A 55,749-nucleotide genomic window follows, 5' to 3' on the forward strand; every position below is an offset into this window, starting at 1 on the left:
CGGGACATGTGGTCGGTCAGCTCGTGGTGCAGCGCCGCCCAGCGCTGGCGCACCAACGCCTGGATGGCCTCGCAATCCTCCAGCGACAGACCCTTGGCGAACACGGCGCGCTCGAGCATCGGCGCCCGCTCACCGGTCACGTTGGACACCGCGGCTTGCAGATGGTCGCGGGCGTTGTCGCCCAGGAAGGCCAGCATGGAGCGCAGGTCTGCCTGCGGCACGAATGCCTCGGCCGTCAGTTCGGCATGGCCATCGGCTTCGTTCACCAGCTTGAGGCGCACCAGTTCGTCGAGGATCGATCGGTGATGCCAGTTGCCGCGGCCGGCCGCGCGCGCCAGCGTCTCGAAGCTCATCGCATCCGAGTCGGCGACCACCGGCAGGCGGCGAAGCGCCGGGTCGTCGGACTGCATCTGCAGCCAGGACGTGAAAGTCCTGGCCGCGGCGGAGGCATCGGTGCTGGGCAGCAGATCCGCGGGTTCGCGAACCCTGCTGGTCACCGCCTTGCGGTTCAGGCCCGTCGTGATCGAGAGCTGGCTGATGTTCGGCTCCTGCACGCCCTGGGCACGCCACAGGCGGTGTGCCTCGTCCAGGAGCAGATCGCGCAAGAGCTCTTCCATCTGTGGATGTTTGAGCCCCATGGCCAACGCGAGCCTGACCACCGGACGCATGATGCGTGCGCAGGCGGCTTGAGCCCAAGTGAGTCGGCTGTCCATGAAGGTCTGGCGCGTTTCTTTTGACGGGTCCTGTCGATCGGAGGCGTTAATGTAACAAGCGGGTGACAATAGCCCGTCCGTGATCGCTGTGCTCTCTCCCGTCGCCGACGACTATTTATCGGTGTCCCGATACCAGTACGTCCTCTTTCGCGTGGCCTTGATCGGGATCTTCGGCTGGTTGATGCCGATGGGCGAGCGCGAATCGGCGCCACCATCTCCGCTCCCCGCACCGATCACGAACGGCACCTCCTTGACCTTTCCGTTGATCGTCATGGTCACGAGGCCGAACACCGGAGAGGGTGGTAGCCCGCCGCCGTCGAACACCGTGATGTTCGTTTCGCCGGTGATGAAGTTGATCTGATAGCCGCGCGCAATGCCGAGATTGGCCTTGCAGCTGTTGGCACTGGGCGCGCTGGGCTGGTTCGTCCCGAAGTTGACCAGGCCGCCCGCGGTCGTGGGCGCGTTCACGCCCTTTTCACCCAGGGAGGGAGCGCCGGTCTTAGGGTCCAGACCTTGCAAGGTGTGATAGAAGCCGCTGAGCGACCCGTCATAGTTAGTCGACGTCGCGTTGAAAAGAGCCGCCGGCTGCGCATTCGCGGTACTGCTCGTGTCGTCGCGCACGGCCGTCCAGCCGGCTGCGCTCCCGCCCACGTTCGTGTCCTTGATCATGTAGAAGCGGTTCACGATGTTGTTGGCCTGCTGGCTCAACAGCGGATGCTCGCGATCCCCGGTCACGGCCACGACCGCGTCGAACTTCTTGGTCAGGACAACATCGGGCGGGAAAAAGAACTTGCGCTTCGTTGTCCCCGTACCACCCAACGCAGCGAGCAGGGTGGTCTGCCACGTACTGGGCCCGTAGCTCGAAGTCGTCTGGGGCTTCAGGTCCACCCGCCAGATATTTCCACCCAGGTCTGCCGCGTACAGCCGGTCGATGAAGCCATCGAAGTCGCGATCCACCAGCGTGATATCGGCCGGCATGGCGTAGGTCATGCTTTTGAGTTGGCACGGGTTTCCGCTGCAGGAATCGGTGCTCCCGCCGGACTTGGCGCTCCAGAGCAGCTTGCCGGTGCTGGCTTCGAGAATGAAGATCCCGCGGCCCACCGTGTCCGTGGCGGGTGGTTCGATGTCCTCGTTGGTGTCGTAGCCGGCGCCGAACACCAGCACGGGGTACCCCGGGTCCAGCTTTGGATTCCCCGTCGGGTTGCAGGTCACGGGGTTGTAGCTCGGGTTCTGAATGCAACTGAGGATCGCCACCTTCGGTTGCGACCACGTCTGCCCTAGTTCGGCGAACCCGGCATCCTGGTTCGTATGCTTCCACATGAACTTCGGTGCAGCCGGCGTGCTGACGTCGAGCGCGTACAGCACTGAGCCGCCGCGGCGCGCGCCAAGGAAGATGTAGGCCGTGGTGCCGTTCTGATAGACGCTCGGGCTGCCGTCGAAGAAGTAGTCCTTGGACTGCGGCGTCGGGACGATGCCTGTGGGCGTGGTGGGCATCTTCACGATCGGGCTGTTGTTGTAGAGCCGCTGCAGCTTGGGATAGAACTCCTGCGGAATGAAGCTCCACAGTTCCCCTCCCGGCGGCACGCCGCCGATCGCGCAGTCCGAAGACACGGTACAGGTGCCCATGGCCAACGGTGCCGCATTCGCGGCGGGCGGCTGGTTGCCATTGATCGCCCGGAACATGCCGTCGTTGGCGCCATAGAACACGACCACGCCCGTCTGGCCGCCATAGTTGATGACCGCGGGACGCGAATGCAGCACGTCGCCATGCACGGACGGCCGGATCGTGATGCCGCCGCCGGGACTTTGCTCGTCGCCGACGTTGTCGCTTCCGCGCACCCAATTGATCAACGCATCGCGCGTCACACCCTGCGCCGACGCCGTCATGCCCGACGTCGTGTCGGTGCAGGTCGTTGAACTGCCGGGGCTTGTCTGGATGCTGTAGGTGAAGCCGGTGGAACTGACACTCAGGACCTTGAAGGTACCCACATAGGCGCTCTCGTTGGCGGCAACCGTGCCTCCGATGTTGATGGTGGTCCCGGCCACGAAGGTCGGCGCCGTCGCGGTGGTCGCGGTCACGGTCGCCGTGGAATAGGCCGTCGCCGCGCACGAGCCGGCGGTATAGGTCAAGCCGGTGATCGTCAGCGGCGTGGTGCCGCTATCGGCGGTGACCGTGGTCCCGGTATCGGGCGATGCCGGGGTGGAGTTGATGTTGAAGCAGAAACTCAGCGGCTTGCTGCCCGATTTGGAACCACCGGTACAACCCGTCCCGGTGTTCGTGATCGTCCAGGTCCCGTTGTAGGAACTCACGCCACCCGTCCCGGCCCCACTGATCGTGACCGAGTTGCCGGTCGCGAAGGTGATGGCCGAGGCGAAGGTGACGGTCACATTCGACACGTTGCTCGAATTGCTCGGGCTACGAACGATGCTGGCGGAGGGGATGGTGTACGACGTGGAACCCACCGTGGCCTTTCCGCCGCCATCCGGCGTCGCGGGGCCATCGGTGATCGTGTAGGTGAACGTGTTGGTTCCGGTGCTCGTCACCGGGAAGCTGCCGTTGTAGCGCGAGCCTGCGGCGCCGGCGATGGTGACGGTCGTTCCATTGACGTAGTTGTGTGCCGCGGACGTCGTCGCAGTCACCGTCGTCCCTGCCCGGGTCAATGAAGTCACGGAGATGGGCTTGGACGGCACGCTCGCCTTGTAGCTGCCAGTCGCAGGCGCGGGCGGATCGATGGTGATCGGATAGGTGAAGGTGGTGGTCGTCACCGGCGTGATCGAAAAGGTCCCGTTGAATTCCGGATACTTCGATCCCGCGATCGTGACGGACTGCCCCGCCACGAGCGCCGGGCTTGGCGCGGCCGCCAGGGTGACGGTCGCGGTGCTGGCGTTGCGCGCGATCGACGAGATCGACATCGCCGGGCCGTTCGTGCCCAGGATCGCGGCCGTGATGTCCGAATTGGTCGTCGCGAACTGCATCGACGAAAGGGCCGAATTGGCCACACAACTGGCACCACCCGATGCAAGGCAGGTGTAGACGTTGCGCGGTCCGGTCGGATTCGACGTGTAGTTGTCCTTCAGGTTGGCGAGCCTGATCTGCTGGGCCACTCCGCCCTTTTCGACGAACTCCCCGTCCGGCAGATCGAAGGCGGTTCCAGCACCCTGCGGATGGTTGACCCAGAACCCCCCGGTCCCCGTCGGCGAGGGCGCATCCGGGGAGGACGTCGCGTCCTTGGAGGTCCAGAAGCTGATCGCCGTGGGCGAAAGGAAGCCCGTGGTGCCCACCGAACTCAAAGCCGAATTGGCCGTCTGGTTGGGTTGATACGGCGGCCTCGAAGCATCGGCGAGAAAGGTCTGGACGGACACGGGGTTGCTCGTATCCGCGCCGATCTGGTACTGCTTCAGATTGCCCACCCAACGGGGCGCGCCGCCCGGGTCGGGGCGGAAGGTGCCCATGAACACCTGGTTGGCATAGGACCCGCCTCCACTCGTCGTGACAGGCAGACTCGCCGACGCGAACACGCTGTTGACGGCCTGCACCTCATTGAAGATCTGGAGCAAAGCCTGGACCATCGAGTTGTAGTCGCCAGCCACAAAGGCCTTGCCGCCGCCTTGCTTCGCAGTGCTGTTCAGAATCTGGTTGTAGTCGAGCGCGGTGCCGCCGGCAGCGATCGTGTAAGTCGTGGCGTTCTGCGGATCCGTCGGATCGTTGGTGTTGAAGTTCCCTTGATAGAAGAACCGCGCCCACTCATCAATCCAGGCATTGTCGTCGGCCGTGTAGGGTCCGATATTGGCCGTGCTGATCGGCACTTGCTGCGCAGCGGTGGCGCCTGCGGCGGCAAGATCGCTGGCGCTCGTGAAGCCGGACCCGTTGTCCGGGCGGCCTTGTTTCGATGCCGCGCCGATCAGGATGATGACGGTCTTCTGGCAGGACAGCGTCCCGATGTGAGGCGCGTAGGACGTCCCAGATCGCGGTCCGACGTTGCCGGTGAGCCATGCCCACGCCTCCTGCATGTCGCCATCAAGCTTGGCATTGCCGGTCGCCTTTGGAATGCCCGCAGCGATCACGCTCTGAAAAGCCTGGATGCCACCTGCATCCATCAGCGGCAGGTTGTATGGCGCCGCGCTGGGGTAGTACATCGAGCCCCCCTTATTGGAGCCCGAACCGCCGCTCATGAGTCCGATATTCAGCTTGGCGAGCAAGGCGGGCTGCGTCCTGATCGCATCGATGGCACCGTAAACCGAGCAATACACCATATCCAACAGCGTGGAGTTCGGCAGATTGGGGGCCGATGCGGAAAAGGGGCAACTCGACGTGTAGGCCGCGTCATTGCTCGACGTGTTGTCGACGATGATGAGGATGTTCGGCGTCGGCCCATTGGGTGTTCCACCATAGATGTCGATGTCATCTGCTCTGGCCGCGAAGCCAGTCAACGCTACCGCGCAGGCCAGCAGCAGTTTGACGAAGTGGGAAGATTTCATAGCAGATGCTTCCTCGGCATTTGGCAATTTGGAAACTGGGGCAGACGGCTCATATCAGTTGCATGCGCTACCGACCGCGACTCGCGTCGCAACGCCCTGGCGCACCGTGACGGCAGGCGTGGCGGAAACAGCGGCATTGGGCGGCGTCGTGCTGGCAGTGATCTCCCAGTTCGAGTTCGCGCACATCGAATCACCATTGCTCGCGCCGCCGGAGATGCCGGAGTTCTGAACGGAGCCGCTGGCGTAGCAGGGCACATCGGCCGGGTTGCTGGCATCGAGGTCGGCGGACTTGATCGGACTCACGCTGATGCATGAGGGAAGAGGACTCAGATCGACCGAATAGGTCGAGCCGGTCGTCCCGCTGTTGTTGATGTCGACAGTGACGGGCGTGGGCGTGGCGAGCGTCGTGAAGTCCGTGCTGATGACCTTCTCGATGGTCTGCTGAGCGGCTGCTTCGGCTTCCTTCTGAACTTGCATGTTGCCGGCCACCTTCGAATTGACGTTGCTGACCTTGATCGCCGACACGACGATCAGCGTGAGCACCACCAGGAAGATCATCGAGACCAGCAGCGTGGCCCCCGATTGCGCGCGTCCCGCCGCGCGATGCCTGATGCGATTCATGGCGTTTCCCGTTGACCGGCGCCATTGTTCAAGCGCGCGACGGCGCTGTAGACGTGACGCTTGATTTGATCGTTGAAGGGGCCGACAACCGGATAGGCCTGCCCCATGTTGTAGGTTCTCGTGTCCTTCCAGCCGCCGCTGCTTTCCGTGTTGCGCGCGAGGACGTGAACCCGCACCGACATCACATTGCCCCAGTTGGTCGCGGGAACAGACCAGTCGTAACCCGCGGTCGGATTGGTGCAGACGGCGGCCGCAACTTCGGCAACCGGCTGATTCGTCGCTTCGCCGACGGGCGGGTTGGCCGGATTGCTGGTGTAGCAGTCGGGTGAACCGTTGCCGTCCATGTCGACGCCATAGTCGAACTGCAGGTTCTCGATGCCTTCCACGAGCGGCGTGATGGTGATCGCGCCATTGACGAATTCGGCCATCTTGAGCGTCGGCGTGGTATCGGTGCCGCACACGTTGCAGGTGCTGACGAAATAGAGGTGCTGCACGACCTTGCGCACGGGCGCGAGCTTGCTCGACACGCAGTCCTTGGTCATCAGGTTGAAGCTCGACGCGCTGGCGCCAGCGGCAATGACGAAAGGCTGCGTATCCGTGGCACAGGAGGAAACCTGCAGATAGGTCTCGGTAGCGGTGACGCTCGCCGGCGCGACTGGAGTCGTATAGGCGCGGGTGACGATCAGCATCGCCGTGTTCGCCATCACATTGCTGATGCAAGTGGGCGTAGCGCTCACACCGTAGAGGGGCAGCGGCAGGGTCGACGCGGCGGGACGCGTGACAGCCGTGTAGCCAAGATCGGCAATTGTCAAAGGACAGGCGACCGGCACGGCCGAATTGAAAGACGTGCTAGTGGTCTGGCCGACAAAGCCGGCGAGTTGGAGGTCGTCAGTGAGAAGCTCGATCGCGTAGCGACCGTTCTCGATCTGCCGCGACGACTTGTCCAGTTCCGAGCGCGAGGTGACGGTCGAAACAATGAGGCTGATCAGCCCGATCATCAGGAACAGGCTCAGCGTGATGGCCACCATCAGCTCGACCAGCGTGAAGCCGCTGCTGTAGCGTGGCGGCCGCGACCGCTTGTGCATTCTCATGACAATGTTCCGATCCGGACCTTGGTGGTCACGACGCGATGCAGCTTCTCGTTGCCGTAGACACCGCTGCCGCAGGGGAAGGCGGCCCCGTTGCTCAGCGGCGCCGCGGTTGAAGCCAGGCCCTGCCAGGAGACCGCGATCAGGTAGACGTTGTTCGTCGCATCATCGAGCGTGATGCAACCGACCGCGCCGATCATGGCGCCGATCTGGAGGTTATTGCCCTTCGCGTCCTTGTCGATTTCGGATTGGCCCTGGATCATGTTGCGCCAGGCCGCCAGATCCGCCGCGGCCTGGGTCTGCTGCTGGACGTTGCCCGCGGCGCAGGTCGGAATGGTCGAGCTGGTGGAACTCAGTTGAATCCCGGCCGTGCCGTTCGAATAGCAGCTCGCGACCTTGCGATTCGCGTTCAGCCGCTCGGCCATGTCCTGCACGAGCTGGACAGCCTGGATGCGCTGGTAGGACTCCAGTTCCGCAAGATTCGCGCGGCTGCTGATGCCCGCGAGCCCCAGCAGGCCGAACAAGAGAATCACGAGCGAGACCAGGATTTCGATCAGCGCGACGCCGCGCTGCGCCCCCCGCCGACGAAGACGTTGTCTGGTGGTCTTGGCATTCATCAAGGGCAGGCTCCCACGCTGCTGCTCGGCACGCCGCTCAGGCCGACGGAAATGATTCGGCAACTGACGCCGCTGATCGCCACCGAAGGTGCCACGGTGAACTTGGTGAGTCTCGGATCCGTAGTGCCTGCCGGGACGACGGGGCGGCCATCCTTGCCGTATGAAACGGCGCCCAGTGAGGCCGAGTCGGTGATCGACAGGCCGCTGTAGGCTTCCTGGTTCTGGATCACCGGTGCCGTGCCGTCCGTGACCGTCCATCCCTGGTCCCAGGTCGTACTGCCCTTCGTGAACGAAACGGTTGTGGCACGGGTGATCGCCTCGCTGCGCGCCAGGGTCAACGACGCCATCAGGTCAAAAGATGCATTTCGGATGCGTTGGTTGAGGACGAACGACCGAAACGAAGGAAGCGCGAGACCCACGAGGATCGCCAGCACCACGATGGCGGTGATCAGCTCGATCAGCGTGAAGCCCTTGACATGGCGCCGCGCGGGACTGCGACTCACCAGCATCCTTGAACCCCGGTCTGATTCGTGAGCGCCTTTTTCAGGCCGGTGTTGTCGATGCTCAGAATCCCGCACTGGGTGTCCCTGGCGAGCTGGCTGTTGATGGGAGTCGCCGTCACCGTGAATCCCGGAGGCGTTGCACCCGTCGGATTGGTATCGAACTGGTAGTTGGCGGAGACATTGGAAGGCGGGGTCAGATTCAGCTGCGCCCAGGTCGCGTACTGCCGCGCATCCAACAGGTAGCGCTGCTGAAGATTGCTGATCTCGAGCATGTACCCCATCGCGGCCGAGCGATTGGAGCGCACGATGTAACGGGTGTAGGAGGGGTAGGCAATCGCCGCCAGGATCGCGACGATCGCGACCACGATCATCAGTTCGATCAGCGTGAAACCCTTCGCCTGACGGCCGGGCATGACTGGGATTCGGGATGGCTTTGTCAAACCTCGCTCCATGGACCTTTGTTGGCCCGCTCGTCAGGGCGAGCGGCTTTGCATGACGGTCGTAACTATATATTGCAAATGTGACTTTCTCACATTCAACCCGGCGCTCTCCGATACCGTTCGGCGCCTATCCACGACCGTTTGGCCAATTTGTGCAGGTTTTGTTGGGGAATCTGCCGGAACGAGGTGCTGCAAGGCGGCCTCCGAGGCGCGGCTTTCCGCGCTGGTCGACCTGGATTGCCCGCGGCACACCGATCAGTTAACGTGGCCCGCTCGTCAACGTGCGGAGCAACCACCATGGCGGTCCTTCCCGAAACCGGCATCCGCGACCTGGAAGACCTGCGGCGCTTCGAGTCGGAAATGACGCTGGAGGAGCGCCTGCCCGAGCGCAGCATCCTCGACGTCTTCATCGCCCGCGCGCTGGACCAGCCCGATCGCACCGCGATCACGATGCTGATGACCGGCGCCCCCGACGAAGAACCCCGCCGCGTCAGCTACCGCGAGCTGCTCGGACTGGTGCGCCGGGCAGCCAACCTGTTCGCCACCCTCGCCGGGCCGCGCCCTGGCGTCGCCTACATGCTGCCGAGCCTGGTCGAGACCCATGCGACGCTGTGGGGCGCCGAAGCTGCGGGCTACGCGGTGCCGATCAACTTCCTGCTGCAGCCGGAACACATCGCAGGCCTGCTGAAAGCCTCCGGCGCCCGCATCCTGGTCGCGCTGGGGCCGCACCCGGTGCTGGACATCTGGCAGAAGGCGCTGGCGCTGCGCGACGCGGTGCCGGGGCTGCAGTTGGTGCGCGTGGCGCCTCCCGGCATCCCGGTCGAGCCCGGCGTGATCGACTTTCACACCGCCTTGATGGCGCAGCCCGACGACCGGCTCGTGTTCGGAGATCCGGGGCGGGACGGCGACATCGCGGCCTACTTTCACACGGGCGGCACGACCGGCGCGCCCAAGCTCGTGGCGCACACGCACCGCAGCCAGCTCGTGGCGGCGTTGGGCGGCGCGGTCCTGGGCGACATGCGACCGACCGATACCCTCACGGCCACCCTGCCGCTGTTCCATGTCGGCGGAACCATCTTCTGCGGCTTGAGCGCATTCATGGCCGGGATCGGCCTCTTGGTCATGTCGCCCGGCGGGCTGCGCAATCCGGCAATGGTGCAAGGCTACTGGCGACTGGCCGCGCGCTACGGTGCCACGTTGGTGGGCGCGGTGCCCACTTCCATCGGCGCCGTGCTGGAAGTGCCGCTGGACGGCGCCGACCTCAGCGCCGCACGCGCCGGATTCTGCGGCGCCGCCTCGCTGCCAACAGCCGTGAGAGAACGCTTCAGGCAAGTCGTCGGCATCGGGCTGTTCGAGGTGTACGGCATGACGGAGGCCTCCGGCCTGATCGCGATCGACCCGGTGGCCGGCGAGGGTGGCGCCGGCTCGGTCGGCTGGGCCCTGCCCTATACCCGCGTGGAAGTTCGGCGGCTGGAAGCCAACGGTCGGCTCGGCCCCGTTTGCGCGCCGGGCGAGATCGGCGTGATCACCGCCCGGGGGCCGCATGTCTCGCCTGGCTATCGCAACCCTGAACACGATGCGGGCGTCTTCGACGACGGATTGCTCAACAGCGGCGACCTTGGCTATGCCGACGCGCGCGGTCGCATCTACATCGCCGGCCGGGCCAAGGACCTGATCATCCGCAGCGGCCACAACATCGACCCCTTGATGATCGAGAACGCGATGGCGGCGCACCCCGCCGTGGCATTGGCGGCTGCGGTGGCGATGCCGGACGCCTACGCCGGCGAACTGCCGGTGTGCTACGTGGCGCTCAGACCCGGTGCCACCGCGACGGAAGAAGAACTTCGGGAACACGCGGAGCAATCCATCGGTGAACGTCCCGCATGGCCGAAGCAGATCTGCATCGTCGACGCCATCCCGCTCACTTCCGTCGGAAAGATCTACAAGCCGCAGTTGCGCTGCGACGCCGCGTCGCGCCTGGTGACGCACGTCGTCCACGATCGGCTCGGACTGCGCGATGCGCAGATCCGCGTCCAAGAGGGCGGCCGAAGAGGCATGCGGGTGACGGTGGATCTGCCCGACGCGGCGCGATCAGCCGTGCCAACCGTCGAGGACGCACTGGCGGTCTATCTGTTCGAGACGCGGGTGACCGCCGGCTGATCAGCGCTGCTGCGCAGCGATGTGCGCCGCGAGGTAGGCCGCGTCCTCGTCCGCGCCGAACAGGAAGGCCGACTTCCATTTGTGCAGCCAGGGCAGGCCCAGGAAGTACAGACCGGCTTCAGAGGTCACCCCGCGCTCGTGCACGGGCGCCCTCCTCGATTCCGGTGAGGGGCCGAAGACGGGCAAGTCGATCCAGCTGAAGTCCGCATGGGCACCGTTGGCCCAGATCACCGACGTGATCCCCTCGCGAGCGAGATCGAGGGTACAGATCGGTGTGTCGAGCGCCGGCGGATCGGGCAACGCCCCGGGCGGATCCGCCGGTGGGAGATCGAGTTGCTGCGTGCGAACCGTCTCGTCGCATCGACGGTCGAACGCCTTCAGCGATTCGTCGCCGTGCGCGATGCTGGCGGCGAGATCGTCGGCCATCGCCATCCGGCCGTTCTCGGCCGCCTTGACGCGGCCGGTCAGCACGATCCCTTCGGCCGCCAGTCGGCGCAGGTCGATGTCATGCCCGCCATTCACGCCGGTCATCAGGCGAGACAGACGCGCGCCCTTCCAGTCGCGAAGCGTCGAATCGGCCGAGCCCGTGGCGATCAGCCACCAGATGCAATCCTTTCCGCGATAGCGACGCCGGATCCGCTCATGCGAGCTGACGGACAGGAACACGCGCCGTCCGGCGCGGCACAGTTCCTCGGCAATCTGCACGCCGGAGTTGCCGGTGCCGACCACGAGCACGGCGCCGTCGGGCAGCTGCTTCGGATTGCGGTACTGGGTCGAATGCAGTTCGAACACGCCTGCGCCCAGCGAAGGGGTCGCGCGCGGAACCTGGTACGGGCCCGTGGCCACCACGACGTTGCGCGCCACGTAGAGGGTGCCGTCAGTCTGCACCTGCAACTCGCGCGACCCCGGCCTGCGCTTCACCGAAAGCGCGGCGCACCGGGTGCGCACGGGAGCACGAATGGTCGCCGCATAGCGTTCGATGTAGTCGGTGACCTCGCGCAGCGGAGAAAAGGCATTGGGGTCCGCATGCGGGTCGGCTGTCATGCGCGGCCAACCCGGAAGATTCATGTTCCAGTTGGGCGACTGGAAGTGCAACGAATCCCAGCGCTCGCTTCGCCAGCGTTCCGCGAGCTCTCCGCGCTCGAGCACGAGGTGCTCGCCGCCCAGTCGCCCCAGGTGGAAGCTCATCGCCAGGCCCGCCTGGCCACCGCCGATTACGATGGTTTCGACACGCTCAGTGGACATGGCGGGCCCCAAGAAGTTACTGCGTCAAACGATGCCTGCGCGGAATATGCGATGGCCGTTCACCGTGGTCAACCCCGACGGCGACGCGAGATGTAGCCCACTGTGCTGGGATTGCGCGCGCCGTATCTTTTGCATTCATCTGCATCGAATCCTTCGAAAGAAGGAGATGAGGGAAGGCGCAGCTGTGCCGGGTCATTGCTGTAGGGTTGAGGCATGAACCCTGCGGCACCCTCCCCCATCCTCGACGTCACGGACCTGTACTTCGCGCATCCCGGGCAGCCGGCACTCGCGGCTGGATGGAGTGCCTCCATCGACGCCGGCGTCACGCTGCTGTACGGCGACACCGGCAGCGGAAAGTCGACGCTCCTTCGTCTGATCGCAGGCCACCTGCCCGCCAGGGGCCTGTTGAGCCTCGCAGGCGCACGCCTTGACCACGAGCCCGAGGCCTATCGACGGAACGTCTTCTTCTGCGACCCGGAGACCGACGCGTTCGACAAGGTCAGCGCGGTCGAGTGCACGGCCTCGCTCCGCGCGGGCGATGCGCGTTTCAACGAGGCCGGCTGGCGAACCTTCGTCGAGGGCTTCTCCCTGACCCCGCACCTCGACAAGCCGATGTACATGCTGTCGACCGGCTCGAAGCGCAAGGTCTGGCTGGCGGCTGCGCTCGCATCGGGACGCGCGCTCACCCTGCTCGATGAACCCGCGGCCGCGCTCGACGCCGCATCGATTCGCTTCCTCTGGCACACGCTCGCTTCCCTTGCCGAGCGGCCCGACCGGGCCATCGTTGTCGCAAGCGCCTCGCGAATCGATTCGGTCCCGCTTTCCGGCTCGATGGATCTGCCGCTTCATTCCGATCGAACGGCGCACGCCTAGGCGACCCAGGCCACAGCGACCATCGGGCTTCACAATGGCCGATCCCGAGCACTGCGCGGACCACCCCCGCATGCAGGTTCCCCGATGCTTCTGCCCCTCCAGGCCTACCCTGCAACCTTCGTCATCGCCAGTTCGATCGTGCTTTACTTCTCGCGCGGCGCGATCACGCGCCCGCGCTCGCATGGCTTCTATCGCTTCTTCGCGGTGGAGTGCATCTTCGGCCTGATATGGATCAACCTCCCTGTCTGGGGCGACGATCCCGCGCTGTCACCGAGCCAGTCGCTGGCGCTGGCGCTGCTCGCCACCTCGGCCTGGCTGCCACTGCATGCGGTGCGCCATTTGAGGCGGGTGGGCCAGCCGGGCGGCACCCGCGAGGACGAGGCGCTACTCGGATTCGAGAGGACGACCCGGCTGGTGACGACCGGGGCCTTCAAGTACATCCGCCATCCGATGTACGCGGCACTGATCTGCCTGGCCTGGGGCGTCTTCCTGCAGCGCTTCACCTGGCTCGCCTTGCTGCTGGTGCTGGCAGCGACCGCGCTGCTCTTCGTCACCGCCCGGCGCGAAGAGCAGGAATGCCTCGAACATTTCGGCGATGCCTATCGCAACTACATGCGCCGCACACGCCGCTTCGTTCCGTTCCTGCTGTAGCGCCTCTCTTTACGCCGGCTTTACCCGCCGGGCACATTGGCTTGCGCGCCGCGCCCTCCAATGCGATGGCTCCGCCCCCTGCCGGCGTTGCGCACCAGGAACTTCTCGATGACCCGATTCGTGCCCCGGCTGGCGGCCGCCCTCCTTTCCATCACACTGGCCGGTTCCGGCTTCGCGCAGTTCGCGGGCGGCATGGGGGGTGGCATGGGCGGCCGCCGCGGATCGGGAGGCGCCAGCCCCTCGACCCCACGCAGCGACACCCTCAACAACCCCACCTCCCTTTCCAGCGCAGCAAGCAGCCGGCTCTACGACCTGCGGCTGCGCCTGCGGATCACGCCGGAGCAGTCGCCGCTGTGGGATGCCTTCCAGACCAAGGCCTGGGACCTGATGGTGCACAACGCCGTGCGCGCGCCGGGCGACGGCGATGCCAGCGCAGCGCAGACGGTACGCGCGCGGGCGGAACGGATTCAGACGAGCTCGCGGCAATGGACGGCCCTGGCGGACGCAGTCGACCGTCTCTACGAGGCGCTTTCGCCGGAGCAGCGGCAGGTGGCCGACCAGGAGCTGCCTGCCGTCCTGCCCGGTGGCGGGGAAGGCTCGGAGGCGTCTGGCGCGCCGGGCAAGCCGGAGCCACCGAGCGGCGGCACGGGCTTCAGATGATGACGGCAGCCTGAGTGAGGAGGTCGGGGCGACTGGTGGCCGTGTCCTATCCGAACTGGACGCAGCGCATGCTGAGCGTCCCGGACTGGAACCCTTCGTAGATGGTTTGCGCACGCTCCCCGCTCCCGGCGGCGCCCAGGGGGTACAGGAACGGGTAGTAGTGGTCGGGCGTCGCAACGGCGACCGAAGCGCCTTCGAGCTTGCCGAAATCGATCAGCGCCTTGTCATCTCGTCCCCGCAGCGCAGACTTCACCGCGTCGTCGAAAGACTGGGCCCAGGGGCGGCTCGCGGACGGTGCGTCCGGGACGCCCCGATCTGTCGCACGCAGGTTGTGCACGATGTTTCCGCTGCCGAGGATGAGAACCCCCTTGTCCCGCAACGCTGCGAGCTCGCGGCCCACGGCATAGTGGAAAGCGGCCGGCTTGTCATAGTCGATCGACAGCTGGAAGACCGGTACGTCCGCCTTGGGGTAGAGGTACTTGAGCACAGTCCACGTGCCGTGGTCCAGGCCCCATTGCTGCGTGGTCACGACGCGGCCCTGGGTCACCAGGCCGGCAGCAACCCGCGCGATGGCCGGGTGACCGGGTGCGGGGTACTCGATGTCGAACAGGGCCTGCGGAAAGCCCCCGAAGTCGTGGATGGTCTTGGGCCGCTCCTGGATGCCTACGCCGGTCGCCCCCTGCGTGAGCCAGTGCGCCGAGACGCTCAGGATGGCCGTCGGGGTCGGCAAAGCCTTCCCCCACGCAAGCAATCGGCGCGTGAACTCGTTGTCCCGGATCGCGTTCATCGGGCTGCCGTGGCCGATGAAGATCGTGGGCATGCGGGCCGCCGCCCGGCCTGTCTGCTCGGCGGCAGCGTGCGCGAGGCCAGACACCGTCGCGAGCAACGCGACGGCACCGTGCGCTGAAGATTGGAGGAGGAAGCCGCGGCGGCTGGAATCGGCAGAAAGCATGTTCTCGAGGAAATTGTTCGATGCCGAGCGTACTCGCATCCTGCAAGCCGACTTCGACGCTGAAGCCCGGCGCTCGCTGAATGAGATCTGGCCTCGTGTCTTCGACCGTCTCGCTGTCAGTCGGCTTGCCCGAGAATCTCCGGATGCCACACGCCGTATCCCGCCTGCGCGCCGCGCGTCTCGCGCGCAGCGCCAAACCCTTTCTCGCCCGTGGTGGTTGGAAGCGCGAGCGCTGCGGCGGCTGCAGGCTGGTCCCCAGCCACTGCATGTGTGCCCTGCGCCCTTCGCTGACCACGCGCGCAGGGGTGTGTCTGCTCATGGCCGACATCGAGCCGCTCAAGCCGACCAACACCGGCTGGCTGATCGCCGATGTGGTGCCCGATACCTTTGCCTTCGGCTGGACGCGCACCGAGCCCGACCCGGCTCTTCTGGCCCTGCTGGCCGACCCGCAATGGCAACCGTATGTCGTGTTTCCGGGCCAGTACGTCGCGCCCGAGCGGGTCGTGCGCGCCGTGCAGCCCGACAGCCTGCATGGCGATGCCGGAAAGCGCCCGCTGTTCATCCTCCTGGACGCGACATGGACCGAAGCGCGCAAGATGTTTCGAAGAAGTCCTTACCTCGACCCATTCCCGGTGCTGAGTCTGGAGCCTGAGCAGGCATCGGAATACAAGCTGCGCCGCTCCGGCCGCGACGACCATTTGTGCACCAGCGAAGTGGCTGCCCTATGCCTGGACCTGGCAGGCGAGCCCGTTGCCGCGCAAACGCTGGAGGCTTACCTGGCGGTGTTCACCCATCACTATCTGCATGCGAAGAACCAGCAACCCGTTGCATGGGAGGGCGCCGCCCACCAGCGCTTGCGCGAGCAGCGCAACCAGCAGCCTCGCAGCGGCTGAACCCGCCAGGCACTCATCGCAGGCAGTTCATCCGCGATCCTCGCCGCTCAAGGCCGCGCGCAACGCCTCGACCGCGACCGCCACCACGAGACCGGTCAGGACGATTCCGCCAATCCCGAGCAACATGGCCAGCACGCGGGCGAATCCCGACTTGGGTACGAGGTCGCCGTAGCCGACCGTCAGGCCGGTGACGAAGGAGAAGTACAGCCCGTCGGTGAGCGGCCACCCCTCCACCTTCGCGACGAGCAGGCCGATCAGCGGCATCATCAGCAGCAGCCCCGAAACCGCGGGCCAGACAATGACCAGCCCCTGCCAAAGCTCGCGGAAGAACCGGCGCCTGATGATCCTGGAAGACTTCATTTGGCACTCGCTCGGTGGACATCGGGTCGAGAAACGGGCTGTAGCGAGCGCCTTCTCCAGCGCTCCAGCACCCACACCGTGGCCGAGGCGTAGAACGCCACCCCCACGAAAAGGCACACGCGCATGACCGAGCCTTCGAGCACGCTCTTGCCGCTCGCGCTGTCCTCGATCGCGGGGCCGAGCAGGATCAGCGCGGTCACCAGCGCGTTGCTCCAGAACGAAGGACGAAAGCGCGTGCGCCGCACGCCGAACATGGCCGAGCCCGTCCACAGCGCCGCGGCCATCAGCCACAACATCAGCATCCAGAGGCTCGGCCACAGCGACAGGCCCATCCACACCCCCATGCCGATGAAGGCGCCCATGAGGGTCGAGCCCACGAGCTCGCGGCTGGCCGCGCCCGCTTGCGCTTCGCCGGCCTGTTGCGCCAGCGTCGCCGTCTTCATGACGGCGGCAAGGTAGAACGAAGGGTTGGTCAGCGCGAGCACGAAGACCGGCATGACGATGATCGTCCCGCGCAGGGCGATCCAGTTGGCCGAGATGGCCCCGGCGCGCGGCGCGGCCGCCCCCGCCTGCTGCGGCGGAGGATCGGGAAACAGCGCGCCGGACAGCGCGCTCACCAGCGTGCCGACGCCCAGCCCGACGGCAAGCGTGACGCTGAGCACCGCAATCAGCGATTGTTCCGCCACGCCGGCGACCGGCATCATCGCGAAGGAGATCACCAGCAAGACGGTCAGCGCGCCGCCACCGCGCTGACCGGCATGGAACACCGCATGGAGCACCACGCCGGTCAGCAGTACGCCGGCCACCGCGTAGTGCTCCAGCAGCGGCACCATCAGCACCCCGGCCGCGATCAACGCCGCAAGTACCACCGCAGCGACGATGCCCTTGACCAGCGGCAGGGGCGGCCCAGGCTTGCACAGCACGAGCACCGCCATCACGCAGACCACGAACGGCAGCTTCAGCGCGAGCCCGTAGGCCAGCAGCGTGGCGAGGCCCAGTCCCAGGGTCAGGCGCAGGCTTGCCTTGTCACCGCGGGTCATGGCCGTCTTTCAGTAGAGGTACGTCAGCCAACTCACGACGCGCATGTACACCGCGCCGAGAGCGTTCATCACCGGGTTGTCGCCGGTGTAGACCAGCACGTCGGCCTGGCCGCCCACCTGGACGCGACGCAGGCGGTCGATCTCGGAAGGATCGAACTCCACCACCACCGGGAAGCGCTGTGCCTGGCGCAGCCAGTCGCGGCTGTTCTCCACCGTGGGCAGCGCGCCGGGCGAGCCCTGCTTGCCGCTGCTCACGCCGCGGCCCACGCTGCGCACCCGCCCCTTAAGCACCTGTCCGGGCAGCAAGTCGAGCACGATGGCCGCCTCGTCGCCGGGCTCGATGTTGCCCAGGTTGTTCTCGGTCATCTCGGCGCTGATCCACAGGTCGTGTATCGCGATCAGCGTCATCAGCGGCGCACCCGGCTGCGCGAAGAGGCCGACGTCGGTCTGCAGGTCGGTGACCCTGCCGCGTGCAGGCGCGATCACGCGGGTGCGTGCGAGGTCGAGTGCGGCCTTCTCCATCGCGGCCTTGGCGCTTTGCAGTTGCGCGTTGTCCTCCCCGACGCCGCCGGCAGCCTCTTGCGCCTTGCGCAGGTCCGCCTCCGCCCGCTTGGCCTGGCTGCGCGCCTGGTCGCGCGTCGACTGCGCGATCTCCAGTCGACGCACGGAGATCGCGCCCGGGTCTTCGTCATGCAGTCTTTCCTGGCGGCTGGCATCGCGCTCGGCCATCTCGCGACCGGCCTGTGCGACGCCCAACGCGGCGCGCGCCGCGTCCACACCGGCGACCGAGCCCTGCACCGAACGCCGCACGGATTCGAAATCGGCTTGCGAACGGCGCAGCGCAATGCGGAAAGGCTCGGGGTCGATATCGAGCAGTGGCTGTCCCGGCTGCACTTCTTCGTTGTCGCGCACATGCACCGCCAGCACCTTGCCTGCGACCTCGGCCGCCACCGGCACGACGAAGGCCTGCACGCGCGCCTGCGAGGTGCTGGGCGTGAGGCGGTCGCCGACAAAGTAGATGACGAGGCTGCCGACGATCAATGCGGCCAGCACCAGCGCGCCGATGCGCGTGCCGGCGCTGGCCTTGGGCACCGGCGCTTCGGGCGGCAGCTCCTGGGCAGCCGGTGGGGTGGCGGTTTGCTGCTGGTTCATTGCGTGACCTCCGCGCAGCAGCGCTGCGGAATTCGCCTTGGGGCGGCCCGGCGGCTCATTGCGTGACCTCCGCGTCGCTCCGTCGCCGCGAAGGCGGCTCTGCCCCGGGCGGCGGCAGGGGATCGTTCAGAAGTGGCGTCCAGTCGCGGCGCTCGGCCATGGCGCGGCGCGTGTCTTCGTCCATCGGCAGCGGCTGGTCGCGCGCGGCCTGCCAGCCGCCGCCCATGGCCTTGTAGAGGGCCACCAGGCTCTGCACCACGCTGCCTTGGGTGGTGACGAGTTGCTCCTGCTGGCTGAACAGCGTCCGCTGCGAATCGAGCACGCGCTGGAAGTCGACCAGCCCTTCGCGGTACTGGATCGTCGCGATGTCGAGCGAGCGGCGCGCGGCCCGCACCGCGCCTTCGAGCAGGTCGATCTGCGCGCGGTTGCTCGCGAAGCTGGCGGCGGCATCGTCCATCTCGCGCGCTGCGGTCAGCACCGTGTTCTGGTACTGCTCCAGCAGTTGCCGGAAGCGCGCATCCTGCACCAGCACCTGGTTCTGGAGGTTGCCGTGGTCGAACACGTTCCACAGCAGCGCCGGGCCGATCGCCCAGCTCGCGGTGTTCGAAGACCCCGCGATCGAGGTGGCCGAGAGACCGAGCGTCCCGCCGAGCGCGATCGAAGGATAGAGCGCCGCCTCGCTGACCCCGATCAGCGCGGACTGCGCGGCGAGCTGCATCTCGGCCGTGCGCACGTCGGGCCGGCGCCGCAGCAGGTTCGCCGGCACGTCGACGATCAGCCCGAGCTCGGCGCGAGGAAGGCGGCCCTCCCCGGCCGCCATCTCGGGCAAAGCGCCCGGCGGCCGGCCCAGCAGCACCGCGAGTGCGTTCTGCGACTGGCGCAAAAGGCCCTCGAACTCGGGAATGGTCGCCAGCGTGGCGAGGTACAGCGAACGGGCCTGCTGCACATCGAGCTCGGCCTCGTTGCCGCTGCGGAACAGCCGCTCGGTGATCTGCAGGCTGCGCTTCTGGATCTGCGCGTTCTCGTGCGCGATGCGAAGCCGCAGCTCGGTCGTGCGGATGCTGCCGTAGAGGCTGGCCGCCTGCGCCGCGACCAGCACCTGTACGTCGTCGTACTGCGCAATGCTCGCGAAGTAGGCCGCATCGGCCGACTCGATGCCGCGCCGGTACTTGCCCCAGAAGTCCATCTCCCAGGCGATGTCGAAGCCCGCGCTGGCGCTCCAGAAGGCGGTGTTCGCGCCGCGCGACTGGCGCTGGCCGGCACGCAGCGCATTGCCGCTCACCTGCTGCACCTGCGGATAAAGGCCGCTGCCCGCGATGCCGAGTTGCGCGCGCGACTCGAGGATGCGCATCGCCGCAAGGCGCACGCCGGGGTTGCGGCGCTGGGCTTCCGCCACCAGTGCGTCGAGTACCGGGTCATCGAAGCTGTGCCACCAGGCGTCGTCCACGGGCCGCGCGCGCGGCAGCGCATCCGTCGCGAGCGTGCGTCCCGCGTCGCCGGACCAGTCCGAAAGCCACGGCACGGCAGGCCGCGCGAAGTCCGGGCCGAGCATGGTGCAGCCGCCCAAGCCCAAGCCCAGGCACGCGAACCACGCAAGGGCCGCAAGGTGCCAATGCGAGGTCGCGGCCGGCATGCCTTCAGTCGCCGGCCGGCAGATCGCTCTTCGCTGCGGGCGCGTCCGATGCCGGACTGGTCGCAACCCAGCCCATGAAGATCTGGTAGCCGAGCGCGAGCAAGGTGGCGCCGACGAACATGCCGAGGATGCCCGCGGTCGCCATGCCGCCGAGCGCGCCGATCAGGATCACCGGCATCGGCGCATCGACCCCGCGACCCAGCATCAGCGGCTTGAGCACGTTGTCGGCCATGCCCGCGACCAGCAGCAGCACCGTGTACCCGACCGCGGCGCCGGTTTCGTAGTCGGCACGTGTCCACAGCCAGGCGATGGCCGGCAGCGTGACGATGACCGCCGGCACCTGCGCGATGCCGAGCACGAGCACGATCGCCGAGAGCACCCCGGCCCACGGGACGCCCGCGATCAGCAGGCACACCCCGACGATGATCGCCTGGATGAAGGCGACGCCGATCACGCCCTGCGCCACCGCGCGGATGGTTGCCGTGGAGAGGTTCGCGAACTCGACACCGCGCGCGGGCCCGATGATGCGCACGAAGATCGCCTGGACGGCGCCGCTGCCAGCCTCGCCGAAGGCCATGACGATCCCCGCAACGATGATCGCGGCGAGGAACATCAGGAGCGCGCCGCCGATGCCCGCAACCGCGCCGAGCGCAGTGCGCGCGAGATTGCCGATCTTCGGCTGCAGGCTCTGAACCAGCGCCGGCAAGTCGTCGTGCGCCTGCGTCCAGATCGCGAAGACCTTGTCGCCAACGATGGGCCATTTCGCGACGCTGTCGCGCGGTGCGGGCAGCCGCAGCGAGTTGTTCTGCACGTCGGCGATCAGCCCCCGCACCGAGTCCCCGACCGAGCTCAGGAGCACCGCGGTGGGCACGATGATCAGCACGATGCCCGCCAGCACCAGCACCGTGGCCGCGAGCCCCTGCCGCCCACCCATGCGGCGCGCGAGCGACTGCTGTGCCGGATAGAGCGTGACCGCGAGGATCAGCGACCACGCGATCAACGTCAGGAACGGGGAAAACACGCGGTAGCAGAGCAGCGCGAGCACGATCACGAGGCCGGCGCGGATCAGCACATCCATGAGCGCAGACGCGCCGCGTGACACCAGTCGATCGTCGGATTCGGCAGGCATCGACATGCTTTTCTCCCGTTAGGATTCAACCGCCCAGCGCGATGATCACGAGCTGGATGCCAGCACCGAGCGCGGCCATCACGAAGGCCGCGCGCCACGGCTGGAGGCCCGCGTAGCGCCCCCATCCATAGCCGCACAGGAACATCATCGCGATCCCGATCACGGCCGACACGCGCATGGCGGGCCGCACCTCGCTGAAGAACAGGAAGGGCAGCACCGGTGGGAAGGTCGATGCGAAGACCAGCAGGAAGACACTAAAGGCGCCGAGCAGATCCTGCCGCGTGAGCCCTGTGGCCGGCGCCCTGTGCAACGACTGAGCCACCATCCACTGCCGCGTGCGTTCGAGATCGGACGGCCCGAGCGCACTCGAGAGCGGACCCAGCTCCTGCGCGATCAGGTCATGGGCCGGTTCGCCGGACGCCGCGATCACCTCGCGCCAGAGCCTGGCCTGGCGCGCCCGCGTCACGAGGTTGCGCAGCACGTACATCACGGCGTCGACGAAGCCCCAGGCGAGGTTACAGCCGAGCGCCGCGATGAGCATCTCACGCACCTCCTTCTGGCCGGCAGTGGCCACGCTCAAGGTGCCCGTGAAGCTCAGGACCATGAACAGGCCGAAGAGGATCTCGGAATTGCGGTCTATCGGATCGAGAATTCGGTTTTCCATCTGGACTCCTCCTCCCGACGTGCGCGGGCGGCACCTGCCGCCACACCGACCTATCTCGCAAGCACGATGCCGGACGCCGCCGACGATACAGTGGTTCCCGCCTCGCCGGCAATGATGCGTTCCAGGTCCCCGAGCGCACCGATCGCGGCGGTCTTGCCGGTCGCCTTCGCGAAGCGGCAGGCCGCATCGACCTTCGGCCCCATCGAGCCGGCGGCGAAGGTCATCGCCGACAGCGCATCGGGCGTCGCGCGGCGGACGGCGCGCTGCGTCGGCTTGCCCCAGTCCACATAGACGGCGTCGGCATCGGTGAGCATCACGTACAGGTCGGCCTTGAGCTCGCGCGCGAGCAGTTCGGTGGCCAGGTCCTTGTCGATCACGCATTCGATTCCGGCCAGCTTGCGATGGGTACCCGGCTGATGGGAGCCCGGCTCATAGGCCGCCGGAATGCCGCCACCGCCCGCTGCAATGACGATGGTGTTGTGTTCGAGCAGCCACTTGATCGGGCGCAGCTCGAAGATGCGCTTGGGCTCCGGCGAGGCGACCACGCGCCGCCACTTGTCGCCATCCTGCTTGAAGACCCAGGACTTCTCGGCCGCGAGCCGGTCGGCGACTTCCTTGGTGTAGACCGGGCCGATGAACTTGGTCGGGTTCGCGAAGGCCGGGTCCTTCGGGTCGACCTCGATCATGGTCAGGAGCGTCGCGAAGGGCCGCTCGAACGGCAGCAGGTTGCCCAGCTCCTGCTCGATCATGTAGCCGATCATCCCTTCGGTTTCCGCGTCGAGCACATCGAGCGGATAGGTCTCCACGTCGGTGTAGGCCGCACCCTGCAGCGCGAGCAGGCCGACCTGCGGCCCGTTGCCGTGGCCAACCACCATGTCGTGCAGCCGGGCGACCGGCGCGAGCGCCCTGGCGGCGACGCGGATGTTCTCGCGCTGGTTCTCCGAGGTCATGGGCTGCCCGCGTCGCAGCAGCGCATTTCCGCCGAGCGCGGTGACGATGAGCATGGTCAGTCTCCCATCGTTGCGACCAGGATGGCCTTGATCGTGTGCATGCGGTTCTCCGCCTGCTCGAAGGCGATGTTGTATTCGGACTCGAACACCTCGTCGGTGACTTCGAGGCCGTCCTTGATGCCGTAGGTGTCGGCAATCTGCTTGCCCAGCACCGTCTCGCTGTCGTGGAACGCGGGCAGGCAGTGCATCAGCTTGACGTGCGGATTGCCGCTGGCCTTCATCAGCTCGGCGTTGACCTGGTAGGCCTTCAGCAGGTCGATGCGTTCCTTCCAGACTTCCTTCGGCTCGCCCATCGACACCCAGACATCGGTGTGGATGAAGTCCACGCCCTTGACCGCCGCCTTCGGATCGTCGGTGATGGTGAGCTTGCCGCCGTAGCGCTTTTCCAGATCGCGCGCGATGTTCACGAATTCCTCCGCGGGCCAGAGCGACTTCGGCCCGCAGATGCGCACGTCCATGCCCATGAGGCAGCCGACGATCATCAGCGAGTGGCCCATGTTGTTGCGGGTGTCACCCATGAACGCGTACTTGATCTCGTGGATCGGCCGGTCGCTGTGCTCGCGCATGGTCATCACGTCGGCGAGCATCTGGGTGGGGTGGTATTCGTCGGTGAGCCCGTTGAAGACCGGCACGCCGGCGTACTTCGCGAGCGTCTCGACGCCGGTCTGGCTCGACCCGCGGTACTCGATCGCGTCGTACATGCGGCCCAGCACGCGCGCAGTGTCCTTGAACGACTCCTTGTGGCCGATCTGCGAGCCGGCGGGGTCCAGGTAGGTCACATGCGCCCCCTGGTCGTGGCAGGCCACCTCGAACGAGCAGCGGGTGCGGGTCGAGGTCTTCTCGAAGATCAGGCAGATCTGCTTGCCGAGCAGATGGCGCTGCTCGGTGCGCGCGTACTTGGCGCGCTTGAGGTCACGCGCCAGGTCGAGCAGGTAGCGGAACTCACGCTGGGTGTAGTCCTGCACGGTCAGCAGGGAGCGGTTGCGCAGATTGAAGCTCATGAAACTCTCCTGATGGGTCAATACGCGGGATCACGTGAAATGGGGCACGTCATGCAATGGCCGCCTCCGCGACCCCGTCCGAGTTCCGCGCCGCGCACGGTGATCACCTCGATCCCGGCCTTGCGCAGCAGCGTGTTGGTGTACGGGTTGCGGTCGTAGGCCACCACCACGCCCGGTTCGAGCGCGACGACGTTGTTGCCGTCGTCCCATTGCTCGCGCTGGGCCTGCCATGCGTTGCCGCCGGTGTCGACCACGCGCATCTTGGGAATGCCGAGGGCCTCCTTCACGACATCGAACATATGCCCCTTGTCCGCCCGGATGTCGAGCGCATCGCCCTCCCCCGGCCGCACGCTGTAGCACCGCACCTGGTCGGACACCTCGCGGAACGCCGTGACCACCTCGCGATCGCAGAAGCTGAACACGGTGTCCAGATGCATCGCCGCACGGCTCTTGGGCATCAGGCAGGCGATCACACGCTCGGCGGCCTTGTTCGCGAACAGCTGCTGCGCGACCTGGAACACCGCCTGCCGCGTGGTGCGCTCTCCCATGCCGATCAGCACGACGCCCTTGCCGACCGGCATGACGTCGCCGCCTTCCATCGTCGATGCGCCGAAGGGCTCGTCCGAATCGCCCCACCAGATCTTGAAGTCCGCGCCCTTGAAGCGCGGATGGAACTTGTAGACCGCCCGCTGCAGCAGCGTCTCCGGCTTGCGCGCAGGCCAGTACATCGGGTTGCAGGTCACGCCGTTGTAGATCCAGCATGAGGGGTCGCGCTGGAAGAGCGTGTTCGGAATCGGCGGCACCAGGAAGTCGGTGCCGCCCATCGCCTCTTCGAGCAGTTTCGACCACTCGCTCTTCGGGACGTCGAGGACCGCGATGCCGCCGATCAGGTGTTCGGCCAGCTTCTCGGCGGGCATCTCGTCGAGCCACGCCCGCAGAGGCGCAACGCCAAGCCCCACGTCGTTGACCGTGATGCGCCGGTCGAGCACGAACGCGCGGGCCTCGGCGTCCTTGAGCGTTTCGGCCAGCATGTCGTGCAGATCGATCACCTCCACGCCGCGCTCGCGCATCTTGAGCACGAAGTCGTAGTGGTCCTTCTGCGCTTCCTGCACCCACAGGACATCGTCGAAGAGAAGCTCTGCGGCGTTGCCCGGCGTCAGGCGCTGGTGGGCGAGTCCCGGTCGGCAGACCATCACGGTCCTGAGCTTGCCGACTTCGCTGTGCACTCCTAGCTTTTGCATGTCGAGCCTCCTGTGTGCTGCTTCAACGGTTATTCGGGCAGGGCCATCAGTTCGAAGAATTCGAGCGTCTCGCGGTCCGGCTCCTTCAGATACGTGCGGTAGATGGTCGGCAATTCGGCCGACCGGTAGATCCGGCTCAGCGCGCGATCCACGGTGAGGCGGAAGTCATCGTCGTTGCGCCGGATCGCGAAGGCCAGCAGTTCGCGGCGGAAGAGTTGATCGAGCACGACCAGGCTGGACTTGGCCGGACTGCGCCCCACGGCGTCGAGCAGCAGCGGGCGCCCATCGAAGAAGGCATCGACGCGACGATCGACCACCGCCTGCACGCCCTCGCCCGTGTCCTTGACGGACACCACGTCGACCGCGATGCGACGCTCGGCGAGCTTGTCGACCAGAGCGCGCTCTACCACCGTTCCCTTGACCACGGCGAGCGCGCGTCGCTCCGGCGCGTTGGTGCCGCGCCAGATCACCGCGCGGGGCGGCTCCTGCCCTGTGAGCACCTGCACGAGGCGCACCGGTGCGTCCGAGCGGATGACTGCATTCACGCCGACAAAGCCCACCGGGATCGAGAAGCTGACCTGGGCGCGACGCTCCAGCGTGGGCACCGCGCCGCACAGCATGTCGATCTTGCCCTGCTCGACGGCGCTGAAGCGCTCTTCCATCGACACCTGCAACAGTTCGACCGCCAGCGAGGGCAGCTTCAACTCCTGCCTGGCCGCGTCGCCGATCTTGGTGCACAGCGCAATTGCATAACCGGTCGCCTTGCCGGTCGCATCCTTCTGTGTGAGCGGCGAGCCGTCGGAGACATAGCCGACGACGAACTTGCCCGATTCGCGCAACTTGTCGAGCGTGCCCGCCGCGAATGCGCCACCTGCGTGCAGCAGTGCCGCGCCGACCAGCGCAATGAAGACGTTTCGTGTCCTGGTGTGTCGCATGGCCATCCCCTTCCCTTATGCGGTACGGGTGGCTGCCACCCGTGTCACGAAGCGCGGCGCCATGAAGCCGTAGATGATGAAGCCGATCGCCATCACCAGCATGCCGCCGAGCACCGCGTCCTTGCCCGAGGCATAGAGCGCGTACACCGAATACAGCATCGCCACCACCGCGACGAAGGCATTTCGTTTGTAGACCCCGGCGTCGACACCCGCGTTGCGCATGATCACGAACAGCGCCGAGAGCGAGACGATGTAGGGCACCACGTTGGTCACCACCGCGAGGTTCACGAGCGCGGCGAACTGCTTGCTCAGGTCCGGAGAGATCGTGGACAGCGCCATGATCGACTGCACGACGCCCATGATCACCATGCCCGCGATCGGCGCACCGGCCGCGCTCGCCTTGCCGAAGATGGCCGGGAACATGTCGGTGTCGGCCGCATCCTTGGCGGTCTGGGCGAGCGTGAACTGCCAGCCCAGCAGCGAACCGACGCAGGCCATCGCGGCCAGCGCCATCACGGTCTGGCCGACCGCGGGGCTGAACATCTGCGTGTACGCGAGCCCGAACGGGCCTGTGGACTTGGCCAGATCGGCATTCGGAACGATCCCCTGGATCACCGTGGTCGAGAGGATGTAGATCACTGCCGCGCCCAGCGTGCCGAACATGCAGGCGAGCGGCACGTCGCGCTTCGGGTTCTCGACCGCCGAGGCGTTCTGCGAAGCCGACTCCATGCCGAGGAAGGCCCACAGGGTGAGCGAGATGCTCGAGCCCATGCCTTCCCCGAGGCTCAGTCCCTTCGGATTCCACGCCGCCGAAAAAGTCTGGCTGCTGAACCAGAACCATCCCGCGATCGAAATGAAGCCCACGGGCAGGATCACGCCCCACACCGTGATGGCGCCGATGCGCCCGGTCAGCTTGGGCCCGCCGAAGTTCGCGACCGTCGTGATCCACAGCAGCGCGATGACGCCGATGCAGGTCGAGATCGCGGAGGACGTGAGGATGGGAAAGAACGCCGCGAGGTAGCCCAGCGCGGAACTCGCCACCGCCACGTTCGCGATCGCCAGCGAGATGAAGTACAGGAAGAAGACGTTGAAGTAGCCGTCCTTCCCGTAGGCATCCTCCGCATAGGCCGCCATGCCGCCCGACCGCTGGTTGAACACCCCCGCCTGCGCGAAGCTGTAGGCGATCGCGAGCGATCCGAGCGCTGTCACGACCCACGAAAGCAGCGAGATCGCGCCGACCTGCGCCATGTTGGCGGGCAGCATGATGATCCCCGAGCCCATCATGTTGACCGTCACGATGAAGGTCAACTGCATCACGCCCATCTTCTTTTCCTGAACGGCTGCCATCGTCGTCTCCTTGGTTTGTTATCCGCGGGGCCCGCTCCGACCGCTGGCGCGCTATTCGCGCACCACGTAGGTATGGAAGCGGATGCGCCCGTCGGTTCCTCGCTCCTGATAGACACCCTGCACTTCGTAGTTGAAGCCCGGGAATCGGCTGAACGACTCCTCGAAGGCGCAGAAGTAGTCGCGCATCGGCTTCGCGCGTTCGTCCCAGCGCTCACCCGGCACCACGATGCCGATGCCGGGCGGGTAGATCAGCGCCAGCGTCGCGGAGATGCGTCCCTGCGCCTCGGCCAGCGGCACATAGTCGATCTCGTTGCCGACCAGCGCGCGGTAGGCGTCCTGCGGCAGCATCGCAAGCTCGGGGAAGCTGTCGGCGCGGAAGCACTGCCCCTGCAGGCCCTTGATGTTCGCGTCGCGGTAGAACGCATGCATCTCGTTGCAGACCTGCCGCAGCGTGTAGCCGGCATAGCGCTCGGCGTTCGCGGCGTAGAGCGACGGCAGCACGTCCTGCAGCATCGCGTCCTCGTCCCAGAGGTTCTTGAACTTCACCAGCTTGGCGATGAGGCTGTTGAGCTTGCTCTCGTCCTCCGCCGGCGTCATCAGGAACAGGATGCTGTTGAGATCGCACTTCTCCGGCACGATGCGCTGTTCGCGCAGGTAGTTCGCGACCACGGTCGCGGGGACGCCGAAGTCGAGGTACTCGCCGGTGGCACGGTCGATGCCCGGCGTCAGCAGCATGAGCTTGTTCGGATCGACCATCGCGTAGCCGTCCACGTAGCCCGCGTAGCCGTGCCAGCGCGCCGCGGGGTCGAAGTTCCAGCATTGCTGCTCGCGCTTGATCACGTCCGTCGCGAGGTTTTCCCACGGCACGTCGCTCACGTCGCCGATGAAAGGCGAGGCCTTGATCGTCACGCGGTCAGGCACGAAGGGATCGAAGAACCACTGCTCCAGTGCGTTGCGCCCGGTCTGCGCGAAGTGGCGGCCGAACTCGCGGAACTTCTTGCGCGTCTCGATCCCGAGTTCGATGCAGCGGTCCCACAGCATCTCGCCGGCCTTGCCTTCGTGGATCTTCGCGTTCACGTCGAGCGATGCGAAAAGCGGATAGAACGGCGAGGTCGAGGCGTTCATCAGGAACGACTCGTTGAAGCGATGATGATTCACGTAGCGCCGCTGCCCGATCAGGTGATCGTCGCGCTTGTGGATCTGGCTGGCCTGCGAGAAGCCTGCGCCCTGCTTATGAACCGATTGCGTCGAGAAAAGACCCGGCGCGTCCTTGTCCAGCTCGCCGAGCCGCATCGGGCTGTGGTCGGTGAACAGCGGGTGGAAGGCGTTGTAGCCGATCCAGGCCTCGTCCCACAGCACGTAGTCGCACAGGTGGCCGATGCGCTCCAGCACCTTGCGCACGTTGTAGACAGTGCCGTCGTAGGTCGCGAGCTGGATGCAGGCGAGACGGAACGGGCGCGGCTGATCCGCCCGCGACTTGTCCTCGATCAGCGGATGCGAACGGATCCGCTCGCGCAGCGATGCCTCGTCCCAGGCATCCCAATCGACGGCGCCGATCATCCCGAAGGCGTTGCGCGCGGTCGGCAGGAACACCGGCACCGCGCCGGCCTGCACCAGCGCGCCCTGGTGCACCGACTTGTGGTTGTTGCGATCGAACAGCACGAGGTCGCCGCGCCGCAGCAGCGCATTCGCCACGATCTTGTTCGAGGTGCTGGTGCCGTTGAGCACGAAGTAGGTCCGGTCCGCGCCGAACACCTGCGCCGCATGCCGCTGCGCCTCGTCGGCCGCGCCCTCGTGGATCAGCAGGTCGCCCAATTCCACGTCCGCGTTGCACAGGTCGTTGCGGAAGATGGCCTCGCCGAAGTGCTTGAAGAAAAGCTGCCCCGCCGGCGACTTGCGATAGAACTGCCCGCCCTGATGCCCCGGGCAGTCGAAGGCGATGGTCGCCTTGCCGTCGTAGGCCATGAGCTTGCCGAAGAACGGCGGCAGCAGCGACATGCCGTACTTCACGAGGCTCGCGCCGATCTGCTTCGCGTAGAACTCGGGCGACTGCTGGCCGAGGTAGACATAGCCTTCGACCTCGCCGAGCCCGCTCACCACCGGCACGTCGGAAATGCGCTGCGAGTCCGCCAGGATCCATACCGGCGTGCGGAAGCCCACACCGCGCAGTTCGCGCATCAGCGTGCGCGCCTTCTCGAGCATCTCGCCATCGATCCAGAGGATGTACGCGCCCACGCCGGCGTCCTCGGCCAGGTCGCGTTCGAAGCGGCCGGCCACTTCGAGCTCGAGGCCGTTTGCGACGAGGCGCGCCAGCAATTCCTTCGTCTGCAGGTTGTCGGTGTCGACGACGGCGACCACCTTCAGGTACTTGTGCAGCGGAATCGGAATCGCCTGCGGCTGCAGCGAATAGGTGGCGTAGCGGCTCATGGGTCTACCCCTCCTTCACGCAATCGACCAGCCAGTGCCTCGCTCCGTTGCGGTCGATCTCGAACCTGAGCCCGTGGATGTCCGCCTCGAAGCCCGGGAACCGGTCGTCCGCATCTCGCGCGAACTTCAGGTACTCGATGATCGAATCCGTGCCGAAGCGCTCGCCGGGCATGATCAGCGGAATGCCCGGCGGATACGGCACCAGCATCACCGCGGTGACGCGGCCCTTGAGCGCCTCGATCGGCACCGGCTCCACGCGCCCGTGTACGAGCCGGTCGTAGGCTTCGGCGGGGATCATCGCGGGCTCGGGCAGCTCGGTGTACATCGCGTTCATCGCGCGCGCGGTGTCGTTGTCGCGATAGCAGGCATGCAGCGCCTCGCAGAGATCCCGCAGGCCCATGCCCTTGTAGGTGGCACCGCCCGCGGCGCATACGCTGGGAAGCACCCGCGACAGCGGTGCGTTGTTGTCGTAGTCGGTCTTGAAGTCCACCAGCGCATCGACCATCGTGGTCCACTTGCCACGCGTGATGCCGAGCGAGAACAGGATCAGGAAGCTGTAGAGCCCCGTCTTCTCGACCACAAGGCCGCGCTCCCAGAGGTACTTGGTGACGATCGACGCGGGGATGCCGCTCTTGCCGAGCTTGCCGCCGCTGACCAGGCCCGGCGTGAGCAGCGTGACCTTGATCGGGTCCAGCATCACGTAGTCGTTCGCCACCTTGCCGAAGCCATGCCACGCCGCATTCGGCGCGAGCACCCAGTCGGAGGTCTTCGGCGGCTTCTTCAGGTCGAGCTTGTCGGGCTGCCACACCTGGAACCACCAGCCGCGCTTGTTGAAGCCCTCGCCCACCGCCGCCAGCGCATGACGGAAGTTCATCGCCTCGTCGTGCGTCTCCTGCACGATCGAGCGACCGGCTGGCCCCTCCATCATCGCGGCGCTGACGTCGAGCGACGCGATGATCCCGTAGTGCGGCGAGGTCGACCCGTGCATCATGAACGCGTCGTTGAAGCGGGTGGTGTCGATCTTGCGCTTGTCGGACTCCTGGATGTGGATCATCGACGCCTGCGAGAAGGCGGCGAGCAGCTTGTGCGTGGACTGCGTTGCGAAGACCAGCGTGTGGTCCGCGCGCGGATGGCCGCGCGGCACGCCCATCGCGTGCCGGCCCGAATAGAACTCGTGGAAGGCCGCGTAGGCATACCAGGCTTCGTCGAAATGCAGGGCGTCGACCTGATCGGTGACCTTCGCCTTGATCATCTCGGCGTTGTAGCAAAGGCCGTCGTAGGTGGAGTTGGTGACCACCGCGATGCGCACCTGCCCCTTGTTTCCGCGCGCGATGGGGCTCGCCGCGATGCGCTTGCGCATGGCCTCGGGCGAGAACTGGTCGAGGCCGATCGGGCCGATGATCCCGTAGTCGTTGCGCGATGGCATGAAATAGATCGGCGTCGCGCCGGTCATGATCAACGAATGCAGCAGCGACTTGTGGCAGTTGCGGTCCACCACGACGAGGTCGCCGCGCCCCGCCATCGAGTGCCACACGATCTTGTTGGCGGTCGATGTGCCGTTGGTGACGAAGTAGGTGTGGTCCGCGCCGAACACGCTCGCGGCATGGGCCTCGGCCTCTTTCACCGGGCCGGTGTGGTCGAGCAGCGAGCCGAGTTCGGGGACCGAGACCGAGAGGTCCGAACGCAGCGTGTTCTCCCCGAAGAACTCGTGCAGCGCAAAGCCCACTGGCGACTTGGTGAAGCCGATGCCGCCCGCATGCCCCGGCGTGTGCCACGAATAGGCCGAGCGCTCGGCATGATCGACCAGCGCCTTGAAGAACGGCGGCAGCAGGTCTTCCAGGTACTCCGTCGCGGCGCGCATGATCTGCCGCGCCAGGAAGGGGACCGTGTCCTCGTAGAGATAGATGATGCTGTGCAGGTGGCGCAGCGCCTCGACCACCGCCGCCGAGCCTTTCTCCAGCGCGGCCGTTTCGCCCAGCGCGATGACCGGCAGCAGCGGCGCGCGCTGGTGCACCTTCTGCATCTCTTCGACGAGGCGCTTGAGCAGCTCCGCGTCGCCCCGCACCGGCTCGGCGCTCAGCACGATCGCGGACAGGCCCTTGTGCGCGCCGGCGACGATGCCCGCATCGGACTGGTCCGCGACCGTGATCGTCTTCCATCCGTGACGTTCGAGCTCGTCCTGGATCTGACGGATGCGCACGCCCGCGACCGAAGGCGCGCCGACGTCCCGATGCGCGATGAGGATCGGGAAGCTGGACTGGAACTGCATGATCTTCTGCTCCCTTTTCCCTGCGGCTAGAAGGTGACCTTGGTCGAGAACTGCAGCCGCGAGTCGGGTTCCGATGCGCCGTCCTTGTTCTCGCGTCGACCCCAGATGTATTCGAGGCCGGTCGTGATGTTCTTCTGCGGGTAGAACAGCACGTTCGCCGACGCATAGCTGCCCTTGCGGAAGGCGCTGCCGAGCTGGCCGTCGGTGTTGCTCTGGCGGTGCTCGCTGTAGCCGATCGCGCTCGACCACTGCGGGCTCCAGGCGTGGTTGTAGTAAAGCAGCCACGCGGTCGAAGGCACGGTCTCGGCACGCAGGAGCGCGTTCGGCGCGAGATCCACGCCGCCATCGTTCGCATAGCTCGCGATCGCCTTGCCGTAGGCCGCCTGCCAGGTCAGCGAATCCTTGCCGCCGAAGAACCTGAAGGCGCCCGAGAGGTTCGCGCCATAGCCAGTCTGGTGGCCCGAGGGATTGCCGCCCGGCGTGTTCACGAACTGGTAGCCCACCTGCCGCACGATGCCCGCCGCACGCACATGGCCCCAGTCCCGATCGAGCCGGAACGACGCGATCGCATCCGGCGTGCGGTTCCACGGCTGGACGCCCGCGCCGAAGGCCGGGTCCACCTCCGTGAGCTTGCCGGTGTCGAGCGCGGAGTTCGGCGCTTCGAGCGACAGCGCGACCTTCATGCCGTTGCTGTCGAACGGCGTGTAGCGCAACTGCGGGTTGCGCAGGAAGATCATGCCGCTCGGTCCCCAGTAGTCGACCGTGTTCGGGAACACGTCGATGTCCATGAAGTTCGAGTAGTACTGCCCGACGCCGAACTTGCCGAGTTCGCCCCACACGTTCAGCCAGTGGACGTGCGTGCCGCCGTCGGTGCCGAAGAGGTCGAAGCTGACGTCCGTCTTGATCTCGCCGTAAGCAGTCGGGATGAACGACTTGAAGCCGAGGCTCGACTGCCGCACGCTGAAGGTGGTCGCGCCGTCCTTGCCGCAACCCGGATCGCCCGGGCAGTTGACCGGGATCTGCGAGGGCCGCAGCGTCGCCGCCCACTCCGGATTCATCCGCTTGTTGTCGTAGATCGCATCGAGCATCACCTGCCCATAGAACTCGACGCGAGCCTTGTCCTTGTCCGGAGCGTTGTCGTCGGCGACCGAGCGCGGCGCGATCACGACCGCACCGACGGGCGCGCCCGCCGCCGCGGCTGCGGGCTGTGCGGCCGCCGCAGGCTGGGCCTGCTGCTGGCGCTCCAGCGTCTCGACACGCCGCTGCATGTCCTCGATCGTCTTCAGGGCCTGCTGAAGCTGGGCCTTGAGTTCATCGACCTGCGGGTCGGCGGCGTGGGCCATGGGCAGGGCCTGCACGCTTCCGACGACTGCCAGAGTCCAAAGCGATTTCCTCATGACACCCCCGTCTCGTGTGGAGTTGCACATTCGCAATTGACCAGCGCTTGCCGGTTGCGATCATAGGAATCACGCCTCGGGCGTCATTGGCGAGGCAGGACAATTTGTTGGCGGATTGGGACAGTTCGACCTACTTTGCATATCCCGCCAGGTCTGACGCGTCGTGCGACGCGTGGTCTGGCGTGTCATGACCGCGGCCCAGACCGCGCACCGCCATCCATTCCGAGGCCGTCATGCCGAAGTGCCCCCGGAACCAGCGCGAGAACTCGGCGCCCGAAGCAAAGCCGAGCAGGTGACCGACCTCGTAGCAGGTCCGCACGCCGCCGGTGAGATATGACTGCGCCATCTCCCCGCGAACGCCTTCGATCACCGTCGATACGCTCTCGCCCACGACCGCCAATTGCCGGTTCAGCGTGCGGCGGTGCGTGCCCAGACGCTCCGCAACCCGCTCGACCGAGCAAGTGCCGCTGGGGATGAGCATGCGAGCCACCTGTCGCACCCGGTCGAGCGGTTCGTCTTTCGATTCGGCGAGCTGCTGGTCCAGCCAGCGCTTGAGCGCGTGGCCCAGTTCGGGATCGGCCGCCGGGATCGTCTTGTCGAGGTCCCGGCTGCGGCAGACGATGGCATTGAAGGGATGCGAGAAGTCGATGGGTGCGCCCAATACCCGTCGATGCACCTCGAGGTTCTGCGGCCGCCCGTGGTGGAAGCAGAAGCCCACCGGATCGAAGTCGTCGTGTGTCAGCGCACGCAGCGTGCGCAGCGTGATGCCGGCAGCCATCTCGATCCCCTGGCGCGAGGCGCCGTGGTTGTGAAGCCTGAGCGCCAGGAACACCATGGTGAACTGGCCCATGTCATCCATCGAAATGCGCAGGCCGCCGTTTTGCATGCACTGGTAGCGGGCCAGCGATTCGAGCGCGGCACGCAGCGTCGGCTCTTCGCGCAGCACTGCGGCAAGCACGCCCAGGTTGCTGAAGCGGCGCGTCTCGGCGAGCAGCAGTCCGAAGGCCTCCTGGCCCGATTCGCGCGCCGACTCCTCGAGCAGCGTCGCCACCGAATCGACGCTGACCAGCGTGTCCTTGTCGGCGAGCGTCGCAATCGGCAGGCCGGCGGCCTTCATCATCCGCACGGGGTCGAGCCCGACGGTGCGGGCCAGCGCCTCGTAGCCCGTCAGGGTCGCGCCCCGCGTCAGGTGGCCCGCGGCCTGCGACCTGTCGTCGCGAAGCTCGAGGATGTCAACGCGGCGCATGCGCGTTTCCCGCGGGAATCGTCGAAGACTGCAGGGCGGGCGCGTGCGATGCGACCCGCTGCACGACTGAAGCGTTCATGTCTGCCTCCATCCGTTTCTCGACGTCTGCGGCGCCTGGGTGCAGCGCGGCAAGCGTTCGGCTTGCATCGGCTTCGCCGTCGGTCAGCGGTCCCGATCGGCGGCCTGTCGTCTCAGATTCCTCTCCGCGTTGGGCGTTTCCGCCTCTTTCGATTATTGACAAGCGTTGCGAGGATGAACATTGCACCTTCGGGCAATGCAGGCGTGCCCTGATCAGCGGGCGCCCGTGAGCGCAAGCGCCGCTTCAGTCCCTTGCCTGGAGCCAGTGCACGCTGAAGAGGCGGTCCGGATCGGTCCACACCGCGGCGGGCCGGAAGCCCGCCAGGGTCGCCAGCGCACGCAGGCTGTCGATGGTGAACTTGTACGAGTTCTCGGTGTGGATCGTCTCGCCTTCCTCGAAGCTGAAGCGCTGTCCGTCAAGCGTGACGGCTTGCGCGAGGCGGCTCACCAGATGCATCTCGATGCGCTGCAGCGGCGCGTTGTAGAACGCCGCATGCGTGAAGCCGTCCGGCTCGAAGTCGGTGCCGAGCTCGCGATTGGCGCGTCGCAGCAGATTCAGGTTGAAGGCGGCGGTCACGCCCTGCGCATCGTTGTACGCGGCGTGAAGCAGGGCCGGGTCCTTGACGAGATCGACCCCCAGCAGCAGCCCGCCGCCGCGCAGCAGCCGGCACGCGAGCTGGAGAAAGGCCAGCGCCTCCTCGGGGCTGAAGTTGCCCAGCGTCGAACCCGGGAAGAAGCCGACGCGCTGCCCCCCACCCTTCTCGCGCGAAGGCAGCACCAGCGGCATGGTGTAGTCGGCCACCATCGGCTGCACCGCGAGCCGCGGGTAGTCGGTGCGCAGGCGTTCGGCGGCCGCTTCCAGGTGCTCGCCGGAGATGTCGATCGGCACGTAGCGCCGCGGCGATTCGAGCGCATCGAGCAGCAGCCGCACCTTGGTGAGCGAGCCCGCGCCGAATTCGACGATCTCGGCGTCGGGTCCGATCTGCGCCGCGATCTCGGGCGCGCATTCGGTGAGGATGCGCACCTCGGTGCGCGTGGGGTAGTACTCGGGCAACTCGCAGATGCGGTCGAAGAGCGCCGAGCCCGCGGCGTCATAAAAGAACTTCGGCGAGATGCTGCGCTGCGGCTGGCTCAACCCCGCGCTCAGCTCGCGCGCGAAGTCGGACAGCGGCGCCGCGCGCTGCGCTGCGCGAAAGGCGTGGACGTTGAATGCATGTGTTCGCATCAGAGATCCTTTGCGAGCCGCAGCCCCGAGAACTGCCAGCGCGCGGCCGGCGGAAAGAAGTTGCGATAGGTCGTGCGCGCATGCCCTGCGGGCGTCGCGACGCTGCTGCCGCGCAACACGATCTGGCCGACCATGAACTTGCCGTTGTATTCGGCCGCGACGCCCGCAAGCGGGCGGAAGCCCGGGTAGGGGTCGTACGAAGAGCGCGTCCACTGCCACACCTGGCCGTGCATCTGCGAGATGCCGGGCACGTCGTGCGCGGCTTCCCATTCGAATTCGGTGGGCAGTCGCGCGCCGGCCCATTCGGCGTAGGCGGCGGCTTCGTAGAAGCTCAACTGCGCAACGGGCGCCTCGGGCTCCATCGGCCGCACGCCGTGCAGGCCGAAAACCTGCCAGCCGCCCGCCGCGCCGTGATGCGCGAGCCGCGGATCGTCGGGTGCGAGCCAGTAAGTCGGGCAGCGCCAGCCGTGCGCCTGCACCGCGGCCCATCCGTCGGAGAGCCACAGGTCGGGGCGCTGGTAGCCGCCGTCGGCGATGAACTGCGCGTATTCGCCGCAGTTCACGAGCCGGTCCGCGATCGCATGGGGATGCAGCAGCGTCGCATGGCGCGGGGTTTCGTTGTCGAAGGCAAAGCCGGGGCCTGCGTGGCCGGCTTCCACGACGCCGCCGGGACGCTCGATCCATTGCATCGGCGGCGCGACCGACGCGAGGCGCAGCGCGGGACCGGAGGCCGGCCGGTACGCCGGCAGCACCGGATTGCACGACAGCGCATGCAGGATGTCGGTGAGGATCAGCTCCTGATGCTGCTGCTCGTGTTGCAGGCCCAGCGTGACGATGGGTTCGACCGCCGGCCAGTCGGCTTCGCCCGCGGCGCCGAACAATGCAAGCACCGCCTCGTCCACATGGCGGCGGTAGGCGTGCACTTCATCGAGCGAGGGCCGTGTGAGCAGGCCGCGCTGTGGGCGTGGATGCCGCGGGCCCAGCGCCTCGTAGTAGGAATTGAAGAGATACGGAAACCGCTCGTCGAACAACCGGTAACCACTGGCGTGCGGCTGGAGCAACACTGTCTCGAAGAACCAGGTGGTATGCGCCAGGTGCCACTTGGTGGGGCTGGCGTCGGGCATGGACTGGATGCACTGGTCCTCGGCCGAAAGAGGCGCGGCCAGCTCGAGGGTGTGGGCGCGCACCGACTGAAAACGCTCGCGCAGTTCCTCCGCCGCGGGCGCGGCCGGCTGGATCAGGTTCATGGGGTCTCCAGTGTTGGGTTGGTGGTTTTTTAGCCCATGCACACAACAGGACGCCGTAGGACAAGGCCCCGCCCGTTGACGGACAAGGCGACCGGAACGCCGGCGCGGCGGAACGTTGCACTGTGGCACAAGTCGATGGCGGCTGCATGACCCTGCGTATCATCCGGCGAATGAGCACGCCCCCCTCTTCCGGCCGCCCGCACATCGTCATCGTCGGCTGCGGATTCGGCGGCCTCGAGGCGGCACGCAAGCTGCAGAGCGCCGACGTCGATGTCACCGTCATCGACAAGACCAATCACCATCTTTTCCAGCCCCTGCTCTACCAGGTGGCGACCGCCGGGCTGGCCGCGCCGGCCATCGCGGCGCCGGTGCGGGTGCTGTTCCGGGGCCGGCCCAGCATCACCACGCTGCTCGGCGAAGTCACCGACATCGACCCCAAGGCGCAGCAGGTCCGGCTGGCCGACGGCACGCAGATTTCGTGGGACCACCTGATCGTCGCCGCCGGTGCCACGCACAGCTATTTCGGCAACGACCAGTGGGCGCAGGCCGCCCCCGGGCTCAAGACGCTTGCGGATGCCTTCGAGATCCGCCGCCGCGTGCTGCTGAGCTTCGAACAGGCCGAGGTCGAGACCGATCCGGCAAAGCGTCGCGCGCTCCTGACTTTCGCGGTGATCGGCGGTGGGCCGACCGGCGTCGAGATGGCGGGCACGCTGGCGGAGATCGCGCGCCACACGCTGTCGGGCGAATTCCGCCGCATCGATCCCGCCAGCGCCGAAGTGCTATTGATCGAGGGCGGCCCGCGCGTGCTGCAGGCCATGCCCGAATCGCTCAGCCAGCGCGCGCTGGAGCAGTTGCAGAAGCTCGGCGTGCAGGTTCGGCTGAATGCGCGCGTCACCGCGGTCGAACCCCACGGGCTGCAGGTCGAATCGCCCTTCAGCGACGGCGGGGCCGGCGTCGGCACCCATCACATTCCGTGCAACTGCGTGGTGTGGGCGGCCGGGGTCGCCGCATCGCCGCTGGGCAGGATGCTGGCGAGCGTCACCGGCGCCGAGACCGACCGCGCCGGCCGCGTGAAGGTGCAGCCCGACCTGAGCCTGCCGGGCTACCCGAACATCAGCGTGGTGGGCGACCTCGCATCCGCGATGAGCCACCGCCCGGGCCACGAGCCCAAGCCGGTGCCCGGCGTGTCGCCCGGCGCCAAGCAGATGGGCCGCGCCGCCGCCGCGAACATCCTGCGCCGCATCGCGGGCCAGGCCACCGAGCCCTTCCGCTACCGCGACTACGGCAACCTCGCGACCATCGGCCGCAACTCGGCGGTGGTGGATCTGGGCACGCCCTTCGGCCCGCTGCGCTTCTCGGGCAAGTCGGCGTGGCTGTTCTGGCTGTTCGCGCACGTGTATTTCCTCATCGGCTTCCGCAACCGCTTCGTGGTGCTGCTGGACTGGGCCAGCGCGTACTGGAGCTTCCAGCGCTACGCGCGCGTGGTGGCGGACGCCACGGCGAACGGGAAGCAGCCATGAGCCACGCCGACCGGGCGCCGAGCCCCGAAGCCTTCACCACGCGGGTCGTCGGCCATGCGCCGTCGAAGGTGCTCCACGCGATCACCGATCCCACGCACCTCGCGCATTGGTGGGGTCCCGAGGGCTTCACGAACAGCTTCCGCGAGATCGACGTGCGCCCCGGCGGCGTCTGGCGCTTCACGATGCACGGACCGGACGGCAAGGACTATCCGAACGAGAGCGAGTTCGTCGAGGTCGGGCCGGAACGGGTCGTCGTCCGGCATCTCTCGGGCCACCGCTTCACGCTGACGATTTCGCTCGACGCCGAAGGCACGGGCACGCGCATCGGCTGGCGCCAGGTCTTCGACGAGGCCGCGGAATGCGAGCGCGTGCGCCCCTTCATCGAGCCGGCCAACGAACAGAACCTCGACCGCCTCGAAGCCGAACTGTCCACCCTGCCCTGAACGCCCATGTCACGCATCGAAAGCAAACTCCAGTCGCTCGGCCTCGTGCTGCCGCCGCAACTCGCGATGCCGCCCGGCGTGGTGCTCCCGTTCCCGTGGGTGCGCGTGCTCGGCCGCCGCGCGCTGATCTCGGGCCACGGGCCGCAGGCGAGCGACGGCAGCATGGCGCAACCGCTCGGCAAGGTGGGCCGCGAGCTCACGGTGGAGCAAGGCTACGAGGCCGCGAGGCTCACCGCATTGGGCATCCTCGCGAGCCTGCAGCGCGCGATCGGCGATCTCGACCGCATCACTGCGTGGGTGCGGGTGTTCGGCATGGTGAATGTCGCGCCGGGCTTCAACCGCACGCCGGCGGTGATCAATGGCTTCTCGGACCTGATTCTTCAGCTCTACGGACCGGATGCCGGCGCGCATGCGCGCAGCGCGATCGGCGTGGCGGAACTGCCGTTCGACATTCCGGTGGAGATCGAGGGCGAGGTCGAGCTGGCGGCGTGACCGGCCCGCTCAGATCACCCCCAGATCCTTCGGCGCCACGCCCTCGAACACGCGATCGAGCTGCGCGGGCGAGAGCCCGTACATGCGCTTGAACAAGCCACCGAACACCGCCCGGTACTCGTTGAGCACCGGATAGTCGCGGTTCTGGAAGAGCCGGTCCTGCGTGACCGCCACCTGCTCCCCGACCACCCGCCCGCCGGCTCGCGCCGCCAGGCCGCCGCCGAGCACCCAGTAGACCGTCCCGTGGCCGTGATCGGTGCCGCGATTGCCGTTCTCGCGAAAGGTGCGGCCAAACTCGCTGATGACCACAACGACGGTGCGGCGCCAGGCGTCGTCGCCGATCTCCGAGGCGAAGCCCGACACGCCGCGACCGAGCTCGTCGAGCCGGTTCGCGAGATAACCGGTCGCCCCGCCTTGCCCCACGTGCGTGTCCCAGCCGCCGATGTCGACGAAGGCCAGATCGAAGCGCTCGCGCATGAGCCGCGCCATGCGGCGCGCGACGAGCTCGAAGCCCTTGGCGCTCATGGCGTCTCGACTCGCGGCATCCATCTCGGCCTGCATCGATCGCATCACGTCGTCGCGGACCTGGAAGCCCTCCGCCACCGGCTGTGCCAGCGAGGTGTTGCGGTACATCGACTGGATCACCTGGCTCTGTTGCTCGTCGATGCCCGGCCGCCCGACACCGGCGAGCGCCATGTTGGCCACCTTGGCCTCGCCGCGCAGCGCGATCGGCAACTGGCTCGTGAAGGCGATGGGCGACACGTCCACGCGCGGCCCTGCGCCCAGCACCATCGCCAGCCGGTTGAGGAAGCCCGAGCGGTAGTCGCGCCGCCCGTCGAGCGCCTGGCCGAGTTCAATCGAATCCTGCGTCTCGAAATGGCTGCGCGTGAGATCGTCCGTGCCCGCAAAAGCGACGAAGGCGGCCTGCCGCTTCTGGAACAGGGGCATCACGCTCAAAGCCAGCACTGGGTGCAGGCCCCATTGCCCGTCGAGCGCCAGCGCGCCATCCGGCTCGCCGGGGCGCGCGATGGCGATGTTGGGCCGTGCGGCGTAGTAGAAGTCGCTCGACGTGGGCACGAGCACGTTCGCGCAGTCGTAGGCGCCACGAAGGAACACCACGAGCAGCTTGGCGCCACCCGCCGCCGGTGCGGCGAGAAGATGCCCGGCCACGCCGGAAGCGGCGGTCGCGCCGAGGAGCCTGAGGACATCGCGTCGTTGCATCACGGTCTCCTTCAGCGGTGCATCCACTCGGGCGAAGCGAGCAGGAAGGTGTTCCAGTCCTGCGGCGACCTGGCCTGCGCCAGCGCCTCGCGCGTGTCGGCGCTCATCGATGGCAGGCCGATGCGCACGATGGGCAATTCGGCCAACTCGGGCGGCGCCGGCCGCTCGCCCGGAACACCATCGTCGCGGCGGAACAGCACGCCAACGTTCGCCCCGATGGCGCGGGCGATCTCGAAGCGGGTGGTCATCTGTCCCGCGCTGGCCCAGGCGTCCTGCGTCATCGGATAGCCATCGGGCGTCTCATGGCCGTAGAGCGGCTCGCCCATGCGGGCGATCCACTGGAGCATCGGATTCACGTTGGTGACCACCCGGCCGTCGTCGGCGAGCCGCACGCTCGCGATCACGTAGTGCACCGGGTCGCGGAACTTGTGGCCGAGCGAGGCGGCGAACTCGCGCGACTCGAACATCGTCTGCAGCGTCGCGGCGATGTCGCCGTCGGAGTTGCGGAAGGTGTCGGCCATGCGGGCCACCAGCGCGGGCGACGGATCGTCGGCGACGAAGTACACCGCGAGCTTGCGCGAGATGAACCGCGCCGTCGCTGGTGCGCGAGCCAGGCGGTCGAGCGCTTCGTCCACCTCGGCGAGGCCGCGCTGCGTCATCGGTTGGCCCAGCAGCGCCTTCGGGCCGTAGTCGTGGCGGTTCGGGTTGAAGACGAACAGGCCCTGCCGCACGTAGTCGCCGCGGACATCCGGCTGCATGCGCGGCACCGGCGCGCCGGCCTCGCGCGCCCGGATGCCCACGCCCGTGAGCACCCGCGCCAGCTCCTGCACGTCTGCCTGCGAATAGCCACCGCCGACGCCCAGGGTGTGGAGCTCCATCAGCTCGCGCGCGTAGTTCTCGTTGACCCGGTCGGCGGCGTTCTGCGCGTTGTCCAGGTACAGCAGCATCGCCGGGTGATGCAGCGTGGCGCCCAGCAAATCGCGAAACCGGCCGAGCGCATGCGGGCGGATCGCTGTTTCCTCGTAGTCACCGACCAGTGCGCGGAGGTTGGCCTTGCGTGCGTTCACGTTGAAGTGGTTCATCCAGAACCACGTCATCTGTTCCTCGAGCTGGTTGGGCGAATAGAGCGCGCGCAGCACGAAGCGCCGCTGTGCCTCGCGCGTGAGGTGGGTGAGGTCCTGCTGGAGAGTCTTCCGGGCCTCCTTCTTCTGTTCTTCGTCGGCCAGGTCGTTCAGGGCGCGCCGCTGCGTGCGCAGCTCCGTGACGATCGCCTCCACGGGCGTGCGCGAAATGGTCATCGCGTCGATCTGCGCCTGTGCCGCCGGAGGCAGCGCGGCGGGCCGGGGATGCAACTGCTCGCGCAACCACTCAGGCAGGCCGAGGCGCTTCAAGTCCTGTGCGCTGGCGCCGTCGGCGCCCCAGCTCACCCGTTCGAGCCAGCGAAGCTGAGTAGCTTCGCCAGGTGCGGTGACCTTCGGAAGCGATCCCTGGCCGGCCGATGCCACGCAGGCGCCCAACAGCAGCGACGATGCCAGCAGGCGTCCCGACACCGCAACGCGAAGTGGGCTTCTCATCGGGTCTTCCTTGCCCCGGAGCACCGCCGGGACTGCCCAACTCAACCGGCCAGGGCCCGCGCCGGTTGACGGTCTTTACACGGTGCTCAGGCCACCGCCACGCTGGGCGGCGCGGCGCCGGCGATCTGCCGCAGCGCCCGCTCGAACACTTCCACAGGCTGGCCGCCCGAGATCAGGTGCTGGTTGTCGATGATGATGGCCGGCACCGAATGGATGCCCGCCTCGGTGTAGAGGCGCTCGCGCGCACGGGTCTCGGCGGCGAACTCGTTGCTCTCCAGGATCTCGCGCGCACGCTCCGGATCGAGCCCGGCTTCGGTCGCGAGGCGGACCAGCACGCCGTGGTCCGAGGGGTTCTCGCCGTCGGTGTGGCAGGCCTTGAGCAGTGCCTTCTTCAGCGCAACCTGCTTGGCGACGTCTTCGCGCTCGGCCCAGTGCAGCAGCCGGTGCGCGTCGAAGGTGTTGTAGACGCGCGAGCGCCCTTCGGCGCGGAACTCGAAGCCGACCGACGCGCCGCGCGCGCGGATGGCTTCGCGGGCCTGAGCCTGCTGCTCGCGCGTGCTGCCGTATTTCTGGTTCAGGTGCTCGAAGGCGTCCTGGCCCTCTGGCGGCATGGCCGGGTTCAGCTCGAAAGGCTGGAAGCGCAGCTCTGCGGTGATCTCCGGTGCGAGATTCTTCAATGCGGCTTCGAGCGAGCCAAGGCCGACGGCGCACCAGGGGCACGACACGTCGGACACGAAATCGATGTGGAGTCGGGTAGGCATGACCCGCATCATGGGGCCGGGCGCGGGACTTTCAACCGGCGCGTGTCCGATTTCCCCACGGGCGCTACGTCATCGCGCCTCGGCCAGCTTGCGTCCGAGCTGCGCCACCAGACCGCGCAACCAGCGGTGGGCTGCGGAATGGTGCACACGGTCATGCCACAGCTGGTAGAAGCGCATGCGCGGGAAGCCTTCGGGCGCCTGGAGCACTGCCAGCGGCAGTAGGCTGGCGTGGTATTCGGCGAAATGCCGTGCGGTGGTGAAGACCAGTTCCGTGCTGGCTGCGATCGACGGCGCGAGCCCGAAGTACGGCACCTGCATGCGCGCATCCCGTGCGAGGCGGCGTTCGCCCAGATAGGTTTCGACCACCCCGCGCTGCCCCATCGCATAGGGCACCGGCACGACGTGCCCGGCGGCGAGGTAGTCCTCCTCGCTGACCTGCGTCGCACCCGCCTGGGCCAGCGGATGATCGCGCGCCATCACGCAGACCAGTTCGTCCTCCAGCAGCAGCGAGATGTGCAGGTGCTCGGGCGGCGAAGGCCAGTTGCCGATGACGAGGTCGAGTTCGTCGTCGGCCAGCGCGCGTTCGAAGTCGAAGGTGGGGCCGAGCGCGCGCAGCTCGATGCGGCAGCGCGGCGCCTCGATGCTCACATGCTGCGCGAGCCGCGCGATCCACGAAGGTGCGATGTAGTCGGGCGACGCGATGCGAAAGCGCTGCTCCGCATTCGCGGCGACAAAGGTCTCCGGCTGCACCAGCAGCGCCTCGATCTCGCCGAGCGCGCGCCGCGCCTGCACCGCGAGGCCGGCCGCGCGCGCGGTGGGCACCATTGCAGTGCCGTCGCGCACCAGCAGCGCGTCGCCGAAGATTTCCCGCAGGCGCTTGAGTGAGCCGCTCACGGCCGGCTGGGTCTGCCGCAGGCGTGCCGCGGCGCGCGAGACGCTGCGCTCCTCCACCAAGGTCGCGAGCACGCGCAGCAGGTGTCCGTCGAGCAGATCGGCGCCACGTTGCATGGTGTTTTCCCTAGTCTTATCGCTATGCCCGATGCAGTCTATAGCGATTCACATGCCGCTCCGCTATCGACAGCGCAGGGGGTCGGCTGGCCCAATCCGACAACCCTTTCGATGACATCGTCGTGAACCGCCAAGGAGTTTGTTGCATGGCCACCCTGGAAGTCCCCCAAACAGCCGTCGCGCCCGAAGCGCCACCGGCCAGCGCACTCGATGCGGCCTACAGCCGCATCACCTGGCGCATCATCCCGTTCATCTTCGTGCTCTGGGTCCTGGCCTGGGTCGACCGCGTCAACGTCGGCTTCGTCAAGCTCACGATGCTCGACGAGCTGGGCTGGAGCGAAGCGGTCTACGGCCTCGGCGCCGGGATCTTCTTCCTCGGCTACTTCTTCTTCGAGGTGCCCTCGAACCTGCTGCTGCAGAAGATCGGCGCGAAGAAGACCATCATGCGCATCACGATCGGCTGGGGCATCGTCTGCATCGCGACGATGTTCGTGAAGACGGCCGGGATGTTCTACTTCCTGCGCTTCCTGATGGGGGTCTTCGAAGCCGGCTTCTACCCCGGCATCATCCTCTACCTCACCTACTGGTATCCGAGCGAGCGGCGCGCCAAGGCCTTCGGCATGTTCATGTCGGCTTCGGCGATCGCAGGTGTGATCGGCGGCCCGCTCGCCGGCACGATCATGAACAACATGCACGGCCTGCACGGCCTGTCGGGCTGGCAATGGGTGTTCCTGATCGAAGGCGTTCCCTCGGTGATCGCCGGCTTCGTGACCTGGCTCTACCTGACGGATCGCCCCGAGCAGGCCAAGTGGCTCACCGCCGAACAGCGCCGCCTGGTGCACGAGGACATGGCGCGCGACGCCAAGTCGCTCGGCCATCGCGAAGAGAGCCTGCTCGCATCGCTGAAGGACAGCCGCATGTGGCTCCTGATCCTGATCTACTTCTGCATCATCGCGGCCAACTCGTCGCTGACCTTCTTCGGTCCGTCGGTGGTCAAGGAAGTGGGCTTCACCAACCCCGCGACGGTCGGCTGGATCATGGCCTTCTCGTACCTCTGCGGCGCCGTCGGCATGATCTACAACGGACTGCATTCCGACCGCCACCAGGAAAGCCGCCTGCATTGCGCTTTTGCGGCGGCGCTCGGCGCGGCGGGCCTCGCGCTCACCGCTCTCTTCATGAAGCAGAGCCCGATGATCGCGCTGGCGGGACAGACGCTCGCCATCGTCGGCACGATGAGCGCGATTCCGGTGTTCTGGCAGTTGCCCGGGCGCTTCCTCGCCGGTGCCGCGGCCGCGGGCGGCGTGGCGCTGATCAACTCGATCGCCAACCTCGCGGGCTTCGGCGCCCCGTCCATGCTGGGTGCGATCAAGACGTCGACCGGGCTGCTCTCGCCGGGCCTCTTCATCGTGGCGGCGATCGAGATCCTCGCGACAGTGCTGATCATTGCCTTCATCCCCCGCTTTGCGAAGAAGGCGGTGAAGTGATGAGCGCGGTACTGTCCACCCACGATGCGCTGACGCTGGCCGACATCAACCAGCTCGACCGCGTGCACTTCGTCGCCGCGCTGGGCAGCGTGTTCGAGCACTCGCCCTGGGTCGCGACCGAAGCGTGGGCCGAGCGGCCCTTCGCGAGCATCGACCACCTGCATCGCACGATGATCGGCGTGGTGCGTTCGACCTCCCGCGAAGTGCGCATCGACTTCCTGCGCATGCACCCCGAGCTGGCCGGCAAGGAAGCGCAGGCCGGCACGATGACGGACCACTCGACCGCCGAGCAGGCCGGCCTCAATGCACTGACGCGCGACGAGTTGCTGACCCTGCGCCGGCTCAATGCGGAGTACGCGGCGAAGCACGGCTTCCCTTTCATCATTGCGGTGCTCAAGAACACCCGCTCGCAGATCTTCGAGGCGCTGCGCACCCGGATCGGGCGCGACACCGACACCGAGCTCGACGCCGCCGTGGAGCAGATCTCGATCATCACGCGCCTGCGCCTGGGCAGGCTGTTGGCCCACTGAACGGGGCTCACCCCCAGGCTCGCGCACCTCGTGTCGCTCTCCACCCCCTTGCAGGGGGCAATCCTGGCGGCCCGGCCAAGCCGGCTCCGCTGGATTCCGCGAACGGGCCTCGCTTCGCTGGCCTGTCTTATCTGAACTGGAGCACTTTGCATGACTTCACCTACCCTCACCCGCCGCGCGTTCCTGCCCGCGGGGCTCGCACTCGGCAGCATCGCGGCCGGTAGCGCAGTCGCGCAGAATGCGCCCGCGGCGCTCACCACCGCGCCCGTCTCTCAGCTCAACCTGAGCCCGCGCCTCACGATGCATGCGATCGACACGCACAACGGCTCGCCCGGTGCGGGCATGAAGGTGCAGCTGTCGAAATACGACGGCGACGACCTGCGCGTGCTGCGGCGCTTCGAGACCAACAAGGGCGGCCGCACCGACGAGCCGCTGCTGGTGGACCAGAGCTATCAACCCGGACGCTACGAGTTGCTGCTGCAGTTCGAGGACTACTTCGCCGCACGTGGCACGCAGTTGCCGAAGCCGAACTTCCTCTCGCAGGTGCCGGTGCGCTTTCGCATCACGAACCCGGCAGAACGCATCCATTTGGCGATCCTCTTCACGCCCTGGGGCTACTCCTACTACCGAGGCAGCTAGGCTCCCCCCCAGCCTCGCCCACTTCGTGTGGCTCTGCACCCCCTGCAGGGGGCGCACCCCAGCGGCCCGGCGAAGCCGGTTCCGCGGGTGCCCGCGAACGGGCTTGCTGCGCCGCCCCAGGATTCATCAGACACGACAAGGAGACAACACATGGCTGGCATTTCCACACACGTTCTCAACAGCGGCACGGGCCGCCCCGGCGCGGGCATGCGCATCGATTTCTCGGTTCGCGACGGCGACGGCTGGAAGCTGGTGAAGACCATGACCACCAACGCCGATGGCCGTACCGACCAGCCGGTGCTCGCGCCCGATGCGGCGAAGGTCGGGCAGTACGAGCTGCTCTTCCACGTCGGTGACTACTTCCGCAAGCAGCCGGGCGGCGAAGCCGATCCACCCTTCCTCGACACCGTTCCGGTGCGCTTCGCGCTCTTCGACACGCAGCAGCACTACCACGTGCCGATGCTGTGCACGCCGTGGAGCTGCTCGACGTATCGCGGCAGCTGAGCCTCAGAGGCCGCGCCAGAAATCCAGCAGCATCTGGCTGAACTCCACCGGGCGCTCCACCGCGCTCAGGTGGGCCGCCTCGATGGCCGCCAGGCGCGAACCAGGAATCGCCGCCGCCAGGGCTTCGGACATGGCCGGCGGCGTGGCCTCGTCGCGGGTGCCTGCAATCACCAGGCAGGGCACGGCGATGGCACGGTTGCTCTCGCGGAAATCGATCGCCGCCACCGCATTGCAGCTCGCGATGTAGCCGGCGGCATCGGTGCCTGCCAGCGTTTCGGTCAACTGACGGGCCACTTCGGCGCCTTCCGGGGTCGAGACGTATTCGGGCGTGAGCCAGCGCCCCACCGCGCCGGCCGCGATCGCGCCGACGCCTTGCGCCTGCACCGTTTCGACACGCGTGCGCCACGGTGTCTGGTCGGGATAGTGCGAGGACGAATTCGCGATCACCACGCTCCGGAGCAGCTCGGGGTGCTTGGCCGCCAGCGCCTGCGCGGTCATGCCGCCCATCGAGAGACCGACGAAATGCACCGGCTCGCCGCCCGCTTCGCGCACGATGAGTTCCGCGGCGTCATCAGCCAGCGTCTGCAGCGTGATCGGCCCCGCCACCACCTCGGACCGGCCGTGATTGCGGTGGTCGTAGCGCACCACCGTGTGCGCGCGAGCGAGCTGCTCGGCCACGCCATCCCACATGTGCAGGTCGCAGCCGAGTGCATGGCTCAGCACGACGATCGGGCCATTGCCTTCCCGGAGGACGTTCAGGTGGCTCATGGTGTCTCCTTTCGCGGGTGTGTCTTCGGCAGGTGCGGCAGCCAGAGGTAGGCGATCATCACCAGCACCGCCCCGGCCAGCACCATCGGCAGCACCATCGGCCAGGCGCCATGGCTGAGTTGCGGGTCCACGAAGCTGGATGCGATCTGCCCGACGACGAAGGCCACCGCCATCATCCCGAAGCCCGACCACGATACCGCGCGACCGGCGAGCTGCGGAAGATCGCCGACCGCACCGGCCTGCCCGCAGGGCTGGTGAATGCCATGGCCGATGCAATAGATGGCATGCCCCAGCAGCAGCGGCCACACGGAATGCGGCAGCAGCCAGCAGCCGAGCGCCTGCACCGTCGGTCCTGCAAGGCTGAGCAGTGAGCCCAGTTGCACCGTGCGCACCGGCCCCTTGCGGGTCAGCAGCCGGCGGCACAGCGTGGTGCTGAAGATGTAGACCGCCGAGCCGCCGGCAGGGATCCAGCCGTACCAGGCGGGCGAAAGGCCCAGGTAGCTGATGTAGACCATTGGCGACAAGAGGAGAAAGCAGAACAGCCCGCCGTAGGTCGCCGCCGCAACCGACGCCCAGGCACGGAAGCTCGCACTGGCGAACACCTCGCGAACGCTGCCTTTCGCTGCGGCGGCGCCAAGATCGCCCGCTCGCGTTTCGCCGAAACCGCGAAAGCACATCACGAACAGCCCGAGCGCATAGACCGCCATGCCGCCGAGCACCCAGCGCCATCCGGTGGCCTGCACCGCGTAGGCGCCCAGCACCGGGGCGATCAGCGCCACCACGCCGAGACCGGTGAGGCCGCGCGCCATCACGTGCGGACCTTCATGCGCCGGGTACAGGTCGCGCACCGCCGCACGTGCGCAGACGAGGATCGCGGCCATCGAAAAGCCTTGCAGCGCGCGGCACGCCACCAGCATCGGGATGCCGATCGCCAGCGCACTGCCGAGCGCGGCGACCATGTAGAGCGCGAGCCCGGTCAGCAGCACCGGCCGGCGGCCGAAGCGGTCCGACAGTGGCCCGCAAGGCAACTGCCCGAGGCCGAAGGCAAGCACGAAGACCGTGAGGCTCGAACTGGCCGCGCCCAGCTCGCGCGCGATGGCGGGCAAGGCCGGAAGATAGCTGTCGGTGGCGACAGGCTGCGCCGCCAGCAAGAGCGGCAGCAGCAGCGCAAACGAGATGCCGCTGCGCGCGGCCTGCCCGCTCACAGGGGTGCGTCCGCGAGCAGGCCCTTTTCGCGCAGGATGCCCGTGGCGATGCCGAAGGCATGGTTGGCGCGCGATTGGTCGACCCAGGAATCGCCGAGCACACGGCGGCGATCGAGAAGGCCGCTTTCGTACGAGTTCCTGGATTCGTCCTGCGGCGGCGTGGAAGCGGAAGTCATTTGGCGATTTGGGGTGGATGGAGTCGGGCCTGCAGCACCAGCGCCTGCGCCAACGCGATCTCGCCGGCGGGGGCGGCGAGCGCCGGGTCGAACCATTCGTCGGCGGCATCGCGGGGAAGCTCGGCGCGCAGCCGGTCGATATTGGACCGCATCCGCGCCGCGTCCACCTGCAGGCCCGGCAAAGCCCCTGCGAGCGCACGCACGCTGCCATGCGCCGCCATCAGCAATTGCGGCCATTCCCCGAGTTCGGCCTGCCATGCGCCGAGGGCCCGCTCGTGCTCCTGCGGCATCGCCTGAAGCAGTGCGGCGACGCGCTGGGGTGCGCGTTCGGCCGCGGCGAGCGCGGCCATCGAAGCGATCGGGTTGCGCCTGTGCTGCATCGCCGACGAACCGCCGCGGCCGGGCTCGCTCGGCTCGGCCAGTTCGCCGACTTCGTACTGGCCCATCAGCGAGACGTCCTTCGCGATCTTGCCGAGGCTGCCGACCATGATGCCGAGTTCGCAGCCGAGCGCGACCCACTCGTCGCGCTGCGTGTGCCAGCTCGCGCCCGGGTCACCGAGCCCCAGCGCCTCGGCCATGTGGCGGCGGACCTGCGGCCCGTGCCCTTTCATCTGTGCCAGCGTGCCCACGGCGCCGCCGAGCTGAACGTTCAGCGCGCATCGGGCGGCCTGCGAAATGCGATCGCGGCTGCGCACCAGGGGTGCCGCCCACCCGACGCACTTGAGCCCGAAGCTGGTGACCGAGGCCGGCTGCATCAGCGTGCGCGCGAGGATCGGCGTGGTCGCATGCGTCTCGGCATGGCGCAGCAGCGCCTGCGCCGCCTTGGCAAGATCGGCCTGGACCAGCGACACCACCTCGCGCGTGACCAGCGCCATCGCGGTGTCGATCACGTCCTGGCTGGTGCTGCCGAAATGCACGTAGGGCACCGCGTCGGCGTTGAAGAGGCCCACGGCTTCCTTGAGGCTCTTCACGAGCGGGATCGCGACGCTGCCGGCGCGGCCGCTGTCGCGCACGATCTTCGCCACGTCGAAGAGCTCGACCTTGCAACTGCCGACGATCGATTGCGCCGCCGATTCGGGGATCAGCCCGACCTGCGCCAGCGCCCGCGCCAGCGCGGCCTCGAAGCGCAGCATCGCATCGACGAAGTGGTGTTCGCTGAAGGCGGCCAGCGTTTCGGAGGTGGAGAGGAATCCCTCGAAGACGCTCATGGCGCTGGGGGTTTCAGTAGTTCAGCGTGGCGACGGCACGCAGTTCCTCGGCGGTGGCGGTGCCGTAGCCGAAGAACTCGAGATACGCCGGGATCATCTCGAAGAGCATGTCGGTGCCCACCTGCACCGCGCAGCCCTTTTCCTTGGCGGCGCGCAGCAGCGGCGTGTATTCGCTCTTCATCACCACTTCGCCGACGAAGGTGGTCGGTGCGATGCGGTCGATGTCGAAGGGCAGCGGATCGCCCTCCTTCATGCCGAGCGGCGTCGCGTTGACCACGAGATCGAAGCCCGCCGGATCCTTGGATCCGGTCGTGACCTTGAGCTTCGGATAGTGCGTGCGCAGCCGCTCCGCGAGCGCATCGGCCGACGCGCCGTTCGTGTCGAACAGCGCCATCTCGGCGACATTGGCGGCAGCCAGCGAGGCAGCGATGGCCGAACCAACGCCGCCGCTGCCCGACACCAGCACCCGCGCGCCGTCGAGCGAACGGCCCTTGCGCTGCACGCCGCGCGCGAAGCCCGCGCCATCGAACTGGTCGCCCACCAGCTTGCCGTCGGGGCGCTTGAGCACCGCGTTGCACGCACCGGCGATCTTCGCGGTGGGCGTGACCTCGTCGACCAGCGACATCGTCGTGATCTTGTGCGGCATCGTCACGAGCGCGCCACGGATGTTGGTGAACTTGAACACCGAGGCGAACACTTCCGGGTAGTCCTCGGGCTTCACGCCCATCGGGATCACCACAGCGTCGATGCCCTGCTTGTCGAACCAGGGGTTGTAGATCATCGGAGCCTTGAAGCTCTCCGTCGGATAGCCCAGATGGGCGATGAGGGTGGTCTTGCCGGAAATCATTGCAGTGGTCCTAGGGATGAATCACGCGGTCGCCGTTGCTGTTGCCGCAGCATGGGCACCGCCGAGGAAGAGTCGTTCGATGTTCGGGTCGGCCAGCAGCGCGTCGGCGCGCTTGTGCAGCACGAGGCGGCCGGATTCGAGCGCGATCGCCTCGTCCGCCATGCGCAGCGCGCTCTTCACGTTCTGCTCGACCATCAGCACCGTGGTGCCGCCGTCGGCCAGCCGGCGCAGCAGCTTGAAGACGTCCTGCACCACGATCGGCGACAGCCCGATGGAAGGCTCGTCGATCAGGATCACCTTGGGCCGCAGCAGCAGCGCGCGGCCCACTTCGAGCTGCTTCTGCTCGCCGCCCGAGAGCGACGCCGCCGCGCTGTGCATGCGCTCCTTGACGCGCGGGAAGAACTCCAGCACCTCGGGAATGCGCTCGTGCGTGGTCTTCATGCCCAGCGTGATGCCGCCGAGCTCCAGGTTCTCGAAGGCGGTGAGCTGGCCGAACAGGTTGCGTCCCTGCGGGACGAAGGCGACGCCGTGCTTCACGAGCAGGTCGCGCGCGCTGGCGCCGGTGATGTCCTGCCCGTCGAGGCGGATTGCGCCCTGCCGCACCTTGAGCAGACCGAACATCGTCTTCAGCACCGTGGACTTGCCCGCGCCATTGGGCCCGAGCAGCAGCGTGATCCTGCCGCGCTTCGCCTTGAACGACAGGTTGTTGAGGATCATGAAATCCTTGTAGCCCGCGACGACGTTGTCGAACTCGATGCAGGTGTCGGAATCGTTGGCGATCTTCGTCACGGTCAGTTCCCTAAGTAAGCGTCGAGCACCTGCTTGTTGGCGCGGATCTCGGCCGGCGTGCCGATGGCCATCACCTTGCCCTCGACCATCACCATGATCCGGTGGCACAGGTCCATCACGAAGTCCATGTTGTGCTCGATCACGACGAAGCTGCCGCCGCGGGTTCGGTTGAGGTCCTTGAGCAGCGACGAGAGGCCGCTCACCAGGCTCGGGTTCACGCCGGCGCAGGGCTCGTCGAGCAGCACCAGGTCCGGGTCGCTCATGAAGGCCATGCCGATGTCCACCAGCTTCTGCTGGCCATAGGACAGCGTGCCGGCCTTCTTGTCGGCGACGTGGCGGATGCGGAACTGGTCGATCAGCGCGTCGGCCTTGGGGCCGAGGCCGGAATCGCCGGGCGCGAACATGCGGCTCCACATCGTGCCCTGGTGCTCCTGCGCGGCGACGATGAGGTTCTCGCGCACGGTCATCTTCCCGAACACCTGCAGCGTCTGGAAGGTGCGGCCGACGCCGCGCCGGTTGAGCTCGAGCGGCCCGAGCTTGGTCACGTCGTCGCCCTTGAGCTCGATGCGTCCGGCATCGGGCGTGATCTGCCCGAGCATGCAGTTGAACAGCGTGGTCTTGCCCGAGCCGTTGGGGCCGATCACGCCGAAGATCTCGCCGGGCCGGACCTCGAAGCTCACGCCGCCCACGGCCTGGATCGCGCCGTAGGACTTGCGCAGATCGGTCACGCGCAGAACGGGTGCGCTCATAGAGAAACCTCCGCGCTTCGCGCTGCGGTGCGAGCGCCTTCGGGCGGCCGGGCGGCGCTCATTGGGCTACCCCTACTTTCTGCGCCATCGCCGCGCGGGCCACCGACGCTTCGCGGGATTCGCGGCGTGCCCGGATGCGGTCGGGGAGCGAGAGCAGCCCGTCGGGCAGCCACACCATCAGCAGCACCACGGCCGCGCCGAACAGCGGCAGGTACCAGTCGGACACGCCCGGCACGTCGCGCAGCCATTCCGGCAGCACCACGCCGACCGCCGCGCCCAGCACCGGCCCCCAGAAGTAGCCGGGGCCGCCGACCACGACCATGAGGTACATCATGATCGACGCCGCCACGGTGAACGGCGCCGGCTCGATGAACTGCACCAGCGAGGCGAACAACCCGCCCGCCACGCCCGCGTAGGCAGCGCCGATCGCGAAGCTCAGCAGCGTGTAGCCACGCACACTGATGCCCAGGCTCTCGGCGCGGATCGGGTTGTCGCGCAGCGCCGTGAAGGCCTTGCCCCATGGCGATCGCAACAGGCCCCAGAGCGCGAGCGCGAGCATCGCGGCGACCGCCAGCACCAGGTAGTAGTACGGCCGGTTGCCTTCCAGCGACAGTCCGAAGAGCGACGGGCGCGCCACGTTGTTGATGCCGAAAGTACCGCCGGTGAGCCACTCCTCGTTGCGCATCACGAGCCAGATCGCGGTGTTGAAGCCCAGCGTGGCGAAGGCGAGATAGATGGTCTGCACCCGCAGCGCCGGGAAGCCGAGCACCAGTCCGACAGCGAAGCACAGCACCGCGGCGGCCGGCAGCCCCAGCCAGAAGCTGAACCCGGCCTTGAGCATCAGCGCCATGGTGTAGGCGCCGATGCCGAGAAAGGCCGCATGGCCGAGCGACTTCTGTCCCGCATAGCCCACCGTGAGATTGAGCCCCATCGTCGCGATGATGAAGATCAGCCAGTAGCTCAGCAGGTACACCCCGTAGTTCTTCAGGAACTGCGGCGCGATGAGCATCGCGGCCAGCGCGGCGGCGATGAGGAAGGCGTTGAGCTTTTTCATACCTTGCGCTCCTCCTTCTTTCCGAGGAGGCCCTGCGGCTTGAAGAGGATCACGACCATGAAGATCACCAGTGCCACCGCGTCCTTGTAGGCCGGCGAGATGTAGGCCGCGGCGAGGTTCTCCGCCACGCCCACGATCAGGCCGCCCACCAGCGCGCCGCGCGAGTTGTTGAAGCCGCCGATGATGGCCGCGAAGAACGCCTTGCTGCCCAGGCTCTCGCCCATGTCGAACTTCGCGAGGTAGGTCGGCGTGACCAGCAGCGCCGCCGCCACTGCGAGCGCGGCGTTGATCGCGAAGGTATAGAACACCATGCGCGGCACGTTGATGCCCAGCACGCTCGCGCTTTCGGTGTTCTGCGCCACGGCCTGCATCGCGCGGCCGGTCACGGTCTTCGCGAGGAAGGCCTGCGTCGCCAGCACGATCGCCACCGCGAGCACGAAGGTGCCGAGGTCGCCCATCGTGATCGTCACGCCCGCGACGTTGAAGAGCTTGTCCGGAAACAGGCTCGGAAAGGGCTGTGCCTCGGCGCTGTAGGCCGCGCGCACGCCGTTGCGCATCGCGATCGACAGGCCGATGCTCGCGACCACGATCGGCATCATTCCGTACTTGAGAAGCGGATCGACCACGCCGCGCTTGAACGCCCAGCCGAGCACCACCACCGCCACCGCGACGGTGAGCACGAAGCCGAGCGCCAGCGGTGCGCCGAACGACATGAACGCCAGCATGGCGAAGGCCGGCAGCATCACGAACTCGCCCTGGGCGAAGTTGATGGTGCCGCTGGCCTGCCAGAGCAGCGTGAAGCCGAGCGCCGCCAGCGCGTAGATCGAGCCGGTGGCGAGCCCGGAGAAGAAGAGCTGCAGGAAGTCGGTCATGGGACCTTGCTTGCCCGGCGCTTACTGCTTCTTGCCCAGGGCGGGCAGGATTTCCTTCACTTCCTGCTTGCCGTTCTTCACCTCGACGATGAAGCTCTCGCGGTCGAGATCGCCCTTCTCGTCGATGGTCACGTCCATCAGCACGCCGGGCTCCTTCGACACCGGGATCGTCAGGCCGTGCAGCGCCTTGGCGATCGCGATGCGGTCGAGCTTGCCCGCCTTCTCGACGCCAGCCTTGAACATGTAGACGCTGGTGTAGCCCTTGATGCCATTGTGGTCGGGGATGTACTTGTATTCCTTCTCGAACTTCGCGCGGAAGGCGCGCATCGTCGGGATCGGCGCGTCCACCGTGAGGCCCACGTGCGCCAGGATGCCGTTGGCGGATTCACCCGCCAGCTCGATCACCTTCTGGCTCGGCAGCACCGTCTCGCCGAGGATCGGCTTGTTCCAGCCCTGCTTGCGCAACTCACGCAGCGCGCGCGCCGACTCTTCCTCGTTGGTGTAGACGAACACCGCGTCCGGGTTGCTCTGCTTGGCCTTGAGCACCGGCGCCGACCAGTCGACCTGACCCGGCTCGGTCGAGATGTCGGCCACGATCTTGATGCCGTT

General features: G+C 67.1%; 52 protein-coding genes (2 of these 52 running past the window's edge). 12 read left to right on the top strand and 40 right to left on the bottom strand.

From position 1 onward, the window contains the following. The 7 genes from BLW05_RS04515 to BLW05_RS04545 form a co-directional block, all read right to left on the bottom strand. Positions 1–713 carry the 5' portion of a DUF6502 family protein gene (locus tag BLW05_RS04515; RefSeq protein WP_093160142.1) on the bottom strand. The gene continues 106 nt to the left of window position 1, outside the view, so only the first 713 of its 819 coding nucleotides appear in the window; the start codon lies at positions 711–713; its stop codon lies beyond the left edge, outside the window. Positions 714–824: 111 nt separating this feature from the next. Then, entirely contained in the window at positions 825–5,192 is a 4,368-nt protein-coding gene (locus BLW05_RS04520; RefSeq protein WP_093160145.1) for a pilus assembly protein, read from the bottom strand. 54 nt (positions 5,193–5,246) lie between these two features. Beyond that, positions 5,247–5,813, bottom strand: a complete 567-nt coding sequence (locus BLW05_RS04525; protein WP_093160147.1) for a pilus assembly PilX family protein — start codon at positions 5,811–5,813, stop codon at positions 5,247–5,249. Then, positions 5,810–6,904 carry a PilW family protein gene (locus BLW05_RS04530; protein WP_093160150.1) on the bottom strand — a complete coding sequence of 365 codons (1,095 nt, stop codon included), beginning with the start codon at positions 6,902–6,904 and terminating at the stop codon, positions 5,810–5,812. The genes BLW05_RS04525 and BLW05_RS04530 overlap by 4 nt, the downstream gene beginning before the upstream one ends. Then, entirely contained in the window at positions 6,901–7,518 is a 618-nt protein-coding gene (pilV, locus tag BLW05_RS04535) for a type IV pilus modification protein PilV (RefSeq protein ID WP_093160152.1), read from the bottom strand. Before pilV ends, BLW05_RS04530 begins: the two co-directional genes overlap by 4 nt. After that, the gene (locus BLW05_RS04540) at positions 7,518–8,027 is read right to left on the bottom strand and encodes a GspH/FimT family pseudopilin (protein WP_093160154.1); all 510 of its coding nucleotides are present in this window, start codon (positions 8,025–8,027) and stop codon (positions 7,518–7,520) included. Before BLW05_RS04540 ends, pilV begins: the two co-directional genes overlap by 1 nt. After that, positions 8,018–8,434, bottom strand: coding sequence for a type IV pilin protein (locus BLW05_RS04545; RefSeq protein WP_093160157.1), 417 nt, complete (start codon positions 8,432–8,434; stop codon positions 8,018–8,020). Before BLW05_RS04545 ends, BLW05_RS04540 begins: the two co-directional genes overlap by 10 nt. Positions 8,435–8,758: 324 nt before the next feature. Here BLW05_RS04545 and BLW05_RS04550 point away from each other — a divergent pair, with 324 nt between their 5' ends. Then, positions 8,759–10,621, top strand: a complete 1,863-nt coding sequence (locus tag BLW05_RS04550; RefSeq protein ID WP_093160159.1) for an AMP-binding protein — start codon at positions 8,759–8,761, stop codon at positions 10,619–10,621. Here BLW05_RS04550 and BLW05_RS04555 read toward each other — a convergent pair whose 3' ends face one another. Then, positions 10,622–11,866: an NAD(P)-binding domain-containing protein gene (locus BLW05_RS04555; protein ID WP_093160162.1), complete on the bottom strand. Its 1,245-nt coding sequence runs from the start codon at positions 11,864–11,866 to the stop codon at positions 10,622–10,624. Between the two features lie 213 nt (positions 11,867–12,079). Here BLW05_RS04555 and BLW05_RS04560 point away from each other — a divergent pair, with 213 nt between their 5' ends. The 3 genes from BLW05_RS04560 to BLW05_RS04570 all read left to right on the top strand — a co-directional run bounded on the left by BLW05_RS04560 (position 12,080) and on the right by BLW05_RS04570 (position 14,050). Continuing rightward, complete coding sequence (locus BLW05_RS04560; protein WP_093160164.1) at positions 12,080–12,739, top strand: ABC transporter ATP-binding protein; 660 nt, start codon at positions 12,080–12,082, stop codon at positions 12,737–12,739. An 84-nt stretch (positions 12,740–12,823) separates the two neighbouring features. After that, the gene (locus BLW05_RS04565) at positions 12,824–13,390 is read left to right on the top strand and encodes a methyltransferase family protein (RefSeq protein ID WP_093160167.1); all 567 of its coding nucleotides are present in this window, start codon (positions 12,824–12,826) and stop codon (positions 13,388–13,390) included. Positions 13,391–13,498: 108 nt separating this feature from the next. After that, on the top strand, positions 13,499–14,050 hold the full coding sequence (locus tag BLW05_RS04570) for a Spy/CpxP family protein refolding chaperone (RefSeq protein ID WP_177142552.1): 552 nt from the start codon (positions 13,499–13,501) through the stop codon (positions 14,048–14,050). Between the two features lie 46 nt (positions 14,051–14,096). Here BLW05_RS04570 and ygiD read toward each other — a convergent pair whose 3' ends face one another. Further along, positions 14,097–15,002, bottom strand: a complete 906-nt coding sequence (ygiD, locus tag BLW05_RS04575) for a 4,5-DOPA-extradiol-dioxygenase (protein ID WP_256330025.1) — start codon at positions 15,000–15,002, stop codon at positions 14,097–14,099. A gap of 143 nt (positions 15,003–15,145) precedes the next feature. Between ygiD and BLW05_RS04580 the strand changes: the two genes are divergently transcribed. Then, positions 15,146–15,895, top strand: a complete 750-nt coding sequence (locus tag BLW05_RS04580; protein WP_093160507.1) for a tRNA-uridine aminocarboxypropyltransferase — start codon at positions 15,146–15,148, stop codon at positions 15,893–15,895. Positions 15,896–15,922: 27 nt separating this feature from the next. Here the strand turns inward: BLW05_RS04580 and BLW05_RS04585 are convergent, their stop codons facing one another. From BLW05_RS04585 to egtB, 17 genes are all read right to left on the bottom strand, one after another. Further along, complete coding sequence (locus BLW05_RS04585; protein WP_218135139.1) at positions 15,923–16,255, bottom strand: potassium channel family protein; 333 nt, start codon at positions 16,253–16,255, stop codon at positions 15,923–15,925. Then, positions 16,252–17,295, bottom strand: coding sequence for a DUF2955 domain-containing protein (locus BLW05_RS04590; protein ID WP_093160175.1), 1,044 nt, complete (start codon positions 17,293–17,295; stop codon positions 16,252–16,254). The genes BLW05_RS04585 and BLW05_RS04590 overlap by 4 nt, the downstream gene beginning before the upstream one ends. A 9-nt stretch (positions 17,296–17,304) precedes the next feature. Beyond that, positions 17,305–18,447: an HlyD family secretion protein gene (locus tag BLW05_RS04595; protein WP_093160177.1), complete on the bottom strand. Its 1,143-nt coding sequence runs from the start codon at positions 18,445–18,447 to the stop codon at positions 17,305–17,307. Between the two features lie 55 nt (positions 18,448–18,502). Then, positions 18,503–20,080, bottom strand: a complete 1,578-nt coding sequence (locus BLW05_RS04600; RefSeq protein WP_093160180.1) for an efflux transporter outer membrane subunit — start codon at positions 20,078–20,080, stop codon at positions 18,503–18,505. 4 nt (positions 20,081–20,084) lie between these two features. Continuing rightward, positions 20,085–21,215 (bottom strand): AI-2E family transporter, encoded by a 1,131-nt coding sequence (locus BLW05_RS04605; protein WP_093160182.1) that lies wholly within the window; start codon positions 21,213–21,215, stop codon positions 20,085–20,087. Positions 21,216–21,234: 19 nt separating this feature from the next. Next, entirely contained in the window at positions 21,235–21,873 is a 639-nt protein-coding gene (locus BLW05_RS04610; protein ID WP_093160185.1) for a VIT1/CCC1 transporter family protein, read from the bottom strand. 50 nt (positions 21,874–21,923) lie between these two features. Beyond that, a complete protein-coding gene (gene arcC, locus BLW05_RS04615) occupies positions 21,924–22,877 on the bottom strand; it encodes a carbamate kinase (protein ID WP_093160187.1) in 954 nt (317 codons plus the stop codon). A 2-nt stretch (positions 22,878–22,879) separates the two neighbouring features. Next, positions 22,880–23,884: an ornithine carbamoyltransferase gene (locus BLW05_RS04620; protein ID WP_093160190.1), complete on the bottom strand. Its 1,005-nt coding sequence runs from the start codon at positions 23,882–23,884 to the stop codon at positions 22,880–22,882. Between the two features lie 17 nt (positions 23,885–23,901). After that, positions 23,902–25,125 (bottom strand): arginine deiminase, encoded by a 1,224-nt coding sequence (locus tag BLW05_RS04625; protein WP_093160192.1) that lies wholly within the window; start codon positions 25,123–25,125, stop codon positions 23,902–23,904. A gap of 29 nt (positions 25,126–25,154) precedes the next feature. Then, positions 25,155–26,060, bottom strand: a complete 906-nt coding sequence (locus BLW05_RS04630) for an amino acid ABC transporter substrate-binding protein (protein WP_177142553.1) — start codon at positions 26,058–26,060, stop codon at positions 25,155–25,157. Positions 26,061–26,075: 15 nt separating this feature from the next. Next, positions 26,076–27,407, bottom strand: a complete 1,332-nt coding sequence (gene potE / locus BLW05_RS04635) for a putrescine-ornithine antiporter (RefSeq protein ID WP_256330028.1) — start codon at positions 27,405–27,407, stop codon at positions 26,076–26,078. A 51-nt stretch (positions 27,408–27,458) separates the two neighbouring features. Next, positions 27,459–29,834: an ornithine decarboxylase gene (speC, locus tag BLW05_RS04640; RefSeq protein WP_093160197.1), complete on the bottom strand. Its 2,376-nt coding sequence runs from the start codon at positions 29,832–29,834 to the stop codon at positions 27,459–27,461. A gap of 4 nt (positions 29,835–29,838) precedes the next feature. Then, entirely contained in the window at positions 29,839–32,103 is a 2,265-nt protein-coding gene (locus tag BLW05_RS04645; protein ID WP_093160200.1) for an arginine/lysine/ornithine decarboxylase, read from the bottom strand. A 26-nt stretch (positions 32,104–32,129) separates the two neighbouring features. Continuing rightward, on the bottom strand, positions 32,130–33,500 hold the full coding sequence (locus BLW05_RS04650; protein ID WP_143044769.1) for a DcaP family trimeric outer membrane transporter: 1,371 nt from the start codon (positions 33,498–33,500) through the stop codon (positions 32,130–32,132). Positions 33,501–33,630: 130 nt separating this feature from the next. Further along, a complete protein-coding gene (locus tag BLW05_RS04655) occupies positions 33,631–34,746 on the bottom strand; it encodes an AraC family transcriptional regulator (RefSeq protein WP_093160205.1) in 1,116 nt (371 codons plus the stop codon). 322 nt (positions 34,747–35,068) lie between these two features. Beyond that, positions 35,069–36,049 carry an L-histidine N(alpha)-methyltransferase gene (gene egtD / locus BLW05_RS04660; protein WP_093160207.1) on the bottom strand — a complete coding sequence of 327 codons (981 nt, stop codon included), beginning with the start codon at positions 36,047–36,049 and terminating at the stop codon, positions 35,069–35,071. Beyond that, a complete protein-coding gene (egtB, locus tag BLW05_RS04665; RefSeq protein ID WP_093160210.1) occupies positions 36,049–37,296 on the bottom strand; it encodes an ergothioneine biosynthesis protein EgtB in 1,248 nt (415 codons plus the stop codon). Before egtB ends, egtD begins: the two co-directional genes overlap by 1 nt. A 170-nt stretch (positions 37,297–37,466) precedes the next feature. Here egtB and BLW05_RS04670 point away from each other — a divergent pair, with 170 nt between their 5' ends. Genes BLW05_RS04670 through BLW05_RS04680 form a run of 3 tightly spaced genes read left to right on the top strand, consistent with a single transcriptional unit; the run spans position 37,467 to position 39,751 of the window. Then, a complete protein-coding gene (locus BLW05_RS04670; protein WP_093160212.1) occupies positions 37,467–38,816 on the top strand; it encodes an NAD(P)/FAD-dependent oxidoreductase in 1,350 nt (449 codons plus the stop codon). Then, positions 38,813–39,259 (top strand): SRPBCC family protein, encoded by a 447-nt coding sequence (locus BLW05_RS04675; RefSeq protein ID WP_093160214.1) that lies wholly within the window; start codon positions 38,813–38,815, stop codon positions 39,257–39,259. Before BLW05_RS04670 ends, BLW05_RS04675 begins: the two co-directional genes overlap by 4 nt. 6 nt (positions 39,260–39,265) lie before the next feature. After that, complete coding sequence (locus tag BLW05_RS04680) at positions 39,266–39,751, top strand: RidA family protein (protein ID WP_093160217.1); 486 nt, start codon at positions 39,266–39,268, stop codon at positions 39,749–39,751. Between the two features lie 9 nt (positions 39,752–39,760). Here BLW05_RS04680 and BLW05_RS04685 read toward each other — a convergent pair whose 3' ends face one another. The 4 genes from BLW05_RS04685 to BLW05_RS04700 all read right to left on the bottom strand — a co-directional run bounded on the left by BLW05_RS04685 (position 39,761) and on the right by BLW05_RS04700 (position 44,315). Then, the gene (locus BLW05_RS04685) at positions 39,761–40,972 is read right to left on the bottom strand and encodes a DUF1501 domain-containing protein (RefSeq protein ID WP_093160515.1); all 1,212 of its coding nucleotides are present in this window, start codon (positions 40,970–40,972) and stop codon (positions 39,761–39,763) included. An 11-nt stretch (positions 40,973–40,983) separates the two neighbouring features. Next, the gene (locus BLW05_RS04690; RefSeq protein WP_093160219.1) at positions 40,984–42,546 is read right to left on the bottom strand and encodes a DUF1800 domain-containing protein; all 1,563 of its coding nucleotides are present in this window, start codon (positions 42,544–42,546) and stop codon (positions 40,984–40,986) included. 86 nt (positions 42,547–42,632) lie between these two features. Next, positions 42,633–43,307: a DsbA family oxidoreductase gene (locus BLW05_RS04695; RefSeq protein ID WP_093160517.1), complete on the bottom strand. Its 675-nt coding sequence runs from the start codon at positions 43,305–43,307 to the stop codon at positions 42,633–42,635. A gap of 69 nt (positions 43,308–43,376) precedes the next feature. Further along, positions 43,377–44,315: a LysR family transcriptional regulator gene (locus tag BLW05_RS04700; protein ID WP_093160222.1), complete on the bottom strand. Its 939-nt coding sequence runs from the start codon at positions 44,313–44,315 to the stop codon at positions 43,377–43,379. Between the two features lie 146 nt (positions 44,316–44,461). Here BLW05_RS04700 and BLW05_RS04705 point away from each other — a divergent pair, with 146 nt between their 5' ends. From BLW05_RS04705 to uraH (BLW05_RS04720), 4 genes are all read left to right on the top strand, one after another. Continuing rightward, a complete protein-coding gene (locus BLW05_RS04705) occupies positions 44,462–45,799 on the top strand; it encodes an MFS transporter (protein WP_093160225.1) in 1,338 nt (445 codons plus the stop codon). Further along, entirely contained in the window at positions 45,799–46,329 is a 531-nt protein-coding gene (uraD, locus tag BLW05_RS04710) for a 2-oxo-4-hydroxy-4-carboxy-5-ureidoimidazoline decarboxylase (RefSeq protein ID WP_093160227.1), read from the top strand. The genes BLW05_RS04705 and uraD overlap by 1 nt, the downstream gene beginning before the upstream one ends. A 150-nt stretch (positions 46,330–46,479) precedes the next feature. After that, a complete protein-coding gene (gene uraH / locus BLW05_RS04715; RefSeq protein ID WP_093160230.1) occupies positions 46,480–46,968 on the top strand; it encodes a hydroxyisourate hydrolase in 489 nt (162 codons plus the stop codon). A gap of 150 nt (positions 46,969–47,118) precedes the next feature. Continuing rightward, positions 47,119–47,472: a hydroxyisourate hydrolase gene (gene uraH, locus BLW05_RS04720; RefSeq protein ID WP_093160233.1), complete on the top strand. Its 354-nt coding sequence runs from the start codon at positions 47,119–47,121 to the stop codon at positions 47,470–47,472. A 3-nt stretch (positions 47,473–47,475) separates the two neighbouring features. On the opposite strand, the gene BLW05_RS04725 is transcribed toward uraH (BLW05_RS04720), so the two are convergent. The 10 genes from BLW05_RS04725 to BLW05_RS04765 all read right to left on the bottom strand — a co-directional run. Further along, positions 47,476–48,240: an alpha/beta fold hydrolase gene (locus tag BLW05_RS04725; RefSeq protein WP_093160235.1), complete on the bottom strand. Its 765-nt coding sequence runs from the start codon at positions 48,238–48,240 to the stop codon at positions 47,476–47,478. Then, positions 48,237–49,445, bottom strand: a complete 1,209-nt coding sequence (locus BLW05_RS04730) for a multidrug effflux MFS transporter (RefSeq protein ID WP_143044770.1) — start codon at positions 49,443–49,445, stop codon at positions 48,237–48,239. Before BLW05_RS04730 ends, BLW05_RS04725 begins: the two co-directional genes overlap by 4 nt. After that, positions 49,442–49,621, bottom strand: a complete 180-nt coding sequence (locus tag BLW05_RS35280; protein ID WP_143044771.1) for a hypothetical protein — start codon at positions 49,619–49,621, stop codon at positions 49,442–49,444. The genes BLW05_RS04730 and BLW05_RS35280 overlap by 4 nt, the downstream gene beginning before the upstream one ends. Next, entirely contained in the window at positions 49,618–50,829 is a 1,212-nt protein-coding gene (gene pcaB, locus BLW05_RS04735; protein WP_093160240.1) for a 3-carboxy-cis,cis-muconate cycloisomerase, read from the bottom strand. The genes BLW05_RS35280 and pcaB overlap by 4 nt, the downstream gene beginning before the upstream one ends. Positions 50,830–50,842: 13 nt before the next feature. After that, the gene (locus BLW05_RS04740) at positions 50,843–51,676 is read right to left on the bottom strand and encodes a shikimate dehydrogenase family protein (RefSeq protein WP_093160242.1); all 834 of its coding nucleotides are present in this window, start codon (positions 51,674–51,676) and stop codon (positions 50,843–50,845) included. A gap of 21 nt (positions 51,677–51,697) precedes the next feature. Continuing rightward, a complete protein-coding gene (locus BLW05_RS04745) occupies positions 51,698–52,393 on the bottom strand; it encodes an ABC transporter ATP-binding protein (RefSeq protein WP_093160520.1) in 696 nt (231 codons plus the stop codon). A 74-nt stretch (positions 52,394–52,467) separates the two neighbouring features. Then, entirely contained in the window at positions 52,468–53,214 is a 747-nt protein-coding gene (locus BLW05_RS04750; RefSeq protein ID WP_093160245.1) for an ABC transporter ATP-binding protein, read from the bottom strand. A gap of 58 nt (positions 53,215–53,272) precedes the next feature. Then, complete coding sequence (locus BLW05_RS04755) at positions 53,273–54,268, bottom strand: branched-chain amino acid ABC transporter permease (protein ID WP_093160247.1); 996 nt, start codon at positions 54,266–54,268, stop codon at positions 53,273–53,275. Next, positions 54,265–55,140: a branched-chain amino acid ABC transporter permease gene (locus BLW05_RS04760; protein ID WP_093160250.1), complete on the bottom strand. Its 876-nt coding sequence runs from the start codon at positions 55,138–55,140 to the stop codon at positions 54,265–54,267. The genes BLW05_RS04755 and BLW05_RS04760 overlap by 4 nt, the downstream gene beginning before the upstream one ends. Positions 55,141–55,161: 21 nt before the next feature. Beyond that, a protein-coding gene (locus BLW05_RS04765; RefSeq protein WP_093160252.1) for an ABC transporter substrate-binding protein crosses the window boundary here: on the bottom strand, positions 55,162–55,749 show its 3' portion. 576 nt of this gene lie beyond the right edge of the window; the window shows 588 of its 1,164 coding nt (coding positions 577–1,164); the start codon falls outside the window, past its right edge — the gene reads right to left on this strand; its stop codon occupies positions 55,162–55,164.

Origin of the sequence: Variovorax sp. YR216, assembly GCF_900107745.1 — a bacterium.
In the GTDB taxonomy this organism is placed as follows: Bacteria; Pseudomonadota; Gammaproteobacteria; order Burkholderiales; family Burkholderiaceae_C; genus Variovorax.

What these genes read in the sequence shown, in the direction of transcription:
- BLW05_RS04520 (WP_093160145.1), bottom strand. Translation starts at nt 5,192, where the DNA reads ATGAAATCTTCCCACTTCGTCAAACTGCTGCTGGCCTGCGCGGTAGCG.
- BLW05_RS04525 (WP_093160147.1), bottom strand. Translation starts at nt 5,813, where the DNA reads ATGAATCGCATCAGGCATCGCGCGGCGGGACGCGCGCAATCGGGGGCC.
- BLW05_RS04530 (WP_093160150.1), bottom strand. Translation starts at nt 6,904, where the DNA reads ATGAGAATGCACAAGCGGTCGCGGCCGCCACGCTACAGCAGCGGCTTC.
- pilV (WP_093160152.1), bottom strand. Translation starts at nt 7,518, where the DNA reads ATGAATGCCAAGACCACCAGACAACGTCTTCGTCGGCGGGGGGCGCAG.
- BLW05_RS04540 (WP_093160154.1), bottom strand. Translation starts at nt 8,027, where the DNA reads ATGCTGGTGAGTCGCAGTCCCGCGCGGCGCCATGTCAAGGGCTTCACG.
- BLW05_RS04545 (WP_093160157.1), bottom strand. Translation starts at nt 8,434, where the DNA reads ATGCCCGGCCGTCAGGCGAAGGGTTTCACGCTGATCGAACTGATGATC.
- BLW05_RS04550 (WP_093160159.1), top strand. Translation starts at nt 8,759, where the DNA reads ATGGCGGTCCTTCCCGAAACCGGCATCCGCGACCTGGAAGACCTGCGG.
- BLW05_RS04555 (WP_093160162.1), bottom strand. Translation starts at nt 11,866, where the DNA reads ATGTCCACTGAGCGTGTCGAAACCATCGTAATCGGCGGTGGCCAGGCG.
- BLW05_RS04560 (WP_093160164.1), top strand. Translation starts at nt 12,080, where the DNA reads ATGAACCCTGCGGCACCCTCCCCCATCCTCGACGTCACGGACCTGTAC.
- BLW05_RS04565 (WP_093160167.1), top strand. Translation starts at nt 12,824, where the DNA reads ATGCTTCTGCCCCTCCAGGCCTACCCTGCAACCTTCGTCATCGCCAGT.
- BLW05_RS04570 (WP_177142552.1), top strand. Translation starts at nt 13,499, where the DNA reads ATGACCCGATTCGTGCCCCGGCTGGCGGCCGCCCTCCTTTCCATCACA.
- ygiD (WP_256330025.1), bottom strand. Translation starts at nt 15,002, where the DNA reads ATGCTTTCTGCCGATTCCAGCCGCCGCGGCTTCCTCCTCCAATCTTCA.
- BLW05_RS04580 (WP_093160507.1), top strand. Translation starts at nt 15,146, where the DNA reads ATGCCACACGCCGTATCCCGCCTGCGCGCCGCGCGTCTCGCGCGCAGC.
- BLW05_RS04585 (WP_218135139.1), bottom strand. Translation starts at nt 16,255, where the DNA reads ATGAAGTCTTCCAGGATCATCAGGCGCCGGTTCTTCCGCGAGCTTTGG.
- BLW05_RS04590 (WP_093160175.1), bottom strand. Translation starts at nt 17,295, where the DNA reads ATGACCCGCGGTGACAAGGCAAGCCTGCGCCTGACCCTGGGACTGGGC.
- BLW05_RS04595 (WP_093160177.1), bottom strand. Translation starts at nt 18,447, where the DNA reads ATGAACCAGCAGCAAACCGCCACCCCACCGGCTGCCCAGGAGCTGCCG.
- BLW05_RS04600 (WP_093160180.1), bottom strand. Translation starts at nt 20,080, where the DNA reads ATGCCGGCCGCGACCTCGCATTGGCACCTTGCGGCCCTTGCGTGGTTC.
- BLW05_RS04605 (WP_093160182.1), bottom strand. Translation starts at nt 21,215, where the DNA reads ATGTCGATGCCTGCCGAATCCGACGATCGACTGGTGTCACGCGGCGCG.
- BLW05_RS04610 (WP_093160185.1), bottom strand. Translation starts at nt 21,873, where the DNA reads ATGGAAAACCGAATTCTCGATCCGATAGACCGCAATTCCGAGATCCTC.
- arcC (WP_093160187.1), bottom strand. Translation starts at nt 22,877, where the DNA reads ATGCTCATCGTCACCGCGCTCGGCGGAAATGCGCTGCTGCGACGCGGG.
- BLW05_RS04620 (WP_093160190.1), bottom strand. Translation starts at nt 23,884, where the DNA reads ATGAGCTTCAATCTGCGCAACCGCTCCCTGCTGACCGTGCAGGACTAC.
- BLW05_RS04625 (WP_093160192.1), bottom strand. Translation starts at nt 25,125, where the DNA reads ATGCAAAAGCTAGGAGTGCACAGCGAAGTCGGCAAGCTCAGGACCGTG.
- BLW05_RS04630 (WP_177142553.1), bottom strand. Translation starts at nt 26,060, where the DNA reads ATGCGACACACCAGGACACGAAACGTCTTCATTGCGCTGGTCGGCGCG.
- potE (WP_256330028.1), bottom strand. Translation starts at nt 27,407, where the DNA reads ATGGCAGCCGTTCAGGAAAAGAAGATGGGCGTGATGCAGTTGACCTTC.
- speC (WP_093160197.1), bottom strand. Translation starts at nt 29,834, where the DNA reads ATGAGCCGCTACGCCACCTATTCGCTGCAGCCGCAGGCGATTCCGATT.
- BLW05_RS04645 (WP_093160200.1), bottom strand. Translation starts at nt 32,103, where the DNA reads ATGCAGTTCCAGTCCAGCTTCCCGATCCTCATCGCGCATCGGGACGTC.
- BLW05_RS04650 (WP_143044769.1), bottom strand. Translation starts at nt 33,500, where the DNA reads ATGAGGAAATCGCTTTGGACTCTGGCAGTCGTCGGAAGCGTGCAGGCC.
- BLW05_RS04655 (WP_093160205.1), bottom strand. Translation starts at nt 34,746, where the DNA reads ATGCGCCGCGTTGACATCCTCGAGCTTCGCGACGACAGGTCGCAGGCC.
- egtD (WP_093160207.1), bottom strand. Translation starts at nt 36,049, where the DNA reads ATGCGAACACATGCATTCAACGTCCACGCCTTTCGCGCAGCGCAGCGC.
- egtB (WP_093160210.1), bottom strand. Translation starts at nt 37,296, where the DNA reads ATGAACCTGATCCAGCCGGCCGCGCCCGCGGCGGAGGAACTGCGCGAG.
- BLW05_RS04670 (WP_093160212.1), top strand. Translation starts at nt 37,467, where the DNA reads ATGAGCACGCCCCCCTCTTCCGGCCGCCCGCACATCGTCATCGTCGGC.
- BLW05_RS04675 (WP_093160214.1), top strand. Translation starts at nt 38,813, where the DNA reads ATGAGCCACGCCGACCGGGCGCCGAGCCCCGAAGCCTTCACCACGCGG.
- BLW05_RS04680 (WP_093160217.1), top strand. Translation starts at nt 39,266, where the DNA reads ATGTCACGCATCGAAAGCAAACTCCAGTCGCTCGGCCTCGTGCTGCCG.
- BLW05_RS04685 (WP_093160515.1), bottom strand. Translation starts at nt 40,972, where the DNA reads ATGCAACGACGCGATGTCCTCAGGCTCCTCGGCGCGACCGCCGCTTCC.
- BLW05_RS04690 (WP_093160219.1), bottom strand. Translation starts at nt 42,546, where the DNA reads ATGAGAAGCCCACTTCGCGTTGCGGTGTCGGGACGCCTGCTGGCATCG.
- BLW05_RS04695 (WP_093160517.1), bottom strand. Translation starts at nt 43,307, where the DNA reads ATGCCTACCCGACTCCACATCGATTTCGTGTCCGACGTGTCGTGCCCC.
- BLW05_RS04700 (WP_093160222.1), bottom strand. Translation starts at nt 44,315, where the DNA reads ATGCAACGTGGCGCCGATCTGCTCGACGGACACCTGCTGCGCGTGCTC.
- BLW05_RS04705 (WP_093160225.1), top strand. Translation starts at nt 44,462, where the DNA reads ATGGCCACCCTGGAAGTCCCCCAAACAGCCGTCGCGCCCGAAGCGCCA.
- uraD (WP_093160227.1), top strand. Translation starts at nt 45,799, where the DNA reads ATGAGCGCGGTACTGTCCACCCACGATGCGCTGACGCTGGCCGACATC.
- uraH (WP_093160230.1), top strand. Translation starts at nt 46,480, where the DNA reads ATGACTTCACCTACCCTCACCCGCCGCGCGTTCCTGCCCGCGGGGCTC.
- uraH (WP_093160233.1), top strand. Translation starts at nt 47,119, where the DNA reads ATGGCTGGCATTTCCACACACGTTCTCAACAGCGGCACGGGCCGCCCC.
- BLW05_RS04725 (WP_093160235.1), bottom strand. Translation starts at nt 48,240, where the DNA reads ATGAGCCACCTGAACGTCCTCCGGGAAGGCAATGGCCCGATCGTCGTG.
- BLW05_RS35280 (WP_143044771.1), bottom strand. Translation starts at nt 49,621, where the DNA reads ATGACTTCCGCTTCCACGCCGCCGCAGGACGAATCCAGGAACTCGTAC.
- pcaB (WP_093160240.1), bottom strand. Translation starts at nt 50,829, where the DNA reads ATGAGCGTCTTCGAGGGATTCCTCTCCACCTCCGAAACGCTGGCCGCC.
- BLW05_RS04740 (WP_093160242.1), bottom strand. Translation starts at nt 51,676, where the DNA reads ATGATTTCCGGCAAGACCACCCTCATCGCCCATCTGGGCTATCCGACG.
- BLW05_RS04745 (WP_093160520.1), bottom strand. Translation starts at nt 52,393, where the DNA reads ATGATCCTCAACAACCTGTCGTTCAAGGCGAAGCGCGGCAGGATCACG.
- BLW05_RS04750 (WP_093160245.1), bottom strand. Translation starts at nt 53,214, where the DNA reads ATGAGCGCACCCGTTCTGCGCGTGACCGATCTGCGCAAGTCCTACGGC.
- BLW05_RS04755 (WP_093160247.1), bottom strand. Translation starts at nt 54,268, where the DNA reads ATGAAAAAGCTCAACGCCTTCCTCATCGCCGCCGCGCTGGCCGCGATG.
- BLW05_RS04760 (WP_093160250.1), bottom strand. Translation starts at nt 55,140, where the DNA reads ATGACCGACTTCCTGCAGCTCTTCTTCTCCGGGCTCGCCACCGGCTCG.